51 protein-coding genes and 1 tRNA gene (2 of these 52 only partly in view) are annotated in these 56,456 nt (G+C 68.8%); 28 read left to right on the forward strand and 24 right to left on the reverse strand.

The window, feature by feature from the left end; all coding sequences use genetic code 11:
• From ACX93N_RS06110 to ACX93N_RS06130, 5 genes are all read right to left on the reverse strand, one after another.
• Window positions 1-722, reverse strand: partial view of an alpha/beta hydrolase family protein gene (locus ACX93N_RS06110; protein WP_459427518.1) — the 5' portion only. Its footprint begins 223 nt before the window's first position; the window shows 722 of its 945 coding nt (coding positions 1-722); its start codon is at window positions 720-722; its stop codon lies off the left edge, out of view.
• Window positions 719-1,519, reverse strand: coding sequence for a DUF3108 domain-containing protein (locus ACX93N_RS06115; protein ID WP_459427519.1), 801 nt, complete (start codon window positions 1,517-1,519; stop codon window positions 719-721). Before ACX93N_RS06115 ends, ACX93N_RS06110 begins: the two co-directional genes overlap by 4 nt.
• A 94-nt stretch (window positions 1,520-1,613) precedes the next feature.
• Complete coding sequence (locus ACX93N_RS06120; RefSeq protein ID WP_459427520.1) at window positions 1,614-1,868, reverse strand: hypothetical protein; 255 nt, start codon at window positions 1,866-1,868, stop codon at window positions 1,614-1,616.
• A gap of 116 nt (window positions 1,869-1,984) precedes the next feature.
• A tRNA-Arg gene (locus ACX93N_RS06125) sits at window positions 1,985-2,061 on the reverse strand.
• Window positions 2,062-2,106: 45 nt separating this feature from the next.
• Window positions 2,107-2,934: a cupin domain-containing protein gene (locus tag ACX93N_RS06130; protein ID WP_459427521.1), complete on the reverse strand. Its 828-nt coding sequence runs from the start codon at window positions 2,932-2,934 to the stop codon at window positions 2,107-2,109.
• A 64-nt stretch (window positions 2,935-2,998) separates the two neighbouring features.
• Here ACX93N_RS06130 and ACX93N_RS06135 point away from each other — a divergent pair, with 64 nt between their 5' ends.
• The 4 genes from ACX93N_RS06135 (at window position 2,999) to ACX93N_RS06150 (ending at window position 9,595) form a co-directional block, all read left to right on the forward strand.
• Window positions 2,999-4,024 (forward strand): DUF2235 domain-containing protein, encoded by a 1,026-nt coding sequence (locus tag ACX93N_RS06135; protein ID WP_459427522.1) that lies wholly within the window; start codon window positions 2,999-3,001, stop codon window positions 4,022-4,024.
• Window positions 4,021-5,727, forward strand: coding sequence for an amidohydrolase (locus ACX93N_RS06140; protein ID WP_459427523.1), 1,707 nt, complete (start codon window positions 4,021-4,023; stop codon window positions 5,725-5,727). Before ACX93N_RS06135 ends, ACX93N_RS06140 begins: the two co-directional genes overlap by 4 nt.
• A 2-nt stretch (window positions 5,728-5,729) precedes the next feature.
• Window positions 5,730-6,932 carry a CaiB/BaiF CoA transferase family protein gene (locus tag ACX93N_RS06145; RefSeq protein WP_459427524.1) on the forward strand — a complete coding sequence of 401 codons (1,203 nt, stop codon included), beginning with the start codon at window positions 5,730-5,732 and terminating at the stop codon, window positions 6,930-6,932.
• Between the two features lie 158 nt (window positions 6,933-7,090).
• Entirely contained in the window at window positions 7,091-9,595 is a 2,505-nt protein-coding gene (locus ACX93N_RS06150; RefSeq protein WP_459427525.1) for a TonB-dependent receptor, read from the forward strand.
• Window positions 9,596-9,625: 30 nt separating this feature from the next.
• Here ACX93N_RS06150 and ACX93N_RS06155 read toward each other — a convergent pair whose 3' ends face one another.
• The 4 genes from ACX93N_RS06155 to ACX93N_RS06170 all read right to left on the reverse strand — a co-directional run bounded on the left by ACX93N_RS06155 (window position 9,626) and on the right by ACX93N_RS06170 (window position 14,277).
• Window positions 9,626-10,426 (reverse strand): class I SAM-dependent methyltransferase, encoded by an 801-nt coding sequence (locus ACX93N_RS06155; protein ID WP_459427526.1) that lies wholly within the window; start codon window positions 10,424-10,426, stop codon window positions 9,626-9,628.
• A gap of 93 nt (window positions 10,427-10,519) precedes the next feature.
• On the reverse strand, window positions 10,520-11,908 hold the full coding sequence (locus ACX93N_RS06160; RefSeq protein WP_459427527.1) for a BCD family MFS transporter: 1,389 nt from the start codon (window positions 11,906-11,908) through the stop codon (window positions 10,520-10,522).
• Between the two features lie 92 nt (window positions 11,909-12,000).
• The gene (locus ACX93N_RS06165) at window positions 12,001-13,353 is read right to left on the reverse strand and encodes a DUF3422 family protein (RefSeq protein ID WP_459427528.1); all 1,353 of its coding nucleotides are present in this window, start codon (window positions 13,351-13,353) and stop codon (window positions 12,001-12,003) included.
• Window positions 13,354-13,386: 33 nt separating this feature from the next.
• The gene (locus ACX93N_RS06170) at window positions 13,387-14,277 is read right to left on the reverse strand and encodes an alpha/beta fold hydrolase (protein WP_459427529.1); all 891 of its coding nucleotides are present in this window, start codon (window positions 14,275-14,277) and stop codon (window positions 13,387-13,389) included.
• Window positions 14,278-14,511: 234 nt separating this feature from the next.
• On the opposite strand from ACX93N_RS06170, the gene bchI reads away from it, so the two are divergent.
• The 5 genes from bchI (at window position 14,512) to ACX93N_RS06195 (ending at window position 21,238) form a co-directional block, all read left to right on the forward strand.
• Window positions 14,512-15,540: a magnesium chelatase ATPase subunit I gene (bchI, locus tag ACX93N_RS06175; protein ID WP_459427530.1), complete on the forward strand. Its 1,029-nt coding sequence runs from the start codon at window positions 14,512-14,514 to the stop codon at window positions 15,538-15,540.
• Entirely contained in the window at window positions 15,537-17,345 is a 1,809-nt protein-coding gene (locus tag ACX93N_RS06180; protein WP_459427531.1) for a magnesium chelatase subunit D, read from the forward strand. Before bchI ends, ACX93N_RS06180 begins: the two co-directional genes overlap by 4 nt.
• Complete coding sequence (gene bchO / locus ACX93N_RS06185) at window positions 17,345-18,211, forward strand: alpha/beta fold hydrolase BchO (RefSeq protein ID WP_459427532.1); 867 nt, start codon at window positions 17,345-17,347, stop codon at window positions 18,209-18,211. The genes ACX93N_RS06180 and bchO overlap by 1 nt, the downstream gene beginning before the upstream one ends.
• Before the next feature lie 437 nt (window positions 18,212-18,648).
• Window positions 18,649-20,178: a phytoene desaturase gene (locus tag ACX93N_RS06190; RefSeq protein WP_459427533.1), complete on the forward strand. Its 1,530-nt coding sequence runs from the start codon at window positions 18,649-18,651 to the stop codon at window positions 20,176-20,178.
• On the forward strand, window positions 20,159-21,238 hold the full coding sequence (locus ACX93N_RS06195; RefSeq protein ID WP_459427534.1) for a phytoene/squalene synthase family protein: 1,080 nt from the start codon (window positions 20,159-20,161) through the stop codon (window positions 21,236-21,238). Before ACX93N_RS06190 ends, ACX93N_RS06195 begins: the two co-directional genes overlap by 20 nt.
• Here ACX93N_RS06195 and ACX93N_RS06200 read toward each other — a convergent pair whose 3' ends face one another.
• Window positions 21,239-22,207: a carotenoid 1,2-hydratase gene (locus ACX93N_RS06200; protein WP_459427535.1), complete on the reverse strand. Its 969-nt coding sequence runs from the start codon at window positions 22,205-22,207 to the stop codon at window positions 21,239-21,241.
• 181 nt (window positions 22,208-22,388) lie between these two features.
• Here ACX93N_RS06200 and ACX93N_RS06205 point away from each other — a divergent pair, with 181 nt between their 5' ends.
• The 13 genes from ACX93N_RS06205 (at window position 22,389) to idi (ending at window position 34,233) form a co-directional block, all read left to right on the forward strand.
• The gene (locus ACX93N_RS06205) at window positions 22,389-23,276 is read left to right on the forward strand and encodes a polyprenyl synthetase family protein (RefSeq protein WP_459427536.1); all 888 of its coding nucleotides are present in this window, start codon (window positions 22,389-22,391) and stop codon (window positions 23,274-23,276) included.
• A 5-nt stretch (window positions 23,277-23,281) separates the two neighbouring features.
• Complete coding sequence (locus tag ACX93N_RS06210; RefSeq protein ID WP_459427537.1) at window positions 23,282-24,466, forward strand: methyltransferase; 1,185 nt, start codon at window positions 23,282-23,284, stop codon at window positions 24,464-24,466.
• A 118-nt stretch (window positions 24,467-24,584) separates the two neighbouring features.
• Window positions 24,585-25,535, forward strand: coding sequence for a chlorophyll synthesis pathway protein BchC (gene bchC / locus ACX93N_RS06215; protein WP_459427538.1), 951 nt, complete (start codon window positions 24,585-24,587; stop codon window positions 25,533-25,535).
• A complete protein-coding gene (locus ACX93N_RS06220; protein ID WP_459427539.1) occupies window positions 25,532-26,521 on the forward strand; it encodes a chlorophyllide a reductase iron protein subunit X in 990 nt (329 codons plus the stop codon). The genes bchC and ACX93N_RS06220 overlap by 4 nt, the downstream gene beginning before the upstream one ends.
• Window positions 26,508-28,073: a chlorophyllide a reductase subunit Y gene (gene bchY, locus ACX93N_RS06225; protein WP_459427540.1), complete on the forward strand. Its 1,566-nt coding sequence runs from the start codon at window positions 26,508-26,510 to the stop codon at window positions 28,071-28,073. Before ACX93N_RS06220 ends, bchY begins: the two co-directional genes overlap by 14 nt.
• Window positions 28,073-29,542, forward strand: a complete 1,470-nt coding sequence (gene bchZ, locus ACX93N_RS06230; protein WP_459427541.1) for a chlorophyllide a reductase subunit Z — start codon at window positions 28,073-28,075, stop codon at window positions 29,540-29,542. Before bchY ends, bchZ begins: the two co-directional genes overlap by 1 nt.
• An 85-nt stretch (window positions 29,543-29,627) precedes the next feature.
• On the forward strand, window positions 29,628-29,861 hold the full coding sequence (locus tag ACX93N_RS06235; RefSeq protein WP_350037701.1) for a hypothetical protein: 234 nt from the start codon (window positions 29,628-29,630) through the stop codon (window positions 29,859-29,861).
• Between the two features lie 106 nt (window positions 29,862-29,967).
• Window positions 29,968-30,792, forward strand: coding sequence for a photosynthetic reaction center subunit L (pufL, locus tag ACX93N_RS06240; protein ID WP_459427542.1), 825 nt, complete (start codon window positions 29,968-29,970; stop codon window positions 30,790-30,792).
• Between the two features lie 14 nt (window positions 30,793-30,806).
• Window positions 30,807-31,778: a photosynthetic reaction center subunit M gene (gene pufM / locus ACX93N_RS06245; protein ID WP_459427543.1), complete on the forward strand. Its 972-nt coding sequence runs from the start codon at window positions 30,807-30,809 to the stop codon at window positions 31,776-31,778.
• Window positions 31,775-32,875, forward strand: coding sequence for a photosynthetic reaction center cytochrome PufC (gene pufC / locus ACX93N_RS06250; RefSeq protein ID WP_459427544.1), 1,101 nt, complete (start codon window positions 31,775-31,777; stop codon window positions 32,873-32,875). Before pufM ends, pufC begins: the two co-directional genes overlap by 4 nt.
• Before the next feature lie 173 nt (window positions 32,876-33,048).
• Complete coding sequence (pufB, locus tag ACX93N_RS06255) at window positions 33,049-33,198, forward strand: light-harvesting antenna LH1, beta subunit (RefSeq protein ID WP_035516571.1); 150 nt, start codon at window positions 33,049-33,051, stop codon at window positions 33,196-33,198.
• 74 nt (window positions 33,199-33,272) lie between these two features.
• Complete coding sequence (gene pufA, locus ACX93N_RS06260; protein WP_350037693.1) at window positions 33,273-33,464, forward strand: light-harvesting antenna LH1, alpha subunit; 192 nt, start codon at window positions 33,273-33,275, stop codon at window positions 33,462-33,464.
• Between the two features lie 160 nt (window positions 33,465-33,624).
• Entirely contained in the window at window positions 33,625-34,233 is a 609-nt protein-coding gene (gene idi, locus ACX93N_RS06265; protein WP_459427545.1) for an isopentenyl-diphosphate Delta-isomerase, read from the forward strand.
• Between the two features lie 81 nt (window positions 34,234-34,314).
• Here idi and ACX93N_RS06270 read toward each other — a convergent pair whose 3' ends face one another.
• The 12 genes from ACX93N_RS06270 to bchF form a co-directional block, all read right to left on the reverse strand.
• Window positions 34,315-35,643, reverse strand: coding sequence for a radical SAM protein (locus ACX93N_RS06270; protein ID WP_459427546.1), 1,329 nt, complete (start codon window positions 35,641-35,643; stop codon window positions 34,315-34,317).
• A gap of 188 nt (window positions 35,644-35,831) precedes the next feature.
• A complete protein-coding gene (gene puhE, locus ACX93N_RS06275; protein WP_459427547.1) occupies window positions 35,832-36,689 on the reverse strand; it encodes a putative photosynthetic complex assembly protein PuhE in 858 nt (285 codons plus the stop codon).
• A gap of 11 nt (window positions 36,690-36,700) precedes the next feature.
• Complete coding sequence (gene puhC, locus ACX93N_RS06280) at window positions 36,701-37,168, reverse strand: photosynthetic complex assembly protein PuhC (RefSeq protein ID WP_459427548.1); 468 nt, start codon at window positions 37,166-37,168, stop codon at window positions 36,701-36,703.
• Window positions 37,165-37,842: a photosynthetic complex putative assembly protein PuhB gene (gene puhB / locus ACX93N_RS06285; RefSeq protein ID WP_459427549.1), complete on the reverse strand. Its 678-nt coding sequence runs from the start codon at window positions 37,840-37,842 to the stop codon at window positions 37,165-37,167. Before puhB ends, puhC begins: the two co-directional genes overlap by 4 nt.
• Complete coding sequence (gene puhA, locus ACX93N_RS06290; RefSeq protein WP_459427550.1) at window positions 37,839-38,606, reverse strand: photosynthetic reaction center subunit H; 768 nt, start codon at window positions 38,604-38,606, stop codon at window positions 37,839-37,841. Before puhA ends, puhB begins: the two co-directional genes overlap by 4 nt.
• Before the next feature lie 25 nt (window positions 38,607-38,631).
• Entirely contained in the window at window positions 38,632-40,059 is a 1,428-nt protein-coding gene (locus ACX93N_RS06295) for a BCD family MFS transporter (protein WP_459427551.1), read from the reverse strand.
• Window positions 40,056-40,772 (reverse strand): magnesium protoporphyrin IX methyltransferase, encoded by a 717-nt coding sequence (gene bchM, locus ACX93N_RS06300; protein ID WP_459427552.1) that lies wholly within the window; start codon window positions 40,770-40,772, stop codon window positions 40,056-40,058. Before bchM ends, ACX93N_RS06295 begins: the two co-directional genes overlap by 4 nt.
• Before the next feature lie 38 nt (window positions 40,773-40,810).
• Entirely contained in the window at window positions 40,811-41,725 is a 915-nt protein-coding gene (bchL, locus tag ACX93N_RS06305) for a ferredoxin:protochlorophyllide reductase (ATP-dependent) iron-sulfur ATP-binding protein (protein ID WP_459427553.1), read from the reverse strand.
• Window positions 41,722-45,453: a magnesium chelatase subunit H gene (locus ACX93N_RS06310; RefSeq protein ID WP_459427554.1), complete on the reverse strand. Its 3,732-nt coding sequence runs from the start codon at window positions 45,451-45,453 to the stop codon at window positions 41,722-41,724. Before ACX93N_RS06310 ends, bchL begins: the two co-directional genes overlap by 4 nt.
• Window positions 45,425-46,990, reverse strand: a complete 1,566-nt coding sequence (gene bchB / locus ACX93N_RS06315; RefSeq protein WP_459427555.1) for a ferredoxin:protochlorophyllide reductase (ATP-dependent) subunit B — start codon at window positions 46,988-46,990, stop codon at window positions 45,425-45,427. Before bchB ends, ACX93N_RS06310 begins: the two co-directional genes overlap by 29 nt.
• Window positions 46,991-46,996: 6 nt before the next feature.
• The gene (locus tag ACX93N_RS06320) at window positions 46,997-48,271 is read right to left on the reverse strand and encodes a ferredoxin:protochlorophyllide reductase (ATP-dependent) subunit N (RefSeq protein WP_459427556.1); all 1,275 of its coding nucleotides are present in this window, start codon (window positions 48,269-48,271) and stop codon (window positions 46,997-46,999) included.
• A complete protein-coding gene (gene bchF / locus ACX93N_RS06325) occupies window positions 48,268-48,786 on the reverse strand; it encodes a 2-vinyl bacteriochlorophyllide hydratase (protein WP_459427557.1) in 519 nt (172 codons plus the stop codon). The genes ACX93N_RS06320 and bchF overlap by 4 nt, the downstream gene beginning before the upstream one ends.
• A 244-nt stretch (window positions 48,787-49,030) precedes the next feature.
• On the opposite strand from bchF, the gene ppsR reads away from it, so the two are divergent.
• The 5 genes from ppsR (at window position 49,031) to ACX93N_RS06350 (ending at window position 54,293) form a co-directional block, all read left to right on the forward strand.
• Window positions 49,031-50,413: a transcriptional regulator PpsR gene (gene ppsR, locus ACX93N_RS06330; RefSeq protein WP_459427558.1), complete on the forward strand. Its 1,383-nt coding sequence runs from the start codon at window positions 49,031-49,033 to the stop codon at window positions 50,411-50,413.
• A gap of 100 nt (window positions 50,414-50,513) precedes the next feature.
• Window positions 50,514-51,428 carry a chlorophyll synthase ChlG gene (chlG, locus tag ACX93N_RS06335; RefSeq protein WP_459427559.1) on the forward strand — a complete coding sequence of 305 codons (915 nt, stop codon included), beginning with the start codon at window positions 50,514-50,516 and terminating at the stop codon, window positions 51,426-51,428.
• A complete protein-coding gene (locus ACX93N_RS06340) occupies window positions 51,425-52,816 on the forward strand; it encodes a BCD family MFS transporter (protein WP_459427560.1) in 1,392 nt (463 codons plus the stop codon). The genes chlG and ACX93N_RS06340 overlap by 4 nt, the downstream gene beginning before the upstream one ends.
• Before the next feature lie 5 nt (window positions 52,817-52,821).
• A complete protein-coding gene (locus tag ACX93N_RS06345) occupies window positions 52,822-54,015 on the forward strand; it encodes a geranylgeranyl diphosphate reductase (protein WP_459427561.1) in 1,194 nt (397 codons plus the stop codon).
• A gap of 23 nt (window positions 54,016-54,038) precedes the next feature.
• A complete protein-coding gene (locus ACX93N_RS06350) occupies window positions 54,039-54,293 on the forward strand; it encodes a hypothetical protein (protein WP_459427562.1) in 255 nt (84 codons plus the stop codon).
• Window positions 54,294-54,312: 19 nt separating this feature from the next.
• On the opposite strand, the gene acsF is transcribed toward ACX93N_RS06350, so the two are convergent.
• Window positions 54,313-55,371 (reverse strand): magnesium-protoporphyrin IX monomethyl ester (oxidative) cyclase, encoded by a 1,059-nt coding sequence (gene acsF / locus ACX93N_RS06355; protein ID WP_459427563.1) that lies wholly within the window; start codon window positions 55,369-55,371, stop codon window positions 54,313-54,315.
• A gap of 219 nt (window positions 55,372-55,590) precedes the next feature.
• Between acsF and ACX93N_RS06360 the strand changes: the two genes are divergently transcribed.
• Window positions 55,591-56,061, forward strand: coding sequence for a BLUF domain-containing protein (locus ACX93N_RS06360; RefSeq protein ID WP_459427564.1), 471 nt, complete (start codon window positions 55,591-55,593; stop codon window positions 56,059-56,061).
• Between the two features lie 79 nt (window positions 56,062-56,140).
• Here the strand turns inward: ACX93N_RS06360 and ACX93N_RS06365 are convergent, their stop codons facing one another.
• Window positions 56,141-56,456: the 3' end of a DUF4136 domain-containing protein gene (locus ACX93N_RS06365; RefSeq protein ID WP_459427565.1), read on the reverse strand. The gene runs 329 nt beyond the window's last position; only the last 316 of its 645 coding nucleotides appear in the window; its start codon lies beyond the right edge, outside the window — the gene reads right to left on this strand; the stop codon is at window positions 56,141-56,143.

A 56,456-nucleotide genomic window follows, 5' to 3' on the forward strand; every position in this document is an offset into this window, starting at 1 on the left:
TCCGGGGACAGGTGCGTGGCGCCGGCGATGCGCGCCAGGTAGCCGCCCACCGCGCGGCGCAGCCAGGGCGACGGCAGGCGCCCCTCGAGGCCGTACTCGATCACCTGCGCGGGCTCGCCGGAGCCGTGGATCAGCCAGAGCCTGTCCACGCGCGCGTCGAGCGCCGCCGGAACCGCGGCGAGGTAGGCCCCGAAGCTCACACCCGCCAGCTCCACCTGCTCCGGGGCCAGGTCCGGCCTCGCCACCAGGTAGTCGAGGGCGAGCAGCACCGCCGCCGGCGTATCGAGGATGCCGCGCTGGATGTCCGGGAGCGCAGCCAGGAGCGGCAGCCAGTCGCGGTAGGGAATCTCGCTGAAGGGGTAGCTGAGCGCTGCCACGGCCACGCCGCCGGGATTGCGAATCAGCGTCGCCGCCTTGCGCCCGGTCTCGTTGCCCGCGAGCAGCAGCACCAGCGGGCGGCCGGGGAGCGGTTTGTCGGGGATGCGCAGGGCGACCTCGAAGCGCACGCCACTGGACGAGGTGAGCCGCAGCTCCTCGATGCGGCTGCCCTCGAAGGGGTAGCTCGCCAGGACCTCGGCACTGGCCAGCTGGCCCTGGCGCTTCTCGTAATCCGGCTCCGGCGCCGCCACGGCGAGGAGGTAGCCGAGGAAAGCCGCTGCGCCAAGAAGCAGGAGGAACCCGGCGAGGGCGCCGGCGCGGAGCAGGTGGCCGAGGGGTCTCATGGCGTGACTGCCGCCGGGGCGGGCGGCGTTGCCAGGCTGACGCTGAGCTCGCGCCCGTCCTCGTCGACCAGCTCCATGCGCAGCAGCAGGTAGTTCCGTGCCGGGTCCAGCCAGAGGCGGGTGGCCTCTTCTCCCGCCGGAACCGGGGCGCGGGTAAGACGCAGCGCCTCGAAGGTCCCGGCGGGGACCGTGATCGTCTCCTTCATCCCGGGCGCGAAGCTGTAGTCCTCGTAGGCACCGCCGTCGCTCACGCGATACCGGTAGCGTGCCGCGAGGTCCGGATGGTCGCGAGCAAGGTCCCGCCGCAGGGCGAGCTGCCAGCCGAGGGGGTCCCAGGCCGGTTCCACAAGCGGGTGCTGCCGCTCCTTGTCGCCACTGCGGCGGACCATGCCGGCTGCTCGATCAAAAGTGACTACTCGCTCACGACGGCGGGCCAGTCCCCCCTGGCGATAGCGATACTCGAGCGTGCGCAGCGCGGGCGCCGTATCGAGGCGCGCCGACTGGCGCAGCGACAGGAGCGGCGCGTCGATCTCGGAACGGAACAGCCAGTGCTCGCCCTCCCGGGCCAGGCTGCGCTCCGCCCGGGCGCTGAAGGGCAGGGCGCTGAAGCGCACGCGGTACTGTGCGCTGAAGGGGGCAAGGCGCGTTTCTTCGCCGGCCGCGGTCTTCGCGGCAGCGCCATCGGTAGCCGCCGCGTGGCTGCCCGCGCCCGCGGCGGCGAGCCACAGCGCCGCGATGGCGCCGGTGAGCGGTCGTCCTGGTAACTGGGCACGGGCCCCGGGAGTGCTGGCTGGCACGCTGTACCTCTCTGTCCTGCCGCCCGCCCAGTATAGCGAGTGCTGCCGCTCGCCGCCTGCCGCCCGCTACAGGAAGCCGGATATGCCGCGGCTCTCAGCCGTCGCGCAGCTGCCGGCCCCAGCGGTGGCAGCGCGCGGCGCGAAACTTCGCCTCGTAAGCGGCCCGCGCCTGGCGCCAGCGCTCCATCTGCACGGCCGACCCGCCGCCGCGGCGCAGCCGCGTGTAGCGCTCGATGCGCTGGTGCCAGCGCTTGCAGGTGGCGAGGTCTGCCTCGGCCTCCAGGGCGGTCGCGGGTGCTCGGGCCACGGCAGCCGCCAGGGCCAGAAGAATGAATAGCGGGGTTCTCATGGGTCCTGCCTCAACGCGCCGGGTACCTTGGGTACGCTAGCGGCCATGGCTGACGGCGTCGACACGCCGCCTGCAAAGGGCTGAAAGGAACTACCGGGAAAGGACCCTCACCGGGGTGGCCCGCCCGTCAGGATTCGAACCTGAGACCTCTGCCTCCGGAGGGCAGCGCTCTATCCAGCTGAGCTACGGGCGGTCGGGATGCCCCGATTGGGGGAAGCGATTCTAACGGAATCCCCGCCTATTGGATAGGCGCGGCGATGCCGGCTTCGGCCAGGGCTGCGCGGGCGGCTGCCACGGCGGGCGCGGGAGCATCGGGCTCGATGGTGAGCGACACCGGCGCGTCGGGGCGCTCCTTGCGGAACTTGCGCAGCTGGTTGCGCAACTGCTTTGCCGTGAGCTGCATGCCCTGCCACAGGAACTGGCCGTCGCCGGCGACGGTGACGGCGAGGTCCGCCTCGCTGCCGCCGGCTACGTGGGCGGTATTCGGCCCCGCCAGGAAGGCGAGAAAGTCCGGCGTTGCCCAGTCCGAGGTGCCCGCGTAGCGCTCGACGAAGGCGTCGTCGATGCCGATGCGCGCGCGGGCGGGGCTCCAGGCCGGGGACAGGATGGAGCCGACCAGCAGGTATTCCGCCTCCGGGGCGAGGACGATGGCCTTGGCGCTGCCGGCGGGGGCGGGCACCAGCGGCCGCTGGCCGGCCGCCACGTCGCGGCCCATGGTGATTTTCTCGCTGCTCCCGTCCGGGTAGAAGAGGTAGTAGTCCGCCGGCCCACCCTCGATGAGCACCTGGTAGTCGTCGCTGTAGAGCCACTGGATGTAGTTCTGTGGCACGTCCCGGGTCAGCATGAGGTAGATGGCGTTGCTTGCCGGGGAGCGGCCGTCGCCCGCGGTGACCGGGAGGTCGGAGACGCGCTCGACTGTGAACAGCCCTGCCTCGAGGTTGAGGGGCTTGAGCCCCAGGGTGTCGACCAGTTCCTCTGCCCTCGCGGCCGAGCCCGGTGGTTCAGCGCCCGCTGCTGCGAGAGGCATGAGGAGGGCGAGCAGGGCTGTGGCAACGCGTCGGGTCATGGCATGCTCCGGGCTGGCAATAACGATAACGATTGTAGGCGGTAAGCGCCGCCGGGGAGTAACCATGGCAAAGCACCTGGTCATCTGTGCCGACGGCACCTGGAACCGGCCGGAGGAGGAGGACGGCGACGTGCCCACGAACATCCTGCGCCTCGCCCGTGCCGTGCGGCCGGTCACGGCGGACGGCAGTGCGCAGCACGTGTTCTACGACTGGGGCGTGGGTTCCTACTACGACCGGGTGCGCGGCGGCGTCGCGGGGCTCGGTATCCACAAGAACATCATGGACGCCTACCGCTATATCGTGCAGAACTACACCCCGGGCTGCCGCATCTACCTGTTCGGCTACAGCCGCGGCGCCTACACGGTGCGCGCCCTGTGCGGGCTGATCAACAACTGCGGCATCCTCAAGCGGCCCGATGCACGGCGGATCATCGAGGCCTTCTCCCATTACAAGCGTACGGGGGAGGCCTACAGGCCTTCCGGCAAGGCTTCGGTCGAGTTCCGCAAGCGGTACAGCCACCGCTCCCGGCGCATTCACTTTGTCGGTGCCTTCGACACCGTGGGCGCCCTGGGCATCCCTTTTTCCGTGCTCGGCCTGTTCGACAAGAACGACGAGTTCTACGACACCAAGCTCGGCGGCAACGTCGCCATCGCCCGCCACGCGCTGGCCATCGATGAGCGCCGGGAGGATTTCGAGCCCACGCTGTGGGAGCCGCGGGCGGGCCTGGACCTCGACCAGGCGTGGTTCGCGGGCTCCCACGGCGACGTGGGCGGCGGCATCCGCGGTACGGAAGCCGGCGAAGCTGTCGCCGCCGACGAGCCCCTGGCCTGGATGATGGCGGAGGCCACCGCCGCGGGCCTGCAGTTCGAGCCGCACCTGCGCGCCAGCCTCCGCTGCAGCCCGACCGCGAAAATTCACGACTCCCGCCGGCACATCTACCGCCTGCGCCGCGCGGAGCCCCGGCCCCTGGAGCACACCGGCCGGCCCACGCGCCTGCATCCTTCTGTGCGCGCGCGCTGGCATGAGGACCCCGGCTACCGGCCGCCGAACCTGCGGCCGCTGCTGGAGCAGGCAGAGGAGGGCCAATGAGAGGAGTACTCCTGCTGCTGGCCCTCGTGCTGCCCGCCGCGGTTCAAGGTGCGCCCCTGACCGTCTACACGGCCGCCGAGGTCATCACCATGGAACCGGCCCTGCCGCGGGCAACGGCGGTGGCGGTGGCCGATGGCCGCATCGTTGCCGTGGGCAGCGAGGAGACCCTCGAGCCGCTGCGGGCGGCACGGGGCGGTACCGTGGACCGGCGTTTCGCCGGCAAGGTGCTTATGCCCGGCTTCATCGACCCGCACGTCCATCCCTCGCTGCCAGCGGTACTCACCCAGTTCCCCTTCCTCGCGCCGGACGACTGGTCCCTGCCGGCCGGCGAGTTCCCCGGCGCGCGGACGCCGGCGGCCTTCGAGGCCCGGTTACGGGAGCTGGTCGCGGCCCACGACGACCCGGCGCTGCCTTTCATCGCCTGGGGCTACCATCCGCTCTGGCACGGCGAGGTGTACCGGCCGCGGCTCAACGCCTGGTTCGGCGACACGCCGGTCATGCTCTGGCATCGCTCCTTCCACGAAATCATCGCCAACGATGCGGCGCTGGCACTTCTAGGCATCACGGAGGCAGACGCCGAGGGCCAGGCCGAAGCGGACTGGAACCGGGGGCATTTCTGGGAGAACGGGCTCAAGGCCCTGCTGCCCCGGCTCGCCTTTTTGTTTGAGCCTAGCCGCTTTCGCGCGGGCATGGACAACTTCCTCGCCATGCTGCATGGCGGGGGCGTCACCACCGCCCTGGATATGGGCACGGGCATCTTCGGCAACCCGGCGCAGGAGATCGCCCTGGTCCGCAGCGCCGCGGAGGAGAGCGGGGCGCCCGTTCGCATCGTGCTCACGCCGATCATCACCGACTTCCTCGCCCGCGGTAAGACGCCGGCCGAGGCGCTGGCGGAGATCGAGGCCTGGCGGGAAGGCAACTCGCGCCGTGTGCTCATCGACCGGCACTTCAAGCTGATGATGGACGGCGCCATTTTCAGCGGCCTGGCGCAGCTGGGGCCGCCCGGTTACCTCGATGGCCACCACGGCCTGTGGATGGCGCCCCTCGAGGTCACCACGGCGTGGGCCCGCGCCTTCTGGAACGCCGGCTACAAGCTGCATGCGCACAGCAACGGCGATGCCAGTGCGGCGGCCTTCATCGAGCTGCTGCGCACGCTGCAGGCGGAGACGCCGCGGCCCGATCACCGCATGACCCTCGAGCATTTTGCCTACAGCACCGAGGACCAGTCCCGGCAGCTCGCCGCTCTCGGCGCGGTAGTCTCCGCCAATCCCTATTACCACTACCTGCTGTCAGACCTCTATGCCGGGGCCTGGCTCGGGCCCGACCGGGCAGCGCAAATGGTGCGCCTCGGCTCGCTCGCGCGCCACGACGTACCCTTCGCCCTGCACTCCGATGCGCCCATGGCGCCGCTGGAGCCGCTGCGCCTCGCTGCCGCGGCGGCACAGCGGGTGACCATCAACGGCAGGCTGCGCGCCCCCGAAGAGCGGGTGTCCCTGCACCGGGCGCTGCGCGCCATTACCATCGATGCCGCCTGGGTCATGGGCTGGGAGGACGAGATCGGCTCCATCCGCGCCGGCAAGCGCGCCGATTTCACCGTGCTCGACGCCGACCCTTACGCCACCGGCGCCGGCGGCCTCACCAACATCGAAATCTGGGGCGTGGTCTTCGAGGGAGAACCGCACCCCCTGGCAAAGGAGTCCTGACCATGACCACGGCCGACGCCAACCTGCCCCTCGCCGGCATCACGGTGCTTGAACTGTCCACGGTGGTGACCGCCGCCCTCGGCGTGACGCTCCTCTGCGAGCAGGGCGCCCGCGGCATCAAGGTGGAGCCGCCGGGGATCGGCGACCCGCTGCGCTATCTCGGCACCGCGGCTGCCGGGGTGTCCGCGCTGTTCGCCAACTGCAACCGCGGCAAGGAGTCCATCGCCCTGGATCTCAAGCAGGCCGAGGGGGTGGCCGTGGCCCGCCAGCTCGCGGCGCGGGCCGACGTGCTGATCAGTAACTACCGCCCGGGAGTGCTCGAGCGCCTGGGCCTCGGCTACGAGACCCTGCGTGCCGATAACCCGGGGCTTGTCTACCTGTCGATCTCCGGCTTCGGCACCGAGGGGCCCCTGGCCTCGGCGCCTGCCTACGACCACGTGATCCAGGCCATGAGCGGTTTCGCGGCGGTGCAGGGGCGCGACGGGCAGCTGGACCTCGTGCGCACCTTTGTCTGCGACGAGGTCACGGCCTACACCGCCTGCCAGGCCGCCACCGCGGCGCTCTTCCAGCGCGAGCGCACGGGCGCGGGGCAGCGCATCGACCTGTCCATGCTCGATGCCGCGCTCTATTTCCTCTGGCCGGCGGGCATGTCCGAGCACACCTTCACCGGCGACGGCGTGGTCGAGCGCTCCGAGCTCAGGAACACCTACCGCGCCTTTCCCACCCGCGACGGCTTCTTCGCCATGGCCCCCTTCACGGACCACCACTGGCACGGGCTGTTCCGGGCGACGGGCAACGAGGCGCTCTGCGAGGACCCGCGCTACGCGACCATCGGCGCGCGGGCCACGGCCCTCGATGAATTGTTCGACCGGTTCGAGGGTGCCTTTGCCGACAGGGCGACGGCGGAGGTGGAAGCGCTGCTCCGGGAGCTGGATATTCCGGGCGGCCGCTGCCTGGCCCTGGAGGAAACCATCGAGCACCCGCAGCTGGCGGCCACCGGCTCGGTGCAGGTCCAGACTCACCCGCTCCTGGGCCCCCTGCGCAGCCCCGCGCACCCGGCGCGCTTCGGCGGCTGCCGTCTGCCCGCGCGGCTGCCCCTGGGAAGCCTTGGAGAGCACACCGGCAGCCTGCTCGCGGAACTCGGCTACGCGCCGGAGGCTATCGACGCACTCGTCGCCAAGGGGGCCGCCGTGCTCGCGCGTTGAACAGTGACTGCTGCATGCCCGAGATCAAGGTTCGGGCAATAAAGTGTCAAGTTAGATTGACACCGGGCGGCTCAATCATCAACCCTCTTGCCTGCAGGGTGGTCTCGCCTGTCGGCGAAGACCTGTTCGCTTTGGCCCGTCAAGAAGGAAACACCGATATGCGCACGACAACTGCTGCCGCCAGGCTCAGCTTGCTAACCCTGGCGATCGCAGCGGCTTCCGGGTCGTCTGCAGCGCGGGGAGAAGAAGCTCTCGCGCTCGAGGAGGTTCTGGTTACAGCGCGAAAAGTCGAGGAAAAGAGCCAGAACGTTCCGATCTCGCTACGCGTGCTTACCGCCGACGAACTGGCGAGGCAGGGTTTCGATACGCTCAGCGACAGCGGCATGCTGCTTCCCGGCGTGACCTATGATGTCGGGGGCTTCGTGCAGGACACGCGCCCGGCCATGCGGGGCATGCAGAACGAGCGCGGCCGCCCCAGCGTGGCGGTGCTGATCGACTACGTCGACGCCTCGACGGAAAATCTGAGTATCCCCGGCGGATCCTCGGCGCTGTACACCCGGCTCCTCGATGTGGAGCGCATGGAGGTGGTGAAAGGACCTCAGACCCTGCTCTACGGGCGCAACGCCTTCGGCGGCGCCATCAACGTCGTCACGCGCCGACCGAGCTTCGACTGGGAGGCCCGCGCCGGGGCCGAGGCGAGCAATGGCGGGCGCCGGACGATTGATGCCGGCATGTCCGGCCCGCTCATCGACGATGTGCTGGCCTTCCGGGCGTCCGTCGCCCGCCATGAGCTGGACGGCTTCTACGACAACCCGAATACGGGCGCCGATGTGGGGAGCGAGGATTCCCTGGCCGGCTCCCTGGCGCTGCTTTGGACCCCTTCGGACCGTCTTCGTGTCTACACGCGCTATCAGCAGAGCGACGAGGAGTACAGTCAGCCTGCCTCGGCGATCTTCACCTGGAACGAGCGCCTGCCGGTGCCCGGCGGCACCTTCAGCGCCGGCCCGCCGGGGTCGCCGCGACTGCCCTGCCCGGACGACCTGGATAGTGCGCCGGCGCCCGTTTTCGAGGCATGCACCCGGGGTGTGGTCATCGGCGAGCTCGACGCTGGGGAGGAGGACATCGACTTCAGCCTCGACCCGGCCACCGGGGCGCCCTTCCCCGGGATGGAGCAGACCCAGCGCTTTGGCACCTTGCAGGCCGATTACGAAGTCTGGAACGGCACGCTGACCTACCTCGGCGGCTTCATGGACAATGAAAGTGAGGATCGGTCCGATACAGATTACACGGACTACCCGGCGACGGACCCCTTTTCCTTCTCGACGTCGACCATCAACCGCCTCGCTTACGACTTCGAGCACCAGTCCCACGAGCTACGCCACATCGGGGAGCACGGCAATTTCAGCTGGATTGTCGGCGGGGCGCTGTTCTACGAGGATGCGAAGCTCGAGAACTCGTCGTTGTTCTGGATGCGCAACCCCGACTCTCTTCTCGGCGGTCCGCCCTTCAACCTGTCCACGCAACCGGACCCGGGGGCGAAGGCCACGAACCCGCAGTCCCGGGAAACGGAGCACCAGTCGTTGTTCCTGTCCTTCGGCTACCAGCTGAATGACCGGTGGCGCGTCACGGCAGAGGGCCGCTATTCCTGGGACAGGATCGATTACCGGGTCCCCACCTGGTCCCGCCAGCAGGTGAGCCTGCAGCAGCAGGTGCCGCTGCCATTCTGTCCACCGGAGACGGATGACCGCGATGTGCCCCAGTCCGAGAAATACCCTAACGTCGCCTACGACTGCTTCGACGAGGACCGGGTAGAGACCGACATCTTTACGCCCCGGGTGCTGGTCGAGTACCAGCCATCGACGGCAGCGCTTTACTATGCGTCGGTCACCACCGGTTTCAAGCCCGGGGGCTTTGCCGCCAACGAGGCGGTGATCCTCGAGGGGCAGCGCTACGAACAGGAGGAGGTCACGACCTACGAGGTGGGCGCGAAGACCGAGTGGCTGGACAACCGGCTGCGCGTCAACGGGGCCCTCTACTTCAATGATTACCGCGACCAGCAGATCGGCGTGCAGCAGGTGCCGCCCGGCAGCGTGACACCGATTCCCGGGATCACTAACGCGGCCCGCGTCGAGGTCTGGGGCGCGGAGTTCGATGCCACCTGGCTGGTGACCAGCAACCTGCAGCTGGCGGCGGCCTACGCCTACACCGATGCCGTCTTCGACCGCTACGTGCAGACGGAGGAGGGGTCCACGGCGCTGAACAAGACCGAGGCCGGGAACATCGACGCGGACTTCTCGGGCAACTATGTCGGCAAGAACCCGAAGCACGCGGCCAGCGCCGCGGTGGATTACTTCGGGCAGCTGGCGGGGGGCTACGAATGGTTCGCCGGCGCGACCGCCCTCTACCGGTCGAAGCGCTACATGGACGAGTCGAACCTCAATTACCTGCCCGAGTTCTACCGGGTCAACCTGCGTTTCGGCATTGAGAACGACCGCTACCGCCTCATGGCCTACGTGGACAACGCGTTCGATGGGGACGAGATTACGAACGGGCAGCGTGTCGTGGACCTCGGCAACCCCGACGGTTTCGCACCCGGCCGCGCCTACCTGCTGCACATGCCGCAGCCGCGCGTCTACGGTCTCCGCCTGCAGGCCAGGTTCTGAGCGTATTCGCCGGCCGGATGCCGGCGCGCCTCAGGCCGCGGGGACGCGGAACAGGGAGTAGACGAAGCGCCGGGTGACCGGTTGCGGCGCCTCCAGGTCCGGCCAGCTTGCGGCGGCCTCCGCGTCGAGGCGCGCCATGACCCGAGCGAGGAGCGGGTCCGGCAGGACCCAACTCTCCGCATCATCCCGCGAGCGGATGCCGTCGAGTACCTGCGCCGGGCTCAGAGTCGTTTCCCACTCCACGGCCGTGCGCTCCTCGCCGTTGTCGACGGGCTCTCCACCGAGTCCCACCAGGGTCTGCACGAGGCCGCGTGCGCCCGTCGGAAAGTCGACGCTCTCGGCGAGGTCCACGACGGCCTGCCGGAAGGCATTGCGCAGCCGGCCGGCGAAGGAGGCCGGGTCAACCCAGTCCCGGCCCAGGATGATCGTGCCGCCGGGGCGTACCAGGCTCAGCAGCTGTGCCAGCACGGTCTGCGCGTCGACCAGGTGGAGTACATGGACGCAGACTGCACCGTCGAAGGCGCTGTCTGCAAAGGGCAGGCGGGTAATGTCCCCGCGCACCAGGCGCAGCCCCGCCCGGGCCTGGCCCGCCAGGGCGGCGAGCATCTCCGAGGACAGGTCGATGCCGGTGACCTCGCAGCCGGCGCCGATCAGCGGCAGGGCGATGCGACCGGTGCCGACGCCCGGCTCCAGTACCTGTGCTCCCGTGCCGAGTTCCCGGGCCAGCGCCTCGCCGATGGCCGGTGTGACCGCTGCCGGGTGTCCGCGCAGCGCGTCGTAGCTGCCGGCGACACGGCGGTCGAAGCGATAATCCAGTTGATCACTGGCCATGGTCTGAATCCCGTGGATTGTTCCCTTGCCAGGGCAGCCTGTGGCCCCTGCCGTCGCCGCCCGGGGTGCCGATTATGCCGTGCGGCGGCCTGCTCAGGCAGTGGCGGTTGCGACGTCCAGGTTCGTCGCGGACGACGCCGGCTCGGCGGCCGCTGCGCCGGCTGAGCGCTGGAACCCCTCTACGTCGACACGTGTCAACAGCCATGCGGCGGTGAGCAGCAGGCTCGCCTCCGCGGAGAAGATCAGCCAGTAGGCCCCCTCGGGGGTCATGACCCCGGTGCCGATGAGAGCCGTGTGCAGGGCGCCGGCAGCGATCGCGGAGCCGCCCATGCCAAATGCCTGGGCAACGCCCCATAGCCCCATGTAGAGCCCTGTGGCGCCCTCGACTGTCATGTCCATCATCAGCGCCAGGGCACCGACGTTGAAGACGCCCGCGCAGATGCCCATGAGGAACAGGGTCGGCACCAGTAGCGGTTCGAGGCGCAGGAGGGCGATGACGCCGAGGAGGAAAAAGCCGCTGGCGGCCGCGACGCAACCCACCAGGGTTACCGTCTTCTTGGGCACCTTCAGGGCGGCGCTGAGCAGACCCATGAGCAGCATGCCGAGGAGGATGCCCGCGCCCCAGATCGGCTGGAAGCGGGTGGTCTGCTTGATATCCATGGCGAAGACCTCGGCGCCCAGGACTTCGATGAGGCTCTCCTGCAGGAACAGCGCGAACACGGCGCAGGCCACGAAGAGAAAGAATGCGCGCGTGTGCCTGTTCGTGGACACCAGGGTGAACGCGGAGACGAGCGGGTTTCCCGTCGGCGCCAGGGCGCGCGCCCGCGCCGCCGCGGCAGCCAGTTCCTCCCGGCCGAGGCGGCGCTCGACACCGATGACACCGAGGAGCACGGCGCCGATCACGATGGGTGGGGTCAGGTTGTAGAGATTCTGCATGGCCTCAGGGCTGAAGCTTGGGCGCACGGCATTCATGACCACCGCCGAAAAAATCGTGCTCAGGATCATGACGATCCAGACAACGGAGATGACGCCGCTGCGGGTCTCCTTGTCGGTGGTCTCGGCGATCAGCGAGTGGTAGCTGTCTGCAATCACGGCCATGCAAAGGCCGAAGGCGACGAACAGGGCGATCGCGGCAGCGGTCGCGCCGGGCAGGCCGTCGCCCATGGCAAAGGCAACCCGCGGCAGCAGCACGAAAAGCAGGCTGGCGACGATGCTGGCCCCGAGCAGGTAGGGCGTGCGCCGGTAGCCGAGGATCGGATGCGTGTCCGCAAGGCGGCCGACGACAACCTGGAACGGCGCCAGCAGGTAGTGGATGGAGAGCAGCGTTGTTACGATGACCGCGGCCACACCCAGTTCGACAATGGCGACCCGGTTGAAGTCGATGGTCAGCAGGGCAAACATCCACCCCACGGCGACTTTCGGCAGCGCTATCCGCAGCGTCCACAGGAATTTTCGGACAAGTTCCCAGGCGAGTTGCCACATAGGCAATGGCTTCTACAGGATGTACCCCCCAGTTTTAGGTATCTCCGGAGCGGTGTCAAACCAAATTGACACTGCATGTGTCAATTTTGCTGTTACGGGGATCTTCGCCCCTTGGCGCCCGCCGCGCTCTCCCCGTGCAGCCGCCGGCGCACGGCGCGCACGGAAAACCAAACGAGGGCGAAGACCGCCGGCGCCGCAAAACCCGTCGCCACCTCCGGGTCCACCGGCGTGCCCAGAGCCTTTGCCGACTTGAGCCCGTAGGCGATGAGCCCCACGGCGTAGTAGCTGATGGCAAAAATCGAGAAGCCCTCCACGGCCTGCTGCAGGCGCAGCTGCAGCGTGGCGCGCTCGGCCATGGTCTCGAGGATGGCCTGGTTCTGTTTCTTCTGCACCATGTCGACCATGGAGCCCAGCAGCCCGGCGGCCCGGGCGACCCGCTCGGCGACTTCGTGCGTGCGACGCTCCGCGGCGTCGCAGGTCCGCATGGCCGGCTGCAGGGTCTTCATGAGGAAGTTGGAGTAGCGCTGGTAGCTGCCGAGGCGCTGCTCGTCGCACTCGTTGACGCGCCGCTCGACGATGCCCGCGTAGGCCCGGGCGGCGGCGAAGCGGTAGGCGTTGGCCGCCGCGATGTGCTCCGCCTGGGCGGAGATGGCGGTGATCCGGCGCAGCAGTTCCTCGTGGGCGCTCTCGTCCCGGCGCCGGGCGAGCTGCCCCATGACCTCGTCAAGCTGCGGCTCCAGCTCGCCGAGCTCCGCCATGACTTCCCGGGCCCGGGGCAGGGCCATCATGGCGAGCATGCGGTAGGTTTCCATCTCTAGCAGCCGCTGCAGCAGCCGGGACAGGCGTCCCTCGCTGATGCCCCGGTCGATGACCACGATGCGCACGAAGCCTTCGGCATCGTGGCGGAAGGCGGACCAGACTTCGGCGCCGCTCTCGGACATGGTGCCGCCGTAGATCTGCCGCGCGCCGAGCAGGGAGCGGGCCGTCTCGACGGAAACATCGTCCACGGTGACGTCGCCCTCCCCGGCGCCCGCGACCAGGACCTCGATCTTCACCCCCACGAACATGTCGTCCATGAGCTCCTCGCGCTTGCCGGCGTCGAGGAAGTCCAGGGCAGACTCGGCAAAGGGCGGCCGGCCGTTGCCGGGCACCATGATGGTGTGGCTCGTGGCCTCCGTGTGGCCCTCCCACTTGATCAGGCAGGAGCCGATCTGAACCGAGTGGTGGCGGCTGTCCGCCGCCGGCTGCCCCTGGCCGTGGTCTGCACAGAAGGCGGCAAAGCTGCGCCGGCTCTCCTCCAGGCTGGTTTCACTGCGCAGCGCCACGAGGTGCGTGCAGCGGAAGGGCGAGGGCAGCGACAGGCTCGGCCTGGCGTGCCACTCGTTGGAGAGCGCGATGCGCTGCTGGCGATGGGGAGCGACGCTCACCCGCTGTTCCGTGGTCATGATCCCGTTCTCCCGGGGTGGTGCTGCGGCAGGTCAGCCGCCCGCTACATCATGCCAGAACGCTTCCATGGCCGCCTGTGTCGCCACCGGCTGTTCCCAGTGCGGCAGCCCCAGCGTTGGCTCGATACGCTCGGCACGCCAGTTGGGGCAGGCGTCCAGCAGCTCGGGCAGCCGCTCGAAGGAGATGTTCGGGTCGTCGTCGTAGAGCACCAGCACGGGGATGCTCACCCGCCGGTACAGGGCATTCACGGCGTCGGCGGTGAACAGCTGCATGGACAGGAAATAGAACGGCGCGTGCCGGGCGCCAGGCTGCTGCGTGGTGCGGTGCGCGTAGTCCACCAGGTCCTCGGGCGCCTTGCCCGTGAAACCCATGTTGAGGAAGTAGCGCACGCTCGGCTTTACCGTGAGGGCCCGGTACAGGCCTGCGCCAACGCCGGGCAGCTGGAAAAAGCGCAATAGCCGGCGCTGCGCCACCGGCCCCGGCGGGTCGCGGTCGCGCAGGCCTGTGGGGCTGAGCAGGACCAGGCTGCGGATCTGATCTGTGGCCAGGCTGGCCCGGGCGGCGAACTCGGCGGTGGTGGACAGGGCGACCACATCGCTGGGCGCGCCGATGACCGCGTCGACGAAGCCGCTGATCGCATCCGCGAACAGCTGTGCGTCATAGCGGCGGTCGCGGCGCTCCGAGTGACCGAAGCCCGGCAGTTCCAGCGCGTAGACCGGGCGCTGGCCGCGGTAGTGCTCGAACAGGGGCTTCATCTCGTAGGCGCTCGGCGCCGCATTGATGCTGTGCAGGAGCAGCAGGGGCGTGCCGCTGGCAGCGGTATCGGCCCTCGTGGTGTCGGCATAGTAGGCGAGGCGGCCGCAGCGGTCGCTCGTCCAGTTCTCGATACCGGCCTCGAGGGCCACAGGCAGTGGTTTCGCCATTGGGCAATACCTGGACAGGTCGAGCGTGAGCCCCGCAGCATAGCAGAGTCGGTCCGTTGCCGACGTTGCCGCAGTTCCGCCGCCGATGACCTGTGTCAGTTTTTCTCCAACCGCCCGCCTGTCAGCTTGAGTTTCCGCGGCACTGCCGTTAAAAGGTGAAGTCATTCGGGGGTGGCCGGGCGCGCTGTGCCGGTCGCCGCCAACGCCGCAAGCGATACAAGGATCCCTTCAATCATGGCACTCGCCTATCCTTTCTCGGCCATCGTCGGCCAGGACGAGATGAAACGCGCCCTCCTCATCGCCTCCGTGGACCAGGACGTCGGCGGCGTTCTCGTGTTCGGCGACCGCGGCACGGGCAAGTCCACGGCCATCCGGGCTCTCGCGGCGCTCATGCCGAAGATGGCGGTGGTTTCCGGCTGTCCCTATAACTGCGATCCCGAAGGTGCGCGGCCGGGCCTGTGCGCCCAGTGCCGCCCGGGCGAACATCACGGCGCGGAGAAGGTCCGCAAGGAGCCCATGCCGGTGGTGGACCTGCCGCTCGGTGCCACGGAAGACCGCGTCATCGGCGCGCTGGACCTGGAGCGCGCCCTGCGCGACGGCGAGAAGGCCTTCGAGCCGGGCCTCCTCGCCCGGGCGCACCGGGGTTTTCTATATATCGACGAGGTGAACCTCCTCGAGGACCACATCGTCGATGCACTCCTCGACGTGGCCGCCTCGGGCGAGAATGTCGTCGAGCGGGAGGGCCTGTCCATTCGCCACCCGGCCCGCTTCGTCCTCGTCGGCAGCGGCAACCCGGAGGAGGGCGAACTGCGCCCGCAACTGCTGGACCGCTTCGGCCTGTCGGTGGAGGTCGCCACGCCCCAGGACATCAAGGCGCGGGTGGAGATCGTGCGCCTGCGCGACGAGTTCGAGCGCGACCGGGCGGCCTTCATCAAGCGTTTCCAGCGCAAGGAGGGCAAGGTGCGGCGCAAGATCCAGGACGCGCGCGCGCACCTCGAGAGCGTCGACCTGCCCGATGCCATCGTCGGGACGGCTGCCAACCTGTGCATGACGCTGGGCACGGACGGCCTGCGCGGCGAACTGACCCTGATCCGCGCCGCCCGCGCCCTGGCAGCCCTCGAGGGGGCCGAGGCGGTGACCGCCGCGCACCTGCGCACGGTGGCCCCCTCGGTACTGCGGCATCGCCTGCGCCGCGACCCGCTGGACGAGGCGGGCTCCGGCGCGCGGGTCGGCCGGGCGATCGAGGAGGTCTTTGACGCGTGAACGGCGGGGCAGCCAGCGCAGCGGCCGGGGACCCCGCCCTCGCCGCGCTCTGGCGCGACGGGCTGCGCGCCGCGGCGCTGCTTGCGGTCGATCCGGCTGGCCTCGGCGGCGTCGCCCTGCGCGCCTGCCCGGGACCGGTCCGCGAGGCCTGGCTGGAAGAGTGGCGTGCCCTGGTCGGTGACGCGCCGGTGCGCCGGGTGCCCCTGCACATTACCGAGTCCCGCCTCCTCGGTGGCCTCGACCTCGCGGCCACGCTCCGCGCCGGGCTGCCGGTCACCGAGCGCGGGCTGCTGGCCGACTGCGATGGCGGCTTCGCCATTCTCGCCATGGGCGAGCGCGCGAGCCGCTCCACGGTAGCCCACCTGGCCACGGCCCTCGACCGGGGCGAGCTGACCCTCGCCCGCGAGGGCATCCACGGTGAGGTCGAGGCCCGCATCGCCCTGGTAGCCCTCGACGAGGGGCAGGACGACAGCGAGGTGCTGTCACCGGTGCTGCGCGACCGCCTCGCCTTCCAGCTCGACCTCACGCCCCTGTCCATCCGCGATCTCGACGAGCCGCCCTTCGATGCCGCCGATGTTGCCGAGGCCCGGGCGATGCTCGGGGCCGTCAGCGTTCCGGAAGACGCCGTCAAGGCCCTGGTCGCCACCGCCATGGCGCTCGGGGTCGCCGGGGTGCGTGCCTGCCAGTTTGCCGTGGCGGCTGCCCGGGCCGGGGCGGCGCTCGCCGGCCGTAGCGAGGTCGACGAACGCGATCTCGACCTCGCCGCGCGCCTGGTGCTCTCGCCGCGGGCCACGCAGATCCCGGCACCGCCGGAGGAGCCGGAAGAGCCCGAACAGGCGCCGCCGGAGGAGCCGGACCCCGACGACGGTGACAAGGGCGAAGACGACGAACCCCCGGAGCCGCCGGACCTCGATCAGCCGCTCGAGGACCGGGTGCTGGAGGCGGCCGCCGCTGCCATCCCCGAGGCGCTGCTTGCCAGCCTTGAGGCCAGCACGATACAGCGCAGCCGCGGCGGCGCCGGCGGCCGCTCCGGCGTGCAGCAGCGTTCGAAGCTGCGCGGCCGTCCCATGGGCACGCTGCCCGGTGATCCGCGCCACGGTTCGCGCCTCAGCCTCATCGATACGCTGCGCGCGGCGGCGCCCTGGCAGCCTCTGCGCCGCGCCAGCCACGCCGCGGAAGGCCGCACGGACGCCCCGGGGGTGATCGTGCAGAAGGACGACTTCCGCGTGACGCGCTTCCGGGAGCGCACGGAGAGCACCATCATCTTCGCGGTGGATGCCTCCGGCTCGGCGGCCCTGCACCGCCTCGCCGAGGCCAAGGGCGCGGTGGAGCTCCTGCTCAACGACTGCTACGTGCGCCGCGACCAGGTGGCCCTCATCGCCTTCCGCGGGGAGGGTGCCGAGATGCTGCTGCCGCCCACCCGGTCCCTCGTGCGCGCCAAGCGCAACCTGTCGGCCCTGCCCGGCGGCGGCGGGACGCCCCTGGCCGCGGCCATCGACGCCGCCGCCTCCCTGGCCGAGCACATCCAGCGCCGCGGCGGCACGCCGAGCGTGGTGTTTCTCACCGACGCCCGCGCCAACATCACCCGCGAGGGCAAGGCCGGGCGCCAGCAGGCCTTTGAGGAGGCCCTGGCCTCGGCCGGGCAGCTGCGGGTCCTCGACGTGCGCAGCATGGTCATCGATACCTCGCCCCGGCCGCACCCGAACGCCGAGGCCCTCGCCCGCTCTCTCGCCGGCCGCTACCTGCCCCTGCCCCACGCCGACGCCCGCGCGCTGCGCGATACCGTCGAGGCGGTCGGGGCCTGATGGTCGCGGATATCCGCGAGGACTGGCCGAACCGGGCTGCGAGCCGCTACGTCGACGCCGGCGGGCTGCGCTGGCACGTGCAGTCCCTTGGCGACGGTGGCCCCGTGCTGCTCCTGCTCCACGGCACCGGGGCGGCGACCCATTCCTGGGCGGGCCTGGCGCCGCTGCTGGCGACCCGCTTCCGGGTGGTGGCGCCGGACCTGCCCGGGCACGGTTATACCGACTACCAGCCTTCGGCCCGTTCCCTGCCCGGCATGGCGCGGGCGGTCCGCGCGCTGCTCGACGAGCTGGCCCTGGCGCCGGCGCTGATCGCGGGCCACTCCGCCGGCGCCGCGGTCGCCGCCCGGCTGGTGCTCGACGGCGGCGCCGCGCCGGTGGCCCTGGTGTCGCTGAACGGCGCGCTGCTGCCGCTCCCGGGCATGATGGGCAGGCTCTTTCCCGGGGCCGCGCGGGTCCTCGACCGGGTGCCGGCGCTGCCGCAGCTGCTGGCCTTCAGCGCCCGGCGGCGGCCGATGATGGACCGCTTCATCGAGCAGACCGGCTCGGCCAGCGACAATATCGGCGTCGATTTCTACCACGGCCTGTCGCGCTCCTCGAAGCACATCCGTGGGGTCCTCGGCATGATGGCCGCCTGGGAGCTGGAGGGCCTGGAGGCCGACCTGCCCCGGCTCGCGGTGCCCCTGCACCTCGTGGCCTGCCAGAACGACCGGGCCGTACCGCCCGCCCAGGCGCGCAGCCTCCTCGGCCGCGTCCCCGCCGCCGTGCTGCACCCGGTGCCGGGGCTCGGCCACCTCGGCCACGAGGAGAACCCGCAGCTGTTCGCCGACCTGATCATGGGGATTGCGCACGAGGCGGGGTTGCCCTGAGCTCTCTTGAGAGGCTTGTCCCGGTGTCCCGGAGGCTCATCGTGGATTTCCGCGGGGAGCGTGGGAGATTGCTCTGAGCCAGGCCCAACCGGTTCGCTCCTGGCTGTCAACTGCTCGCAGTTTCCCGGGACGGCTGCCGAAGGGTACCCCCAGTCGCTCCCCGATACACGCTTGGTGGGGGCACCCTTCGGCAGCCGCCCCTACCGCCCTGGAAGGCCGCAGGGCGGTAGGGGCGAGAGCGGGAGTCTTCTCTCACAAAGCGTGTATCGGGGAGCGACTGAGAGAAGACTCCCGCTCTCGCACCGGGGAAAGTGCAAAGACTCGTTTGCGTTCAAGCGTTGATTGAAGAGACGGATCTTGTCCTGAATCAAGCTTCCCGGACGGCGGTGCTGTGCTATGCTGTTAAGCCAGCTTGACACTTTGGGGTGTAAGAAAAAATGAACAGTCCGCTGCCGGAGTTCACCACGCCCATCGCCGGGCCCGACGCCCCCCACGCCGTGGTCATCGGCAGCGGTATCGGCGGCCTCGCCGCGGCGATCCGCCTCGGCGCCCGCGGTTTCCGCGTCACCGTGCTCGAGCGCCTCGATGCCCCGGGCGGCCGCGCCTACGTGCACAAGCAGGACGGCTTCACCTTCGATGCCGGGCCGACCATCGTCACTGCGCCGTTCCTGCTGCGTGAACTCTGGAACCTCTGCGGCAAGCGCTTCGAGGATGACGTGGACCTGCGCCTCATGTCGCCGTTCTACCGCATCCGCTTCGATGACGGGAAAGTGTTTGACTACTCCGGCGACGCCGACAAGACGCGAGCGGAGATCGCCCGTTTCAATCCCGCGGATGTCGCCGGCTACGACCGGTACATGGAGGTGAGCCGCCGCACCTACGAGATCGGCTTCGAGAAAGTGGGCCACCTGCCCTTCGACTCCTTCGCCGACCTCATGAAGATGGCGCCGGACTTCCTCGCCCTGCGGGCCTACCGCAGCGTCTACAACCAGGTCTCGCACTACGTGCAGGACCCCTACGTGCGCATCGTGCTCAGCTTCCACCCGCTGCTGGTGGGCGGCAATCCCTTCTCCGTGCCGGCGGTGTACACGCTCATTTCCTACCTCGAGCGCCAGTACGGCGTGTACTCGGCCATGGGCGGGACCGGGGCCATTATCAACGGGCTCGTCGGCCTCATCCGCGGCCAGGGCAACCGGCTGCGCTTCAACGCGGAGGTGGACGAGATCCTCGTGGAGCAGGGCAGGGCCACCGGTGTCCGCCTCGCCGATGGCGAGACCCTCAAGGCCGATATCGTGGTCTCCAATGCGGACGCGGCCTGGACCTACCGGCACCTGGTGCCCGCCAGCGCGCGCAAGACCTGGACCAACCGGCGCATCGAGCGTTCGCGCTTCTCCAACGGGCTCTTCGTCTGGTACTTCGGCACCAACCGCCGCTACGAGGACGTGCCGCACCATGCCATCGTGCTCGGCCCCCGTTACAAGGGCCTGGTTACCGATATCTTCCGGCACAAGCGCCTGACCCAGGATTTCAGCCTCTACCTGCACCGGCCCACGGCCACCGACCCGAGCCTGGCGCCGGAAGGCTGCGACACCTTCTACGCCCTGTCGCCGGTGCCGCACCTCGAGGGCGACGTGGACTGGTCGACGCACGCCGAGACCTACCGCAAGGCCATCGAGCAGCGCCTCGAGGAGACGGTGCTGCCGGGCCTCGGTGCTTCCCTGGCGACGTCCCTGGTCACCACGCCGCTGGATTTCGAGAACCGGCTCCTGTCCTACCGCGGCGCCGGCTTCAGCTTCGAACCGGTACTTTGGCAGAGTGCCTCCTTCCGCCCGCACAACCGCAGCGAGGATGTGCAGGGACTCTACCTGGTCGGCGCCGGTACGCACCCCGGCGCCGGGATGCCCGGGGTCATTTCGTCGGCCCGGGTGCTGGACACGGTCGTTCCCCATGCCAACACCTTCCGCTGAGCGCCCGCTGCCGCTGCACGAGGCGGACCTCGCGGCCTGCCGGACGCTGCTGAAGACCGGCTCGCGCTCGTTCTTCGCGGCCGCCCATTTCCTGCCTTACCGCTGCCGCGATGCGGCGACGGCGCTGTATGCCTTCTGCCGCCAGGCCGATGATGCGGTGGACGAAAGCGGCGCGCCCGCGGAGGCGCTCGCGGTGCTGCACCAGCGCCTCGATGCGATCTATGCCGGTACGCCGCAGAACTACCCGTCGGACCGGGCGCTCGCCGCCGTGGCGCAGCGCTGCGGCCTGCCCAAGGCGCTGCTGGAGGCGCTGCTGGAGGGTTTTGCCTGGGATGCGGAAGGTCGCGCCTATGAGGACCTGGAGGGCGTGCTCGCCTACTCGGCGCGGGTGGCGGGCACGGTCGGCGTGATGATGGCCGTGCTCATGGGGGAGCGTGATGCTGATGTCCTCGCCCGCGCGGCGGACATGGGCGTGGCCATGCAGCTGACGAACATCAGCCGGGACGTGGGCGAGGATGCGCGCAACGGCCGCCTCTACCTGCCGCGGGCCTGGCTGCGCGAGGCGGGCATCGACCCGGAGGCCTTCCTCGCCGAGCCGAAGCACAGCGAGGGGCTCGCCCTGGTACTGGCCCGGCTCCTCGCCGTGGCCGATACGCTCTACGGTCGCGCCGACAGCGGCCTGGCCCGCCTGCCCTCGCGCTGCCGGCCGGGGATGTACGCAGCGCGCCTGCTCTACTCGGCGATCGGCGAGCAGCTGGCCGCCGGCGGTTACGACTCGGTGAGCCGGCGCACGGTGGTGCCCGGCACCGGCAAGCTGCGCCGGCTCCTCGGCCTGACCCGCCTGCCCTGGCTGGGCGAGAGCGACCTGGCGGCACCGGTGCTCGCGGCGAATCACTTCCTGGTCGAGGCCGTGAATGCCCACCCGGGGCCCCGGGTCAGCTCCCTGCTCGAGAGCGAGGGGCGGATTTCCTGGGTCCTGGAGCGCTGGGCCGAGCTCGACGAACGCGCCCGCCTGCCGCTGCGGGCCACCATTTCCGCCAGCGGCGCCCGCCGCGCCTGATCAGCTGCGGCGGGCCCTTCGCGGCAGCCGGAAGGGCAGCAGCAGCTGCACCCAGCGCCGGCTGAACCGGTCCAGGTTCAGGCTCTCGTGCACGGCATGAACCGGCTCGCCGAGCGCGCGATACGCCAGTAGCGAGCGTGAATAAAAAGGCGTGTCCTCGAGGGTGCGGCGCACGCTTACCGGGGTGCCGGGTTCGGCCTGGGTGCTGCGTGCCATGCGCCAGATAGCGGCGCGCGGCAGCTGCTGCGTGGGCAGGGGGTCAAGCTCCGTCACCGCGCCGGTGGCGCCGAAGCGCAGGGCGAGCAGGCGCTCGCTGCCGTCCCGCAGCCGCGCGTGGTACTGCACCAGGCTGCCGCCGTCGGCGAGCGGCGCCCGCGACCAGTCCCAGTCCCGGAAGGCCCGCTCCAGCGGCTCCGCCCCGCGGTTGCTGTCGAAGTAGCCGTGCCCCTCCCAGCTGAGGCCGGGTTTCTCCATGGTGACCCGGGCGCGGCAACTCGGCGCAATCGGCCACCAGCGGTGCCTGCCGGCCGGGTCGAGGGCGTAGTCCGTGGCGGTGATGCCCGGCAGCGAAAGCTCGATGCGGCCGCGCAGGCGGCCGGGCAGCGGGACCGTGATCTCGTCGAGGCTGACGGTTACCTGCCGGCCCTGCCAGTGGATCGACGAGTTGCGGGCGCGAAGCCGCTCGCTGTCGCGGGTTAAGTCGCCGGCGCCGCGCTCGGTCATGGCCCAGTGCTTGCGCCGAGGGTTGTAGAGCACCGCGTTGAAGCCGCAGTACTGCTCCGGGTCCGGCGCGGCCAGGCGGCGCCGGGCGGCGGCGTACCAGGGGGAGAAGACGCTGCCGACGAACACGATCACCGTGAGGGCGTGCTCGCCGTCATCGCTCATGGCATCGAGGTACCACCAGTGGTAGCCGCCGGGGGTCACCGGGGCGGCAAACCCGGGCGCCGGTGCGGCCGCGCGCTCGAGCATCGCTTCTTGTCCTGGATCAGTAAAGTTCCTTGCAGTCTAGCAATGTCTAACTTAAATTACAGTCTATACTGTCAATAAAACTGGACAGACCGGCGGGCCCGCCAAGGGCCGAAGCCGGCGCCGGAAGGCGCCGGGACAAGCCCGCAGGCGGGCGCGCAAGGGCGCAAGGGAAGGTGGTGCGATGGGCAAGATCGAGACACAGGGGCTCCCGGGCTATGAACTGGCGCTGCAGGACGCCGTGGCCCTTGCGGCGGGGGACGCCTGTCCGCCGCAGCTGGCGCGAGCGCTGCAGTACGCCGTCTTTCCGGGCGGTGCCCGGGTGAGACCACAGCTGTGCATGGCCGTCGCCGCCGCCAATGGCGGTGGCGACCCGGCACTGACCCGCGCCGCGGCGGCCGCCATCGAACTGCTCCACTGCGCCTCCCTGGTCCACGACGACATGCCCTGCTTCGACAACGCCAGCGAACGCCGGGGCAAGCCCTCGGTGCACCAGGCTTTCGGCGAGCAGCTGGCGCTCCTCGCCGGGGATGCGCTGATCGTGGCCGCCTTCGAGACCCTGGGCCGCGCGTCGGCGGCGGGTGACCCGGCGCGGCTGCCGGCGCTGCTTGCGGTGATCGCCGAGGGCGTGGGTGCGCCCCACGGGATCTGCGCCGGCCAGGCCTGGGAATGCGAGTCCCGGGTGGATCTCGAGCGCTATCACCGGGCCAAGACCGGGGCCCTGTTCATCGCCGCCACGGCCGCGGGAGCGGTCGTGTCGGGGGGCGATGTCGCCGCCTGGCGCCGCCTCGGCGACTGCATCGGCCACAGCTACCAGGTGGCCGACGACATTCTCGACGCCGCCGCGGAGGCCGCCGAGATCGGCAAGCCGACGGGGCAGGACGAGGTCCACGGCCGGCCCTCCGCGGTGCGCAGCCTCGGCCTCGACGGCGCCGTCGCCCACCTGAAGGAGCTGGTGGACGCGAGCGTCGAAGCCGTGCCGCCCTGTGCCGGCCGCGAGCAGCTGCAGCAGCTCGTCCGCAACCAGTCCCGGCGCTTCCTGCCGAAGGGCCTGGCCGGCCAGGCCGCCTGAGCGCGGTGGGCGAACCGGGCGCCAGCCACGTCGCGGCGGTGGGCGAGAACCCGCCAGGCACCCGCGGGTTGCGCGAGCGCTTCCTGTCCTGGCGTGACCGGCTGCTGGGAAACCCGGCCTTCCATCGCGCCGCGGCCCGCTTCCCGCTGACCCGTCCCATCGCCCGGCGTCGTGCCCGTGCACTCTTCGACCTGAGCGCGGGCTTCGTCTACTCGCAGATCCTTTTTGCCTGCGTTCGAGCGGGACTCTTTGAACGGCTTGCGGAGGGCCCGCGCAGTACCGCGGCGATCGCCACGGCCACGGGGCTGCCGGAGGAGGGGGCGCTGCGGCTCCTGCGTGGTGCTGCGGCCCTGCGCCTCGTGCAGGCGGCCGGCAAGGGATTCTGGCGTCTCGGTGAGCAGGGCGCGGTGATGCTCGGTAATCCCTCCATCGGCGCCATGGTGTCGCACCACGAACGTCTCTACGCCGACCTCGCCGATCCACTCGCGCTGCTCGGGGGGCGCGCGGACACGAACCTCGCGCGCCTCTGGCCCTACGCCGCCGGCGAGCGCGACGCCATGGCGGCGGCGGAGGTCGCCGCCTACAGCGAACTCATGGCCGGCTCCCAGAGCCTGCTGTCGGAAGACATTCTCGATGCCTGTGGCGCGGCCGGCAGCCGCCACTGGCTCGACGTGGGCGGGGGTGAAGGCGTGTTCCTGGCCGCCGCCCTGCGTCGCAACAGCGCGCTGCACGGCACGGTCCTGGACCTGCCCCAGGTCGCGACCCGCGCCCGGGAACGGCTGCTGCAGTGCGGGCTCGCCGCCCGTGCCGAGGCCGTGGGCGGCGACATGTTCAACGATCCCTGGCCCGCGGGCGCCGACACGATCTCCCTGGTACGCGTGCTGCACGACCACGACGACGCGCCGGCCCGCGCCCTCATTGCGCGGGCCCGGGAGGCGCTGCCGCCCGGCGGCCGCCTGGTGATCGCCGAACCCCTGGCCGGCACCCGGGGCGCCGAGGCCATGGGCGATGGCTATTTCGGCTTCTATCTCTGGGCCATGGGCAGCGGCCGTCCGCGGACCGCGGACGAGCTCCGGCGCTGGGTGCTGGAGGCCGGTTTCGATCGGTGCCGGGAACTGAAAACCGCCCAGCCGATGCTCGCGCGGGTGCTGGTGGCGGAACGTGACGGACAGGGTGTTAATTCAACTTGACATCTCAGAATGTAAACCTAAACTTACACCTAGCGGTTTTGCTAGGACAGCCGCCATGCCCGTCGCCACAGTGCGCCGGGTCAGCAGGTAAGTTGTTGTCAGGTCAGGGGATTTCCTGGTGAGCAGTCAAGCTACAGCTGTCGTCTTCGAGCAACCGGGCAAGCTGTCCGTGCGCAAGGTCGGCATCGTCGAGCCCGCCGAGGGCGACTGCGTCATTGATATCGAGTGGAGCGGCATCAGCACGGGCACCGAGCGCTTGCTCTGGCAGGGCCGCATGCCGGCCTTCCCGGGGCTCGCCTATCCACTCGTACCCGGTTACGAATCCGTGGGTCGTGTCGCCGCCGTGGGCGACGGCTGCACCCTTGCGGTGGGCGAGCGCGTCTTTGTGCCCGGTTCCCGCGGCTACACGGATGTGCAGGGACTGTTCGGCGGCGCCGCCGATCGCCTCGTGGTGGATGCCACGCGGGTGACGCCGCTGGGCGACGCGTTGGGGGAAGAAGCAGCCCTCCTGGCTCTCGCGGCCACGGCCCTGCGTGCCGTGACCCGGGGGCCGGAGGGTGTGCTTCCCGATCTCGTGATCGGCCACGGTGTCCTTGGCCGGCTGGTTGCGCGGGTGGTGCTCGCCCTCGGCGGCGAGGCGCCGACGGTCTGGGAACGCGACGCCGGGCGGCGCGCCGGCGCCGACGGCTACCCCGTTATCGACCCCGAGAGCGAAACGCGCCGCGACTACCGTCTCATCTGCGATGTCAGCGGGGCCGTGGGGCTCCTCGATACGCTCGTGGCGCACCTCGCCCCGGGCGGCTGCATCGTGCTTGCCGGCTTCTACCAGGAGCCGGTGTCCTTCACCTTCCCGCCGGCCTTCATGCGTGAGGCGCAGCTGCGCATCTCCGCTGAATGGCAGCAGGAAGATCTCGAGGCCGTCGTCAAGCTGGTTGCCGACGGGCGGCTAGACCTCGACGGCCTCATCACGCACCGCCAGCCCGCGGCCCATGCCGCGCCAGCCTATCGCCAGGCCTTTGGCGATAGTGAATGCCTAAAAATGATCCTGGATTGGAGGTCCGTTCAATGACTGATGCATCCGTGAATGAATACACACCGGATCACGAGAAAGAAGACGCCGGTGATCTCCTCGCGAGTTCGGGGGGCGGACCGAAGACACAGATCATTGCCATCTATGGCAAGGGGGGGATCGGCAAGAGCTTCACGCTTTCGAACCTGTCCTACATGATGGCCCAGCAGGGCAAGAAGGTGCTGCTCATCGGCTGCGACCCGAAGAGCGACACGACCTCGCTCCTCTTCGGCGGCAAGGCCTGCCCCACGATCATCCAGACCGCCTCGGCCAAGAAAGAGGCGGGCGAGGAAGTGCGCGTCGAAGACGTCTGCTTCATGCGTGACGGCGTCTTCGCCATGGAACTCGGCGGCCCGGAAGTCGGCCGGGGCTGCGGCGGCCGGGGCATCATCCACGGCTTCGAGACCCTCGAGAAGCTCGGCTTCCACGAGTGGGATTTCGACTACGTGCTGCTCGACTTCCTCGGCGATGTGGTCTGCGGCGGCTTCGGCCTGCCCATCGCCCGGGACATGTGCCAGAAGGTCATCGTGGTCGCCTCGAATGACCTGCAGTCGCTCTACGTGGCCAACAACGTCTGCTCGGCGGTCGAGTACTTCCGCAAGCTCGGCGGCAATGTCGGCGTTGCCGGCATGGTCACCAACAAGGATGACGGCACCGGCGAGGCCCAGGCCTTCTGCAAGGCCGTGGGCATCCCGGAGCTGGCCAGCATCCCGGCCCACGACGACATCCGCCGCAAGAGCGCCAACTACGAGATCATCGGCTACCCCGATGGCGAATGGGGCCCGCTCTTCGGCCAGCTGGCCACGAATGTTGCCGAAGCGCCGCCGCACCAGCCGGCGCCGCTGTCCCAGGACGGCCTGCTCGAACTCTTCTCCGGCGACGACGTGGGCCGCGACGTCGTGCTGCAGCCGGCCACGCAGGCCGATCTCTGCGGCGCGGATCATGCGCCGAAGCCATCCCTCGAGGTGATCTATGACACGGTCTGAACACGAGCCGGCGCCCGAGGCACCCGCCGTGAACGGTGCCGAGCGTATCCCCGTCGCCCCGGTGGAAGAGCTGCCGGCGTCGGAAGTCGAGAGCGTGGAGGCGGCGGTCGCCTCCGAGGGCGGCGGCTGCCACGCCGGCGCCACGCGCATGCAGGCCGACGCGAAAGCCAGCGGCAAGGGCGCGGTCCTCGAGCAGTACAAGCAGGACTACCCGACGGGCCCGCACGACCAACCGCAGAGCATGTGCCCGGCCTTCGGTTCCCTGCGCGTCGGGCTGCGCATGCGGCGCACGGCGACGGTGCTCTCCGGCTCCGCCTGCTGCGTGTACGGACTGACCTTTACCTCGCACTTCTACGGCGCCCGGCGCACCGTGGGCTATGTGCCCTTCGATTCCGAGACGCTGGTCACCGGCAAGCTGTTCGAGGATATCCGCGAGTCCGTACACAAGCTCGCCGACCCGGAGCAGTACGACGCGGTGGTCATTATCAACCTCTGCGTGCCCACGGCCTCCGGCGTCCCCCTGGACCTCCTGCCGAAGGCCATCAACGGCGTACGCATCATCGGCATCGACGTGCCGGGCTTCGGCGTGCCGACGCATGCGGAGGCCAAGGACATCCTGGCCGGCGCCATGCTGCGCTACGCGCGCACGGAAGCGGAGGCCGGCCCCGTGGCCGCCCCGACCGGCGGGCACAGTGAAAAGCCGGCCATCGCTCTCATCGGCGAGATGTTCCCGGTGGACGCCGTGACTATCGGCCGGCTCCTGGACCCGATGGGCCTCGCCGCCGGCCCCATGGTGCCCACGCGGGAGTGGCGCGAGCTCTACGGCGCCCTCGACTGCGCCGCCGCCGCCATGATCCACCCCTTCTACACCGCCACGCAGCGCCAGTTCGACGCCGCCGGCCGGCCCTGCCTGGGCTCGGCGCCGGTGGGCTACGAGGGCACGGAAGCCTGGCTCGAGTCCGTGGCCGGGACCCTCAACATCGGCAACGACGCGCTTGCGGCCGCCAAGGAGGCTGCGCTGCCGGCGATTGCCGAGGCCCTGAAAGCCACGCAGATCGATGCGCGCATTACCCTCTCCGGTTACGAGGGCTCGGAACTGCTGGTCGCCCGGCTGCTGGTGGAGAGCGGCGCCGATCTGCGCTACGTCGGTACCGCCTGCCCGAAGACCCGCTGGTCCGATGCGGACCGGGAGTGGCTCGAGGCCCGGGGCGTGGAGGTGAACTTCCGCGCTTCCCTCGAGGACGACGTGGCCGCGATGCGCAACTACGAGCCGGACCTCGCCATCGGCACCACGCCGGTGGTGCAGAAGGCCAAGGAACTGGCCATCCCCGGCCTGTACTTCACCAACCTCATTTCCGCGCGCCCGCTCATGGGTGCAGCCGGCCCGGGCTCCATTGCCCAGGTCATCAACGCCGCCGTCGCCAACAAGGACCGCTTTGACGCCATGGAAGCGTTCTTCGACGGCGTGGGCGAGGGCGACAATGCCGGCATCTGGCAGCCGGAAATGCTCGGTGCGAAACACGCGCCCCTGGGCGCGGGAGGAGCGGCCTGATGCTGGTGCTCGATCACGATCGCGCCGGGGGCTACTGGGGCTCCGTGTACGTGTTCACGGCCGTGAAGGGCCTGCAGACCATCATCGACGGCCCGGTGGGTTGCGAAAACCTGCCGGTGACCTCCGTGCTGCACTACACCGACGCGCTGCCGCCGCACGAGCTGCCGGTGGTGGTCACCGGCCTGGCCGAAGAGGAGCTCGGCCAGCACGGGACCGAGGGCGCCATGCGCCGCGCCCACGAGACCCTGGACCCGGATCGCCCGGCGGTGGTGGTGACGGGCTCCATCGCCGAGATGATCGGGGGCGGGGTGACGCCGGAAGGTACCGGCATCGAGCGCTTCCTTCCCCGGACCATCGACGAAGACCAGTGGCAGAGCGCAGACCGCGCCATGAACTGGCTGTGGACCCGTTTCGGCGCGAAGAAGGGCAAGAAGCTCCGCGACGCATGGCAGAAGAAGCGTGAGGCCGGCAAGGCCGCTCCCCGGGTCAACATCATCGGGCCGATCTACGGCATGTTCAACACCTGGTCGGACCTCGCCGAGCTCCGCCGCCTGGTCGAGGGCATGGGCGCCGAAGTCAACATGGTCTTCCCCCTCGGCTGCCACATCGACGACGTGTGCAAGCTCGCCGAGGCCGACGTCAACATCTGCATGTACCGGGAGTTCGGCCGGCTGCTCTGCGAGGAGCTCGACGTGCCCTACCTGCAGGCCCCCATCGGCCTGCACAGCACCACCAAGTTTCTCGAGAAGCTGGGCGAACTGCTCGAGCTCGATCCGCAACCGTTCATCGCGCGGGAGAAGCACACCACCATCAAGCCGATCTGGGACCTGTGGCGCTCCGTCACCCAGGACTTCTTCGGCACGGCCAGCTTCGGCATCGCGGCGAACGAAACCTACAGCCGCGGCGTGCGCCACTTCCTCGAGGAAGAGCTGGGGCTGCCCTGCCACTTTGCCTTCGAGCGCCGCGCCGGCACCAAGACCGACAACGAGGCCATTCGCGCCGCCGTGCAGACCAGGACGCCCCTGGTGGTCTTCGGCGGCTACAACGAGCGCATGTACCTCGCCGAGGTGGGGGCACGCGCCGTCTACATCCCCGCATCGCTGCCCGGCACGATTATCCGCCGGCATACGGGCACGCCGTTCATGGGCTATGGCGGCGCCTGCTACCTGGTGCAGGAGGTCTGCAACGCCCTGTTCGATGCGTTGTTCCACATCCTGCCGCTGGGCACGGACCTCGACAAGGCCGAGGCCACGCCGGCCCGGGAGCGGACCTCCATCGCCTGGGAAGTCGAGGCGGAAATGGCCCTCGACAAGCTCGTGGCCGCCGAACCGATCCTGGTTAGGATCTCCGCGGCCAAGCGCCTGCGTGACGCGGCGGAAAGCGCCGCCCGCGGCAGCGGCGCCGAGCAGGTCACCATGCAACACCTGCAGCTGGCTCGCCAGCTGCTCGCCTCGGGAGGCGCTGCGTGAGCAGCGGGACCGGGCGGACGACGCCGGCGGCCGGACCGCGGCGCGAATACAACGACCCCGTGCGAAATGAGGGGAGGGATAAAGCATGAAAACAGGTCAAGCGCACCACGATGTACACGCGACCGCGCTGCACGACCGCATCGAGTTCCGCATCCTGATTGCGGTCTCCATGGTGTGGTTCCTGCTGGTGGCAGCCGTGAGCCGGCTGCTGCCGCGCAGCTGCCGGCCGCTCGCCGGCTCGGCACCGCGGCACGAGTCGCTCTTCGCCGAGGCGCGACGCACGGCGTACACGGTCATTCCCTACGCGTTCATGCGCTGAGGGTGCGGCGCCGCGGCGGTCGCGGCGCGGGGAAGGATAACGCCAGCCCGGGCAGGGCGGCGATTGTGGGTTTACGGGGTCCCTGGGTTGGACCGGAGGAAAAACGATGACGATGCTGAGTTTCGAGAAAAAGTACCGGGTCAGGGGAGGTACCCTCCTGGGCGGTGACCTTTTCGATTTCTGGGTCGGGCCCTTCTACGTCGGCTTCTTCGGCGTGACGACGATTTTCTTCTCGGTACTCGGTACCGCGCTGATCGTCTACGGCGCCTCCCAGGGGCCGACCTGGAATATCTGGCAGATCAACATTGCGCCGCCCGACCTGAGCTACGGGCTTGCCCTCGCGCCCCTGAACGAGGGGGGCTTGTGGCAGATCATCACCATCTGCGCGACCGGGGCCTTCGTGTCCTGGGCGCTCCGGCAGGTGGAGATATCGCGAAAGCTGGGCATGGGGCTGCACGTACCCTTCGCCTACAGCGTGGCCGTTTTCGCCTACGTGACCCTCGTCATCATCCGGCCGCTGCTTCTCGGCGCCTGGGGCCACGGCTTCCCCTACGGAATCCTGAGCCACCTCGACTGGGTATCGAACGTCGGCTACCAGTACCTGCACTTCCATTACAACCCGGCGCACATGCTGGCGATCACCTTCTTCTTCACCACCACCCTGGCCCTGTCCATGCACGGTGGCCTGATCCTGTCGGTGACCAACCCGCCGAAGGGGCAGAAGGTGAAGACCGCCGAGCACGAGAACTCGTTCTTCCGCGACGACGTCGGTTACTCGATCGGTGCCCTGGGCATCCACCGCCTCGGGCTCTTCCTGGCCCTGTCGGCGGGCTTCTGGAGCGCGGTCTGCATTGTCATCAGCGGTCCCTTCTGGACCAAGGGCTGGCCCGAGTGGTGGAACTGGTGGCTCGAGCTGGGCATCTGGAACTAAAGGGGTAGACGACCATGGAATATCAGAACCTGTTTACGCGCCTCCAGGTCGAGGCCCCGCTGCATCCCGGCCTGGACCTCGGTCCGGATACGGACAAACGCTCCGGCATGACCGAGAACTACTGGCTCGGCAAGATCGGGGACGCGCAGCTCGGCCCCATCTACCTGGGCGGTACCGGCATCCTGTCGCTTCTGTTCGGCTTTATCGCCATCGAGATCATCGGCCTCAACATGTGGGCCTCGGTGAACTGGGACCCGGTGGAGTTCATCCGCCAGCTGCCCTGGCTCGCCCTGGAGCCGCCCGGGCCGGAGTACGGTCTCAGCATACCGCCCCTCGGTGAGGGCGGCTGGTGGCTGATGGCCGGTTTCTTCCTGACGGCCTCGATCCTGCTCTGGTGGGTGCGCACCTATAACCTGGCGCGCCGCAACGGGATCGGTACACACCTGGCCTGGGCGTTCATGGCGGCGATCTGGCTGTACCTCGTCCTTGGCCTGATCCGGCCGGTGCTCATGGGGTCCTGGTCCGAAGCCGTGCCCTTCGGGATCTTCCCGCACCTCGACTGGACAGCGGCCTTCTCGATCCGCTACGGGAACCTGTTCTACAACCCGTTCCACATGCTGTCGATCGCCTTCCTCTACGGTTCGACGCTGCTGTTCGCCATGCACGGTGCGACCATCCTGGCGGTGAGCCGCTACGGTGGCGACCGGGAAATTGATCAGATTACCTATCGCGGCACCGCCTCCGAGCGTGCCCAGCTCTTCTGGCGCTGGACCATGGGCTTCAACGCCACCATGGAATCCATCCACCGCTGGGGCCTCTGGTTCGCGGTACTCACGGTGATTACCGGTGGTATCGGCATCCTGCTGACCGGGACCGTGGTCGAGAACTGGTACCTCTGGGCCGTGAAACACGGTGTCGCGCCGGCCTATCCGCCGATCGAGGCCGTGCCGCCGGTGAACCCGATGACGACAGGAGCGGGGCAATGAGCATACTGCATACGATCCGTCTGCCACTGGTGGCCGTGGCCGCCACGGCCACCCTGGCCGCCTGCAACCCACCGCCCCATGACGTGGTGCAGCGCGGCTACCGCGGCACCGGCATGGAACTGGTCATCGACCCCGAGGAGCGCGCGGACAGCGTGGCGGCCAATGCGCTGCCCGAGGTCATCCCGCCCGTGCCGCCGGGCGGGCCGAAGGCCGGCGACCTCTACGAGAACATCGAGGTGCTTGGTGATCTCACAGTCGGCGAGTTCACCCGGGTAATGGCCTCCATCACCCAGTGGGTGTCGCCGGAAGAGGGGTGCAACTACTGCCACGTGCCGGGCAACTTCGCCTCCGAGGACGTCTACACGAAGAAGGTCGCGCGCAGCATGCTGGCCATGACGCAGCGCATCAACGAGGACTGGGGCGAGAAGCACGTGGCCCCGGCGGGCGTCACCTGCTACACCTGCCACCGCGGCCAGGCCGTACCGGAGTATGCGTGGTCGCACGATCCCGGCCCGGAGACCTCGGCGAAGATCGATACGAACGGGCAGAACATCGCTTCCCCGACGGCGGCTTACTCATCGCTGCCCTATGACCCGCTGACGCCGTTCCTCGAGGAGGACTACCCGATCAGCCTGCAGGGCAACACCGCGCTGCCGACGGGGCCGAATGTCGGCACCAAGCAGGCGGAGTGGACCTATTCGCTGATGATGCACTTCTCGGAGTCGCTGAACGCTAACTGCACCTTCTGTCACAACAGCCGTGCCTTCGCGAACTGGGAGCAGAGCCCGTATCAGCGGGTCAAGGCCTGGCACGCGATCCGCATGGTGCGCGAGACCAACAACGGCTACATCAAGCCGACGGGGGAGTGGCTGCCGCCGCACCGCCTCGGTCCGATGGGCGATGTTCCCAAGGTGAGCTGCATGACCTGCCACCAGGGCGCCTACAAGCCGATGTACGGCGCGAACATGATCGACCCCTATCCCAGCCTCGCCAGGAAAACCGGCGTGTCCGTCGACATGGCCGACGAGGCCGCCGCGGCGAAAGCCGAGCGGGACGGCCCGGTACCGGCGGTCGGCAACATGGGGGGCGGCGAATAGCGCGCGACACGCGCTGACGGAATTCTTCGCCGCGCGGGCGCTTCCGGGGTTGCCCCGGGGAACTGCCGGCGAGGAAGGCATGCTGCGAAGGCCGCAAGGCCGGGCAGCATGGAGTGGACATCCCAGGCAACACGCATGGGCTGTTAACGGAAGAAACACATGGGAGGTAAACCATGAGTGAGCAAATCAACAGTCCTTCCGGGCTGTCTAGTGACGAGGCCAAGGAATTCCACAGCTTCTTTATGCAAGGTTTCCTGGGCTTCACCGCAGTGGCCGTGGTGGCACACATCCTCGTGTGGATGTGGAAGCCCTGGCTGGTATAGGTCAGAAGCACCGCGAGTAAAACCCGCGGCAGGACCGGCTGGGCCGGTAAGCCGCAACAACTTGGAGAAGCGAAATGTACAGGATCTGGCTGATTTTTGATCCCAGGCGAATCATGATCGCGACGGCGGCGTTTCTGTTCACCTTGGCATTGTTGATTCATTTCATCCTGCTGAGCACAGAACGCTTCAACTGGCTCGAGGAAGACGCTCCGGCGGCGGCTACGGCCTCCGCTGAAGTGGCTCCGCTGCCAGAGTCGAAAGCGTAGTTCGTCGGTAACCTGACGGAGTGAAGCCCGCCGTTCGCGGCGGGCGGAGCTCTTTCTCGTTATCGCCTTCAGACATCGCGCCGCGGCGCCTGGCGCACGCGGCCATGACAGTGCCCTTTTATCGCGACCCGGTGTCGCGCGCTAGCGGGAGCGCAGTGCCATGCAGCTTGCCAGGGGTCAACAGGTTTCCTTTGCCGACGAGCCGCTGATCCTTGTCGACAGCGAGGACCTGCCCACGGGGTACGACAGCAAGGAGCGGGTGCACGCCGGCGATGGCCAGCTGCACCGCGCCTTTTCGGTTTTTCTTTATCTCGACGCCGATACGGTGCTCCTTCACGAGCGCAGTACCGAGAAGCCCCTGTGGCCCGGCTTCTGGACGAACAGCTGCTGCAGTCACCCGCGGCGGGGCGAGTGCAATCACACGGCCACGCAGCGGCGCCTTCAGCAGGAACTGGGTGTGACCGCCGAGCTGACCTACCTCTACAAGTTCGAATACGCGGCCCGCTACCTCGATGTCGGCAGCGAGCGCGAGCTGTGCTCCGTCTACATCGGTGCGCTGCCGGAGCCGCTGGCGCCGCGGCCCAATCCGCGCGAGATCGGCGCCTGGGGCTGGTTCGATTGTGCGGCGGTGGACGCCTGGCTGGCGCGGGAACCGGAGCGTTTCACACCCTGGTTCAAACTCGAGTGGGCAGCCCTGCGCGGGCCCTACCGGGCAATGGTCGAAACGTTGTTCCGGGCGCCGGGAAAGCGCCTGGCCGAGGCGGGTTGACCTCCACGCGGTGTATCTGCCCGGGCCCGTCGCCGGGTACCCGGTACATCAGCTTGAGGACGTCGACCCCGGGAAGCAGGCCTAGGAAGCCAGCGCCATGCCGAGCGCGGTGCGGTAGTGGGGAGAGGCATCGCTCCAGCGCTGGTGAAGCGCGAAACGGCCATAGTCGGTGACCGAGACCTTGTCGTCGGAAATTTCCACGAAGCCCTTGCTGGCAAGTTCCTTTAGCAGCGAACTGTCCTCCAGGAGGTCCTCGTAGTCGGACAACTCGAGGTTGCACAGGAGGGCGTTCAGGGCTGCCTGCTGCCGCTGCTCGCTCTCGCTGATGCGCTCCCCGGTGCAGAGCGGGAGTTCGCCCCGGCGCAGGGCCTCGTGCCACTCGCCCAGCTGCACCTTGTTCTGGACGTTCGCCTCGCGGAGCTGGCTGATCGCGTCGGCCCCGAAGCCGAAGAGATCGCCGGTGTCCCGGTCCGTGTAGCCAACCCAGTTGCGGTGCAGGTGCCCGGCGTGCTTGGCCCGGGTGAGGGGGTCGTGCTCGCGGGCGAAGCAGTCGAGACCCACCCATTCATAGCCGCTGCCCATGAGCGTCTCGTTGGCCGTGTTGAACATGGCGACCTTGTCCGCCAGGGAGGGCAGCCCCTCGACCTCGAGCGCCCGCTGGTGCCTGAACACGGAGGGGCGCGGCGAAAAAGTCTGGCACATGATGCGATCCGGGTTGAGTCCGATCATGTGCGTGACGGTCCCGTGCACGGTTTCCACGGACTGGTTGGGCAGACCGTAGACGAGATCCATGCTCACGCTCTCGAAACCCTCGCCGCGCGCGCTGGCGATGACGTCCTCGAGTACCGACAGAGAGTGGGAGCGGCCGATGGCCAGCTGCACGGCGCTGTCCAGGTCGCGGATCTGCAGGTCGAGGGTGCGGAAGCCGAGACCGTGCAGCAGCGACAGCTGTGACGGTGAGCACCGCTTCGGGTTGGCTTCCAGGGAGGCCTCGGTGTCGCCGTGGAGGTGGAAATGGCGATCGATGACATCCATGAGCTGGACGAGCTGCGTGTCGCTCAGGTAATTGGGGGTGCCGCCGCCGAAGTGCAGCTGGTTGAGTGCGCGCCCGCGGCCGATGCGGTCCGTCACCATGCTGATCTCGCGCTCGAGGCCGGCGATGTATTCGTCGATGGCCTCGCTGTTGTGCGTGACCGTGGTGTGATGGTCGCAGTTGAGGCAGCGGGACGGACAGAACGGCAGGCGGACGTGTACCGCCACGCTGTCGTTGTCGCCGCCCTTGCCGGCCAGCAATTCTGCGTAGTCGCCGGGCGTGAGGCCCAGCTCCGTGGTGGCGAAGAGCTCGGGGAGCGCGTCCTCGTCAGCCGTGCCCCCGCGCGGTGCGAAGGGGGGTGTAACCAGGGGGGTCATCGGGCACCTCCAGTGGCGCTTTGCGACCGGCCCCACCATGCTTTCGAGTGGGGTGGCGATTCCCTGCCGGGACCGGGGCTTGTGCAAGAAGCTTCAACGTCAGTCATGTTAATTCTTATGCTGCCCCCGAAAGAGTAGAAGCCGCCTTGACCACTGTCAAAGAAATTGGACATGGCCGGGGCAGCGGCTCAGCCGGTACCCAGGCGAGAGCGGAGCTCCCGGGCCTCCCTGGCCGCTGCGGGTGTCACTGGCGGGTTTCTGCGGGCCCCGGGCGGGCGTCCGCGGGCCCGGTCTGCGGCGCTGATGGCCCACTGCCAGAGGGCGGAATCGCGCAGCGGCAGCACGAGGAACCAGTGCTCCAGCACGGCGAGCGCCAGCAGCGAGCAGACCAGTGTGTTGCCGAGGCGGCCGAAATCGTCGTCCGCGCCGATCGCGGCCCGCAGCAACAGGGCCGTGCCAGCGGTGCCGAGCGTGATGGAAACGGGGAACAGGTAGTTCATGCGGCGCTTGCGCATGTAGCTGACCAGGTAGCGGCTGCGCTCCGGCAGCCAGTGCTCGTTGAAATTGGAGACCCCGAGATAGAGATTGAGCTTGGCGCTCCAGCGCATGATCCACAGCACGAGATAGGTGCCCGTGGCCACCTGGTTGTCGCCGCCCCAGGAGAGCGCGACGATCGCGATGCCCACGCCGGCGACGGCCAGCTCGTGGTGGATGCTGGTCGCGAGGGCCAGGCGGAAGCGGACCCAGCCCCGGGCCCCCGGCGGGCAGGGCCGCTTGTGGGTGCCGGTAAGGAAGTCCATGAGGTAGCTGATTTCCAGCCAGCCCCAGACGGCCAGGGCGATGGCGAAACCCACGGCGGCGCCCAGGGGGGTCGCATCGCGCGCGACCTGAGGCAGGAGCGTCAGGCTGAACAGGCCCAGGGTGGCAAAGGCGAGTACGCTCCAGCGGTGGCTGTACCGGGGCAGCAGGTTCAGGTAGAGGATCACCCCGGTGCTCAGCCACCAGCCCAGGAGGGCGGTCAGCAGGGCGACGAGGTAGGCGGACACGGCGGGCGGCCTCAGCGCGGCTCGGCCAGGAGGAGCGTCGCGAAGGACGCCTCGTTGGTCGGTCCGAAGGCGACGAGGTTCACCTCGTTACTGATGGCCGTATCGGAGAGCACCAGGCTGCCGTCCGCGTAGCGGGCGAGCAGGAACGGTGGCTGCATGCCGATCTCCCGGGCGCGGCGGGCGCGCGCCATGCTGCGCATGATACCGCGGATGAAGCTGTCTTCGGCCGGGGCGAGTTCCGCGAGGCGGTTGCCGGTCTCGGCGTCATAGACGTACACCAACCCGTCCCGGATGTCCTCGAAGCGCAGGAGACGGCTCTCCACCATGGCGCCTCGGGGTTCCGCCGGCGGCTCGTAGCCGGACAAGCGGAGGCTGGCGACGCCGACCACCGTGAACACCACGACCGCGCCGATCGCCGAGGCGATCCAGCGCGATAGCGGCCAGGGCGTCTGCGCCGTCATGCCGGTGCCTGCCGTCACGCCATGGCCCCGGCCGGCGCCAGGCGGTCGCCGCCGGTGGCGCGGTCCGGTTTGAGCGCCGGGGCCAGGGCGACGTCATCGCTCCGCGCCTGCACGGCAGCCACGAGGCGCTTCGCGACGGCCTCGGCGTCCGGGACGCTGCGCAGGCTGGGAATCACCGGTGACAGATGCCAGGGCCGGGCGTGGGGCCACAGGGCCCAGTAGGAGATCCACTCGCCCTTCGCCAGGCGCAGGGCGATGTCGCCGGTGCCGTCGCCGAAGGGGCGCAGGTCCGCTGCGGCGATACGGTCCAGGGGCAGGTTGATCATCATCGGCAGGGCCACGCCGAAGCGCAGCACCACCCGGCGGTTGGTCAGCGTGTACACCGTGGTCCGGGCGTAGAGGACGCCGAGGCCGCAGAGGATGCCGAGGCCGGCCGCCGCCAGCGCCAGCTGCCAGCCGAGGCTGGTGAGGCCTTCCGCGACCCCGCCGCCCTGGCTGTAGTGGTAGACCTGGTGGGCCGCGATAAGCAGGGCGAAGTAAGCGCCGACTTGCACGGTATGAAAGGTCCGGCGAGCCATGCTCCACCAATCGGGCTCGACCTGGCAGAGGATCTCCTCGCCGGCCGGCGGTTCCTCCGGCAGGCCTCGGATCGGCTCGTGGTCGTACTCGTTGTTGGCGTGACGATGGCTCATAGCAGGGGCTCCGTCCGCTCACGGGTACCGTAGAGGGTGCCACCGCCCACGTAGGCGCAGACGCGGTCCTCTTCCTGGAGCGTGATCTGGTCCGGGTTGGCGAGCGTGGGCATGTTCGCGAACTGTGCCGCGCGCAGGCAGTGCACTTTCACGGTGCCGTCGCCGCGCACGCGGGACAGGGTGATCGGGATCATGGCCCGCTTGCCGTTCTCCTTGACTTCGATCTCGAGGTAGCGGACCTGCGGCTCGCTGCGGTCGACCCAGAGGTCGGTCACGGTGGCAGCCACCTCGTTGTCGAGGCCGACCACGTCCTTGCCGCGGGGATCCGGGTCCTGGTGGGCGACCTTGAACTCCGTGGCCACGCGCATGGGCACGATCTTGGGTTCACCCTCGAAGGTGAGGTCCGGGAAATCCGGGCGCTTGGCCCAGGCCGCCGGGCCGACGCCGTCCACCAGCGGGTCACCGGTCGGGTAGAACGGTGCGCCGTAGTAAGGGTTCAGGCGCTTGGCCTTCACTTCGTATTCCGGCGCATCCTTGCCGGGGCGAACCACGTCGTCGGCGCCATGGAGCATTTCGTAGGTATGGGGATCCGGCAGGCCGGGGAAGCCGACAACGGTCACATTGCGGTAGTCGTCGGTCTCCAGCGGATAGCCCTCCCGCTTGTTCTCCCGGTGCAGGTACAGGACCAGCAGGAAGAAGAACAGCCAGAACGCGTACAGCGTCATCTGGGCCACGTCCATGTAGCCGGTAATGTCACCAATCATGTCAGCACCTCCATCAGGGCTTTCGTCATTCGGGGAACTCCGCGAGGTAGAACGCCGGCTGGCGCACGACCTCGTCTTCCGGGCCCCTGACCAGCGGCCCGATGATTACCAATGCGGCGAAGAGCACCGCGATTTCAAGGTGATAGACGGCACCGTAGCCGGTCGCGGGGCCCACCAGGGCCTCGCCCAGGGCGCCGCTGGCCGCCAGGTGGCCGACCATGTCCCGGAGGGCGCCGCCGGCGGCGATGGCAAGGCCGGTGGCGGTCGCCTGAACCGCACCCCAGGCACCGAGGGCGAGGCCGGCCTGGCCGTCCTCGCCGAGGCGCATCGCCGCCGTGAGCGTCCCGACGGCGAAGAGTCCGCCGCCGAGGCCGATGGCGAAGGTGCCGAAGCGGAACAGGTCGGCCGAGCCGAGCGGCGCGGCGAAGATGACCGCCGCAAACGCAAAGATGCCCACCAGGGCGCCGTAGGCGGCGAGGCGCACCGGGTCGGCGCCGCGGCTGAGTTGCCGGGACGCGAAGGCGAAGGCGCCGAGCATGCCGAGGGCGAAGAGCGCCGTGAGGCCGGTGGTGGCGCTGACCGAGAGGCCGAGGACTTCGCCACCGTAGGGTTCAAGGAGAATGTCCTGCATGCTGAAGCCGGCGCTGCCGAGGGCGACGGCGAGCAGCAGCCGGGTGGCGCGCCCCTGGCGGCACAGCCGGCGCCAGGCTTCCCGGAAGGGCGGGCGTTCCACCCCGCGGTTGCGCGACGGATCGCGGGCTTCCTGCTTCCAGAGGGCGACCACGTTCAGCACGACGGTCACCGCGGCGGCGCCCTGGATGACCTGGATCAGGCGTACCGGGCTGAAGTCCGCGAGCAGGAAAGAAAAGGCGAAGGAACTGCCGATCATGCCCACGAGGAGCATGACGTAGAGCAGGGCAACCACCCGCGGCCGGTTTTCCTCGTTGGCGAGGTCCGTGGCCAGGGCGAGGCCGGCGGTCTGGGTGGTGTGCAGGCCGGCGCCGACCAGCAGGAAGGCGAGGCCCGCCGCGGCGGGGCCGACCCAGGCGGGGCCCATGGCCGGGTCCCAGAGCACCAGCAGGGCAAAAGGCATGATGGCGAGCCCGCCGAACTGGGCGATGCTGCCGAGCCAGATATAGGGCACGCGGCGCCAGCCCAGGGCCGAGCGGTGGTGGTCGCTGCGAAAGCCGATGAGGGCGCGCGCCGGTGCGAAGAGGAGCGGCAGGGATACCATGACCGAGACCAGCCAGGCGGGCTGGTCGAGTTCGAGCACCATGACCCGGTTCAGCGTGCCGTTCAGGAGCACGATCGCCATGCCGACGGAGACCTGGAACAGGGACAGGCGCAGCAGCCGGTCCAGCGGCAGTTCCTCGGTGACCGCGTCGGCAAAGGGCAGCCAGCGCGTCCCGAGGTGGGACAGCACTTTCTGCGTGATGGCCACGGAGCGCTTCACCCGTTGTTCGCCTCCTGCCGGCGCAGTTCGCAGGCCTGGGAAGTGTAGAAGCCGCTTTTCACGCGGTGGCTGCGCCCGCGCTCCCAGTCGCAGAGGCCCGGTGCGCTGGCGAGGTCGCCGTACAGGCGCTTCTCACTGATGGGCACGATGGCCGGTGCGCGATCGCCGCGCGGAAAGAGGCCGCCGACGGCGTGCATGACCGCCAGCAGCGGCGTGCGCGGTGCAAAGGTGAACAGCATGCCGCGACGCACGCTGGCCGCGAGTTTCGCCAGCACTTCGACGGCGTGGTGCGGGTCGTAGTGGATCACCGAGTCCATCGCCACCACGTAGTCGAAGCGCTCGCCCTCCACCGATGCCATGTCGCCGACCCGGAAATCGATGTGCCCGGGCGCGAGGTCCGTCGGCTGCCGTTCCCGGGCGAGCTCGACCAGCGTCGGCGAGAGGTCGATGGCCACCACGCTCGCACCCCGGCGCGCGGCCTCCACGCTGAACGCGCCGGTGCCGCAGCCGGCATCCAGGATCCGGAGCCCCGCGAGGTCCTCCGGCAGCCAGGACAGCAGCGTGGCACGCATTTCATCGCGGCCCGCGCGCACCGTCTGCCGGATGCGGCTGACCGGCGCATCGGAGGTCAGGGCCGACCACGCGTCCGCGGCGGTGCGATCGAAGTAGGTCTCGATTTCCGAGCGCCGCTCGTTGTAACTCGTACTCGCCATCAGTTGAAGCCCTTGTCAAAGAAGCCCTTGTCAAAGCCTTAATCGAAGCCCAGGAAGTCGAAAAGGTCGCGGTCTTTCATGGGGGTGACCTCCTGCGGCTCGATGCCGCGAAGCAGGGATTCCGCCAGGTTCAGGTACTCCTGCTGCACCTCCTCGAGGCCCTCGCAGGGTTCCATTTCGAACAGGGTGCACTTCTTCAGGCGGCTGCGGCGGATGACGTCGAGCGCCGGGAAGTGGGCGAGGCGCTTCAGGCCCACGGCGTCGTTGAAGCGGTCGATCTCGTCGGTCTGCTCACTGCGGTTGGCGATCACGCCGCCCAGGCGCACCTTGTAGTTCTTCGACTTGGCGCCGATGGCCGCGGCGATGCGGTTCATGGCGAAGATCGAGTCGAAATCATTGGCGGTGACCACCAGCGCGCGCTCGGCATGCTGCAGCGGCGAGGCGAAGCCGCCGCAGACCACGTCGCCGAGCACGTCGAAGATGACCACGTCCGAGTCTTCGAGCAGGTGGTGCTGCTTGAGCAGCTTGACGGTCTGGCCGACCACGTAGCCGCCGCAGCCGGTGCCGGCGGGCGGGCCGCCGGCCTCGACGCACATGACGCCGTTGTAGCCTTCGTGCACGAAGTCTTCGATCTGCAGTTCCTCGCTGTGGAATTCCACTTCCTCGAGGGCGTCGATGACGGTCGGCATGAGGGCCTTGGTCAGGGTGAAGGTGGAGTCGTGCTTCGGGTCGCAGCCGATCTGGATGACCCGCTTGCCGAGCTTGGAAAAGGCGACCGACAGGTTCGACGAGGTCGTGGACTTGCCGATCCCGCCCTTGCCGTAGATGGCGAAGACCTGCGCCTGGCCGATATCGATTTCCGGGTCCAGGTGTACCTGGACGCTGCCCTCACCGTCGGGGGGCGTCCCCGGCGGATCGACGAGCTGTACGGGGATGTTATTGTCGAGACTCATGCAGCTACCTCTTCTGTGACGCCTTCGAGCCAGTCCTCGAGGTCCTCGCCGGCACGGCGGAGGGCTTCCAGGGTGGCCTCGTCGGGGTTCCAGTATTGGCGGTCGTGGGCCTCGAGGAGCCGGTTGGCTACCTTGACCGAGGCCGCGGGATTGAGCTTGGCGAGACGCTTGCGCATTTCCTCGTCGAGGATGAAGGTCTCGGACAGCTTCTGGTAGACCCAGGGGGCCACCTGCCCGGTGGTGGCGGACCAGCCCATGGTATTGGTCACATGGGACTCGATCTGCCGCACGCCCTCGAAGCCATGTTCGAGGACGCTCTCGTACCACTTCGGGTTGAGCACGCGGGTGCGTGTCTCCAGGGCCACCTGCTCGGCGAGGGTGCGGACCTTGCCGTTGCTGGTGGTCTGGTCGGAGATGTAGACCGGCACGTCTTCGCCGCGGGAGCGCTTCACCGCGCGGCTGATGCCGCCGAGCGTATCGAAGTACTGGTCCAGGGTAGTGACGCCGACCTCGACGGAGTCGAGGTTCTGGTAGGCGAGCTGCACGTTGGACAGTACCGAGTTGAGCAGGTCCGCCTGCGGTGCGGACTGGCCGGAGCGGCTGTAGGCATAGCACTTGCGCGAGGTGTAGGTATCGGCGAGTTCGCCCTCATCTTCCCAGCGGCTGTTGTCCACCAGCAGGTTGACGTTGGAGCCGTAGGCGCCCTCGGCGTTGGAGAATACCCGCAGGGCTGCGGTTTCCAGGTCGCAGCCGTGCTGGGCCTGGTAGGCCAGCGCATGCTTGCGCACGAAGTTCATCTCCGCCGGCTCGTCCGCCTCCGCTGCCAGGAAGGCGGCTTCCGCGAGCATGCGCGTCTGCAGCGGCAGCAGGTCGCGGAAGATGCCGGAGAGGGTGATGATCACGTCGATGCGCGGCCGGCCCAGCTCTTCGAGGGGCTTGAGCACGGCGCCGCAGACGCGACCGTAGCCGTCGAATTTCGGTTCGGCGCCGATGAGCGCGAGGGCCTGGGCGATGGGTCCACCCTCGTTTTTCAGGTTGTCCGAGCCCCAAAGTACGAGGGCGATGGACTCGGGTACGCCGTTGCCTTCGGCGGCATGCCGGTCGAGGAGCGTCTGCGCCTGCCGGGCGCCGTCGCGCAGGGCGAAACGGCTGGGCAGGCGGAACGGGTCGAAGCCGTGCAGGTTGCGGCCCGTGGGCAGCACGTCCGGTGTGCGCAGCAGGTCGCCGCCCGGCGCCGGGCGGATGAAGCGACCGTCGAGAGCGCGGAGGATGGCATCCAGTTCGCTGTCCGTGCCGAGCATGAGAGCCGCCTTCGCCAGCTGCCGGCAGGCCTCGAGGAGCTGTTCCTCGTCCGCCTCGCTCCCTGCGACCTTTGCCAGCCGGGCGGCCACAGCCTTCGGTTCCTCACCGTCGAGCAGCTTTTCGAGGATCTCGCGGTCCAGGTCGAGGTCGTGGCTGGCCAGGGCGATGGAGCCGAGCATGTCGAGCTGTTCCTCGCGCGTCGGCGCCTCGCCGACGACGTGCAGACCATAGGGGATCAGGGTTTCCTCCACCTCGATGAGCTGCCTGCGCAGGTCCTCGATGGCGTCGAAGCTGTTCTCGTCCCAGGCCGGCTCTGCGGCGCAGAGTTCCAGTTCCACGGCCTGGCTCTGGATGAGCGAGGCGAGATCCGCGCGGGCCTCGGCCCCCTTGTCCTGCTCGCCGCGCCAGCGGTCGATGGAGGCCTTGAGATCGAGGAGCCCCTTGTACAGGTCCGACTGGGTGACCGGCGGCGTCAGGTAGCTGATCAGCGTGGCCGCCGAGCGACGCTTGGCGATCAGGCCCTCGGAGGGATTGTTGGCACCGTAGAGATAGAAATTCGGCAGGTCGCCGATGAGCCGGTCCGGCCAGCAGCTTCCGGCCATGCCGGCCTGCTTGCCGGGCATGAACTCCAGGGCGCCGTGGGTGCCGTAGTGGAGCACCGCGTCCGCGCCGAAGTCCTCGCGCAGGTAGCGGTAGAAGGCACTGAAGGCATGCGTGGGCGTGAAACCGCGCTCGAAGAGCAGGCGCATCGGGTCGCCCTCGTAGCCGAAGCCCGGCTGCACGCCGACCATGACGTTGCCGAACTGTGCCCCCATGACGAAGATGTTGCGCCCGTCGGACAGTTCCTTGCCCGGGGCCGGGCCCCACTGGGCCTCGATTTCCTCCAGCCAGGTCTCCCGGGCGACGTGGTCGTCGGCCGGGATGTGGGCGTGCACGTTGGCCATGGCGCCGTACTGCGCGGCATTGCCCTCGATGATGGCGCGGCGCAGCGCGTCCACATCCTCCGGCACGTCCACGGCGTAGCCCTGGGCCTGCATGGCGCGGAGCGTATTGAACAGCGATTCGAAGACCGCGAGGTTGGCCGCGGTACCGGTGTTACCCGCGTGCGGCGGGAAGTTGAAGATGACGATGGCGACCTTGCGCTCGGCGCGCTTGCCGCGGCGCAGGGATACGAGCCGCTCCACGCGGTTGGCGAGAACATCGATCCGCTCGGCGTGGGCGCGCATGTCGTGCTCGCTGCTGCCCTCGGCGGCGTCCGAGCGGCCGCCGAAGACCATCGGGCCGGTGGCGCCGTCCAGTTCCGGGATCGCGACCATCATGGTCGCCTCGATGGGCATGAGGCCGTTTTCCGAGGCCTCCCACTGCTCCAGGCTCTGGAACTCCAGCGCGTGGGCGGCGATGTAGGGCACGTCGAGGCGCGCGAGCATGTCCTCGGCGGCTTTTGAATCGTTGTAAGCCGGGCCGCCGACCAGGGAGAAGCCGGTCAGGGAGAGGACGGCGTCCACCACCGGCTGGCCGTCCTCCATGAAGTATTTTTCCACCGCCGGCCGGGCATCGAGGCCGCTGGCGAAGGCGGTGACAACGCGCAGCCCGCGCTCGCGCAGGGCGGCGATCACGGCGTCGTAGTGCCCCGAGTTACCGGCGAGGGCGTAGGAGCGCATGATCAGGATGCCGACGGTGCCGCGGCAGCCTTTCGGAGCCCGCGGCAGGTCCTTCAGGTCGTCGCTGATGCGGCGCTTGAGTCCCGGATCGTAGAGCCCCGTGTCCGGGTATTCGATCGGCGAGTGGGTCTTGAGCTGGCCGCGGAGGGCCGCGCGCGGACCGTCGGCGTAGCGGTCGATGAGGAAGCCCATCATGCGCTGCAGGTTCTCGTCGGAGCCGGCGAGCCAGTACTGCAGGGTCAGGAAGTAGGCGCGCACGTCCTGGGCTGTGCCCGGGATGAAGCGCAGGATCTTCGGCAGCTGGCGCAGCACCGTGAGCTGCTGCGCCCCGGCGCTGGCCTTGGCCTTGCCGTTCTTGCCGCGCAGGCGCTTGAGCAGGGCGACCGGCCCCTTCGCCTCGCCGTCCATGGTGAAGCGGCCCATGCGGGTTAGCTTCATGACCTCGGCGCCGGACATGCAGCAGATCATGGCATCGCAGTCGTCGCGGCGGGCGGTGAGCGCGGGCAGCACGGCGCTGATGTGTTCCTCGAGAAACAGCATCGTGACCACGATGATGTCGCCCTCGGCGATATCGGCCAGGCAGCGCTCGAGTTGTTCCGGCTGCTTGTCCCACGCCGCGGCGGCGTGCGTCCGCACGTCCAGCCCGGGCAGGTCCGTGCCCAGGGCGGCGGCGGCCCGGTCCACGCTCCCCGTGACGTGATTGTCCAGGGTGACGAGGACGAACCGCAGCGGGGTTTCAGCGGCTGAAGTGCGCTTTCGCTTCATAGAGCGTCTCCACGTTGATGGCGGCCACGCCGCGCTCCATCGCGTATTTTTCCGTGTTGCGCCGGGCCTTGCCGCGAACGAAGAAGGGAATCTTCTTCAGCTCCTTCTCGGCGTCGGCTTCCCAGCGGAGGGCGGCATCTTCCGCGCTTTCCGCGGCCGGCGCTTCGGCCGGGCGGTGGCTGGTGCCGCCAACGGCGGCCAGGTGCGAGGGCACCTTGTCGTCGTTGAACTCGAAGTCCTCCCGGAACATGGTCAGGAGGTGTTCCTCCAGCCCCATGACCAGCGGGTGGACCCAGGTGTCGAAGATCACGTTGGCGCCCTCGAAGCCCATCTGCGGCGAGTAGCGCGCGGGGTAGTCCTGCACGTGGGCCGGGGTCGAGATGACCGCGCAGCCGATGCCGAGCTTCTTGGCGATGTGACGCTCCATCTGCGTGCCGAGCACGAGCTCCGGCTGGAGGTCGGCCACGGCCTTTTCCACCTCGAGGTAGTTGTCGGTGATGAGTGCCTCGAGGCCGTAGTCCTTCGCGGCCTTGCGCACGGCGCGGGCCTGCTCGCGGGAGTAGGTGCCGAGGCCGACGACGTCGAAGCCCATTTCCTCGCGGGCCATGCGGGCCGCCGCCAGGGCGTGGGTGGCGTCGGCGAAGATGAACACGCGCTTGCCGGTCAGGTAGGTCGAGTCCACCGAGCGGGAGTACCAGGGCAGGCGGCAGACAGCGTCGGCGGTGACCTCGCAGTCGGTCAGGCCGAGAGTCTCGGCGAGTTCCTGCAGGAAGTCGCGGGTCGCGCCGACCCCGATGGGCACGGTGCTGATCACGGGTTGCCTGAAGGTGCGCTGGAGCCAGGCGCAGGTGCTGTCGGCGACCTCGGGATAGAGACAGATGTTGGCGTCTGCTTCCGGGATGCGCAACAGATCCTGCGGGCTCGCACCGAGGGGGGCGACCACGCCGACATCCACGCCGACGCTCGCCAGCAGTTTCTGCACTTCGATGATGTCGTCCCGGCACCGGAAACCCAGGGAGGTCGGCCCGAGGAGGTTCACGATCGGCCGCCGGTCCTGCGGCCGCGGCGGCCGGGTCCAGCCCGGCTCCGGGGCCTGGCGGTTGAGGAGCCCGCGGACCAGCGAGTAGAAGGTCTCGGCGGCGCCCCAGTTCTCCTTGCGCGAGTAGGCCAGCATCTCCAGCGGGATGATCGGGACATCGAGCCCGGCGCCGGTGGCGAGCGTCCCCGGCTGGTCCTGGATGAGCTCTGCCGTGCAGGAGTCGCCCACGAGCAGCACGCTCGGACGGAAGCGGTCCACGGTGCTGCGCAGCGTACCGGTGACCAGCTCGGCGGTATCGGAACCGAGGTCCCGGGCCTGGAAGGTCGTATAGGTCACCGGGGGGCGCTTGCGGTCCCGCTCGATCATGGTGAAGAGCAGGTCCGCATAGGTGTCGCCCTGGGGTGAGTGCAGCAGCAGGTGCACGCCGCGCATGGAGTTGGCGATGCGGATGGCCCCGACGTGCGGTGGCCCTTCGTAGGTCCAGAAGGTCAGCTCCATTGCTGCCTATACCTCCAGCATGTCCTGCCGCGCCAGCGGCCGCGTGAACAGGCCGGCGAGATCGCCGGCCTGGTCGTAGCCGTGTACGGGCGTGAAGACGAGTTCAATGGACCACTTGGTGCGCAGCCCTTCGGATTCCAGCGGGTTGGCGATGCCAAGGCCGCAGACCGTCAGGTCCGGCCGTGCGGCGCGCACGCGGTCCAGCTGCGGGTCGAGGTCCTGGCCCTCGGTGATGCGTACGCCCTCGGGCAGCAGCGGCAGCTCGGCGGCCATGGTCTGCTGGTCGAAGAAAGGCGTGCCGATCTCGGCCAGTTCCATGTCGCACTCGCGCTGCAGGAAGCGTGCGAGGGGCAGCTCCATCTGCGAGTCGGGCAGGAACGTGATGCGCTTGCCTGCCAGCCGCTGCCGCGGCGCTTCCAGCGCCCGCTCGGCGCGCGCCCGCGGCGCCGCCGTGACCTGCTCGAAATGATCCGGCGCGACACCGAAGGCCTCTGCGGCCGCGCGCAGCCAGGCCGTGGTGCCCTCGGCACCGTAGGGGTAGGGGGCCTGCAGGAGTTTCGCGCCTCGCTTCTCGAGGGCGCGGGTGGCGTTGCCCAGGAAGGGTTGGGCCAGCAGTAGCCGGGTATTCGGGCCCACCGGGGGCATGGCCGTGGAGCTGCGCGCCGGGAAGAAATGCACCGGACCGATGCCGAGCTGCTCGAAGAGGCGTGCGAACTGGTCCTCGACGATGTCCGGGAGGCTGCCGGCGACCATGAGGGCCGGTTCGTCGCTGTCATCGGCGGGCAGCTTCGCGGCGAGGCTCTCGAGGCAGCTGTCCTCGCCCTGGGTGAAGGTGGTCTCGATGCCGCTGCCTGAGTAGTCGACGAAGCGGACCCGGCCGTCGTATTTCTGCCCCAGGCGCTGGGCGGCATTGGCGAGGTCGAGCTTGATCACCTCCGAAGGGCAGGAGCTGACCAGGAAGACGGTCCTGATCTCGGGGCGCCGGGCAATGACCTGGGACGCGACCCGATCGAGCTCCTCGTTGGCATCGGCGAGGCCGGCAAGGTCCCGGTCCTGGAGGACTGCCGTGGCGAAGCGCGGTTCGGCGAAGATCATCACGCCGGCGGCCGACTGGATGAGGTGGGCGCAGGTGCGCGAGCCGACGACCAGGAAGAAAGCATCCTGGATCTTGCGGTGTAGCCAGATGATGGAGGTGAGGCCGCAGAACACCGCCCGCTGGCCGCGCTCCTGGGTGATCGGCGCGCTGCCCGGGCGGTCGCTGGCGAGGACGGCGTTGCTCATTCTGCGGCTCCTGCGAGTGCGCCGGTGGCGGCCGTGCTGGCGGCCTCCTGCAGCCGGGCGGCGCGCAGCTTGAGGAGGAACTGCGCGGCGTTGATGACATAGGCGCTGTAGGCGGCGAGGGCGATCCACATCTGTCCCGCCGGGGTGAACCAGTCGAACAGCCAGCTCAACAGGTAGGCCGTGTGCAGGGCGATCACCAGCATGCTCACCATGTCTTCCCAGTAGAAAGCCGGGGCGAACAGGTACTGGCCGAACACGACCTTCTCCCAGATGGCGCCGGTGACCATGATTGTGTAAAGGATGCCTGTCTTGACCACGATGGAGGCGGTCGCGGCGCCGAGGCCCGTGCCGTTGAGGAGAAAGTTCACCACCAGTACCAGGCTCACCAGGAAGACGAGGAACTGGAGCGGGGCGAGGATGCCCTGGACCAGGGTCCAGGGAGACTCGTCCCGCCGGCGGCGCTGCTCCGGCGTATACAAGGACGCGCTGCCCGCACCTTGGGGATGTGCTGCCATGGATCGTACCAACCATTACTTATCCGCTGCCCTTGAAAAGTTAGTCTCCTCGGCGAAGTATGTCAACTAAACCTGACACCATTGTGAGTCTAGTAAAATTGACAAACATCAAAGCATGGGGTTTACTCTCTCTACATGCCGCAAGAGCGTGTGTCTGGGTGGGGGATGTGTATAATCTGCGCTTCCGCCGTTTATCGGCAAAAGAAATAAAAAAGTCATTCTTTATATTTGCGGACGCGAAAGCATGGCCGTCGATTTGGACGCTGCAGCGCTGGTCGGATTGCTCGCAAAGGTAGCCGACATTGGTTTCGTCCTCGACAGAGACGGCGGGATTGCCGAGCTTGCGTCCAACGGCGGTGAGCTGGCGGCCCACATTGGTGAGAGCTGGCTAGGCCGCTCTCTCCTCGACACCGTGGAAGGCGACAGCCGGCAGCGGCTGGCTGACACCCTGGCTGCCGTGTGGGCGCATCCCGGCGAACCGGAACGAATCGACCTCGCCCATATCCTGGAAGACGGCGCGCCGCTGCCGGTCGAATACCGGTTCGTCACCCTGCCGGACGGCGGCGGCGTGATCGCCGCGGGGCGCGACATGCGTCCCGTCGCGAGTCTCCGCCAGCAGCTGCTCAATGCCCAGCAGGCGCTGGAGCAGGATTACTGGCGCCTGCGCCAGGTCGAGACCCGGTACCGCCAGCTCTTCGACATGATCGCCGACGCCATCCTGGTCGTGGATGCGGGCAGCGGGCGCGTTCTCGAGGCGAATCCGGCCGCCAGCGAGCTCCTGGGCGGCGGCAACCGGGTCGTCGGCAAGCCCTTCCCTCTCGGCCTGTCGGAGCGCTCCCAGCGGGATATCACCGGGCTGCTTGCCGAGGCCCAGGCCACCGGCCGCGCCCTCCTTTCCGGCGTGACCCGCGCCGTCGACGACGCGCCGCTCTCAGCCGTGGTCAGCTACCTGCGCCAGGGCAGCGAGACGCGCTTCCTGGTGCGTTTCGCCCGGGAGGGCGGCGAGCTTGCCGGCGGCGATGAGCAGGCGCTGCCGCCGAGCCTGCAGCAGGCGCCCGACGCGGTGCTGCTGACCGACACGGAGGGCCGCGTGCTCGCCGCCAACAGGACCTTCCTCGACCTCGCGCAGGTCGTCGGCGAAGACCGGCTGACGGGCCTGTCTGCCGATCGCTGGCTGGGCCGCTCCGGGGTAGACCTCTCCGTGCTCCTCTCCAACCTCAACGAACGCGGCACGGTGAAGCTCTTTTCCACGGTGCTGCGCGGCGAGGCCGGTGTGAACACGGACGTGGAGATCTCGGCCTGCACCCTCGGTGACGGGCCCCGGGGACGGCTCGCCTTCTACATTCGTGACGTCAGCCGGCGGGTGAGCGATGGCCAGGCGAGTGGCGACAGCCTGCCTTCGTCCATCGAGCAGATCACGCGCCGGGTTGGCCGCATGCCCCTGAAGGAGCTGGTCCGCGAATCCACGGACATCATCGAGGCCATGTGCATCCGCGCCGCGCTCGAACTCACGCAGGACAACCGGGCCTCCGCCGCCGAGCTGCTCGGGCTGAGCCGGCAGAGCCTCTATGCGAAGCTCCGGCGTTATGATATTTCCGGGGTAGAGTCGGACGCCGTCTCCCCCTGAGCGCCGGGTTCTTGCGCCCTGTCAATAAAAACTGACACTGATCGCGCCAAAAGTGTAAATCCTGATTGACGCTCTCCGGGGGCGCTTCTATAGTCGGGGTATGCAAGGCTCAGAGTCCGTCGTCAGCGGGAGTGCGCGCGTCGATCCAAAGGCGCTTCTGCAACTCCTCAAGCCCATCACGTGGTTTCCGCCCATGTGGGCCTTCGGCTGTGGCGTCGTTTCCGCCGGCACCCCCCTGCTGGAGCGGCCCTGGGCCTTTGTCGCCGGCATTATCCTGGCCGGCCCCCTGGTCTGCGGTGCCAGCCAGGTGGTCAACGACTGGTTCGACCGGGAAGTCGATGCCATCAACGAGCCCGGGCGGCCCATTCCCTCGGGCCGGGTGCCCGGGAACATCGGTCTCTACTACGCCGTTTTCTGGTCGCTGCTCGCCCTGCCCGTGGCCTGGGTGCTCGGTCCCGCGGTGTTCTGGGCGACACTCCTCGGCCTCGCCCTCGCCTGGGCCTACAGCGCGCCGCCCGCGCGGCTCAAGCTCAACGGCTGGTGGGGCAACGCGGCCTGTGGCTTCGCCTACGAGGGACTGGCCTGGGTGACCGGGGCCGCGGTCATGCTCGGCGGGGTGCTGCCACCGCTGCCGATCCTGCTCCTCGCCGTGCTCTACAGCCTCGGTGCGCACGGCATCATGACCCTCAACGACTTCAAGGCCATCGAGGGCGATCGCCGCCTCGGCGTGCGCACGATCCCGGTACAGCTGGGGCCCGAGCGGGCGGCGAAGCTGGCCTGCGTGGTCATGGCCCTGCCGCAGGTCGCGGTCATCGCGCTGCTGGCCTCCTGGGACCGCCCCTGGCACGCGGCGATCGTCGCCGGATTGCTTCTCTTGCAGGGGTTGGCAATGAAGCGAATGCTTACTGACCCGAAGGGTCTGGCGCCCTGGTACAACGGCACCGGCGTGACTCTCTACGTCATCGGCATGATGACCAGCGCGGCGGCGGTACGCGGCATGGGAGCGGCCCTGTGAGCGCGGCGGGGTTCGGCTGGCTGACCATCGTCCGCCTCGGCCTGGTGCAGACGGCGCTCGGCGCCATCGTCGTGCTCACCACCTCCACCATCAACCGGGTCATGGTCGTCGAGCTGGCGCTGCCGGCCATGCTGCCGGGCTTCCTGGTGGCCCTGCATCACGTGGTGCAGATGAGCCGGCCCCACTTCGGCCACCGCTCCGACGTGGGCGGGCGGCGCACCCCCTGGATCATCGGCGGCATGTTCGCCCTCGCCCTCGGCGGCGTCGGCGCGGCGACCGGCACCGCGGTCATGGCGACGGCCCACGGGCTCGGCGTCGCCATCGCGGTCTGTTCCTTCGTGGTCATCGGTCTCGGCGTCGGCGCGTCGGGGACCTCGCTGCTCGCGCTCCTCGCCAAGCGGGTCGACCCGGGCCGCCGGCCGGCGGCGGCGAGCATCGTCTGGATCATGATGATCGCCGGCTTCGCCATTACCGCCGGCCTCGCCGGGCATTTCCTCGACCCCTTCAGTCCCGAGCGCCTCGTGGCCGTCACCGCCACCGTCTCGGCCGCCGCTTTCCTGCTTACCCTGCTCGCGCTCTGGGGCGTGGAGGGTGCCGCACAGCAGGCGCCAGTGACGGAGCCCGCACAGGCTGCCGCATCCCCCCACGGCGCCGCCCGGCCGCGCTTCGGCCAGGCGCTGCGCGAGGTCTGGGAAGAAGCCGACGCGCGCCGCTTCACCATCTTCGTCTTCGTCTCCATGCTGGCCTACAGTACCCAGGACCTGATCCTCGAGCCCTACGCCGGCACGGTTTTCGGCATGACCCCCGGGGAGTCCACCCAGCTCGCGGGTGTGCAGCACGGCGGCGTCCTCCTGGGCATGCTGCTCGTGGCGATCACCGGTACGGCCGCGCGCCGCGCTGCCCCGGGGCTGCTGCGCTGGTGGACCGTGGGTGGCTGTGCCGCCTCGGCCCTGGCGCTGGCGGGCATTGCCTATGGCGGCGGGCACGCGCTCGCCTGGCCGCTGCGTCTCAATGTCTTCCTGCTCGGTGTCGCCAACGGCGCCTTCGCGGTGGCCGCCATCGCCTCGATGATGACCCTGGCCGGCCGCGGCAGGAGCCGCAGCGAGGGCATTCGCATGGGCCTCTGGGGCGGCGCCCAGGCCATCGCCTTCGGCCTCGGCGGCTTTCTCGGCACCGTCGCTATCGACGTGTCGCGACAGTTTCTCGACAACCCGGTGCATGCCTACGCCATCGTCTTCTCCGGCGAGGCGGCACTGTTTCTCTACGCGGCGGTGCTCGGCCTGACCGTGCGCCTCGCAACTTCGGACAACACATCGGACAACACGGCTGACCGCCCGGCACCGACCTTCGGCGACGTGGCCATGGCCGAGGTACTCCAGGGGAGGTAACCCGGATGCAGGACACAGAAACCTTTGACGTCATCGTGGTCGGCGGCGGCCCCGCCGGCGCGACCGCTGCCACGGACCTCGCCCGCGGCGGGCACAGTGTGCTCCTGCTGGAGCGCGCTTTCCGCATCAAGCCCTGCGGCGGCGCCATTCCGCCACGGCTGATCGAGGACTTCGACATTCCTCAGCACCTGCTCGTGGCCCGGATCAGCGCCGCGCGCATGGTCTCCCCGGCGAACGAGCGTGTCGACATGCCGGTGGGTGATACCTACGTCGGCATGGTGGATCGCGATGTGTTCGATCCCTGGCTGCGCAAGCGGGCGGCGGAGGCCGGTGCGACCGTGCGCACGGCAACCTTCAAGGACCTCGAATACCTCGACGACGGCAGGGTTCGCGTGAGCTACCTCGACAAGGATACGGTGGGCGAGAAACGGCAGGTTGTGGCCCGCGCGGTGATCGGCGCGGACGGCGCACGCTCCCGGGTGGCTGCCCGCTGTGTCCCCGGCGGCGACAAGGTGCGCACGGTTTTCGCCTACCACGAGATCGTCGAGTCGCCCGCGGCCAACGACGGTGCCGACTTCGACCCGCAGCGCTGCGATGTGTGGTACCAGGGGCGGCTGTCCCCCGATTTCTATGCCTGGGTCTTCCCGCACGGCGACAAGACCAGCATCGGCGTGGGCAGCGAGCAGAAGGGCTTCTCGGCGCCGGAGTCGGTGGCCAGGCTGCGGGCTGACGTGGGTCTCACCGATGCCCGCACGGTGCGCCGGGAAGGCGCGCCGATCCCCCTGAAGCCGCTGAAGCGTTGGGATGACGGCCGCAATGTGCTCCTGGCCGGCGACGCCGCGGGGGTGGTCGCGCCGGCCTCCGGTGAGGGGATCTACTACGCCATGGTCGGTGGCCGCCTCGCCGCTGAGACGGTGGCGCAGTTTCTTGCCACCGGCGATGCGCGGGTGTTCAAGCGCGCCCGCAAGCGCTTCATGCGCGAGCATGGCCGGGTTTTCTTCATCCTCGGCATCATGCAGCGCTTCTGGTACACCACGGACAAGCGCCGCGAGAAGTTCGTGAAGATCTGCCGTGATCCGGACGTCCAGTACCTGACCTGGCAGGCCTACACGCAGAAGAAGCTGCAGCGGGCCCGCCCGGTCGCGCATGTGCGCATCTTCTTCAAGGACGTCGCGCACCTCCTCGGTTTCGCCCGCTAGCCGGGCTCCGGGCCCCGGGCACGGTGGAAGGCTGGTTTGTCAGCGGACGCATCGTCGATGCGCTCCTTGCGCTGGTGCTGCTGGAGGCGATACTTTTCTACCGCGCCGGCCGGGGCCGGGCGCTGCTCCCCAATCTCGCGGCCGGCGCGTGCCTGCTGCTGGCGCTGCGTGCGGCGTTGACCGGCGCCCCGCCCGGATGGCTGGGACTCTGGCTTGCGTTCGCGGGGGTCGCCCACGGCCTTGACGTGGCCGGCCGCTGGCGGGCCGGCCGGGCCTAGCTCCGGTTTAGCGGGTGCCTTACCAGGCCGGTGCCATGCGCACCTGCTCGGGCAGCTCGTTCGACTTCACCGGCATGAGGTAGAGGCGGGCGAAGGTCGCCGCACCGCGCACGGCCAGCCAGCCCCGCTGCAGCCTGCCGATGAGGCCGCCGCGCTCCTTCGCTGCCTGGGTGGCGACGTTGATGTCGCGCAGCCGCTCCAGGCCGCGGCGGAAAGCCGGGTTGTCCGTGTCCAGGGTGAGCGGGAAAATCTGCTTGCTGATCTCCGTGGTGATGTCGAAGACCTTGTAGTCGAACTCCGTCGGGTCCATGCCCAGGGCCTTGTAGAGCTGCGGCCGGGTGTGGTCCCGCACGTACATGGTGGAGTACACCGCGAGCAGGAAGAAGCGGATCCACAGCTTGTTGAGGCCGCTGGTCAGGTGCGGGTTGGCGCGCATGATCAATGCGAAGGCCTCGCCGTGGCGGAACTCGTCGTTACACCACTCCATGAACCAGTTGAAGATGGGGTGGAAGCGGTACTCCGGGTGCCGCTCGAGGTGGCGGTAGATGGTGATGTAGCGGGCGTAGCCGATCTTCTCGGAGAGGTAGGTGGCGTAGAAGATGTACTTCGGCTTGAAGAAGGTATAGGCCTTCTCACGCTTGAGGAAGCCGAGGTCCACGGCCACGCCCAGGTTCTTCAGGGACTTGTTGATGAAGCCGGCATGGCGCGACTCGTCCCGGGCCATGTAGCCCATGAGGTCGGCGATGTCCTTGTTGTTCACGTGCTTCTGGATTTCCTGGTAGAGCACGCAACCGGAGTACTCCGAGGTCACCGACGTGGTGAGGAAATCGAGGAATTCGTCGTGGAGTTCCTCGGGGATGTTGACGTCGTCGAAGGTGATTTCCTTGCGGAAGTGGGGCCGGTTTTCATCGCGCTCGAACTCCGCCATCATTTCGTCCCATTCGCGGCGTACCGGCGAGACGTCCAGGCGATCCATGGCGTCGTAGTCCGTGCGGTAGAAGCGCGGCGACAGCAGGGTTTCCTGGGTGGCTTTTTCCGTGGTGGATGAGATGCCGGTGGCGGCGATGGTCTGGCTCATGGCGTTCGGTCCTCGTCATTCCCGCGCAGCACGCCCGGGCAACAGCAGCCGGGGATGCAATGCGAATCACTCCCATGAGCATGGGTCAGCGGCGCGGGACTGTCAACTAAATTAGACATTATGCATGTCAAGTATAGGTAACTATACTGGTAGGCTCAAGCGAACCGCCCGGCAGTGGCGGTAGGTCGGCACGTCCGCCGGCCCGAGGGAGGGAAGGCAATGCCAGATGGTTCCGAAGGCGGCCGTAGCCGCGAGCCCGGGGGCCAGTCCACGCTGTATCACCTCGGCTACGTCAGTACCCAGCGTAGGCCCATGACCGCCGATGAGCTCCTGCAACTGCTGGAGAACGCCCGCGCCTACAATGAGGCCCGGGGCATCACCGGCGTGCTCCTGCACCGGGACAATTCTTTTTTCCAGGTCCTCGAGGGAACCGAGAGCGATGTCCGCGCGATCTTCTCCCGGGTCACCTCCGATCCGCGCCACGAGCGGGTGGAGGTGCTCTTCGAGGAGCCGCTCGAGGAGCGCGAGTTTGCCGACTGGCGCATGGGCTTCCTGGAGCTCGACGGGGTCGATGTCACTCAACTGGAGGGTGTCTCCGACTTTCTCACCCGGGACCTCGATCCGCGGGAGATGTTCACGCGCCTGTCCCGGGCCAAGCGGCTTATGCTGCTCTTCCGGCAGATGTGCTGATTGAGAGTGCTGCTTCGGGACTGAGCCAGGATTGCTCAAGCAGCGGCCGCCGCGCCTGCCGGGACGAGCGCGATGGCCGTCACTCGGCGCCGGCCAGGCCCGGCAGCGGCGGGAATTTCGCCAGGATGCGGACGGCCGCGCTGTCATATTTGTCCTGGTCACGTTCCGGCTCACCCTTGAGGCGCGAGCTCGTCACGCTGCGCCAGACCGATTTCTTCAATGCAGGGTCGATCATGTCGACGATGAAGGTGCCCAGCGTGTATTGGTGCACGGAAGTCTCGGTCCGCGTGGGCATGCAGCTCCAGCAGCTGTACATGGCGTAGCGGTTGTAGGGCCCCCAGCCAACGCCGTACAGCCCGCCGTAGGCCGGTGTCACGTAGCTGCGCACGTCGGTT

Source organism: Pseudohaliea sp. (assembly GCF_054552115.1).

Coding starts and splice junctions, on each gene's coding strand:
- ACX93N_RS06120 (WP_459427520.1), bottom strand. CDS start 1,868: ATGAGAACCCCGCTATTCATTCTTCTGGCCCTGGCGGCTGCCGTGGCC.
- ACX93N_RS06130 (WP_459427521.1), bottom strand. CDS start 2,934: ATGACCCGACGCGTTGCCACAGCCCTGCTCGCCCTCCTCATGCCTCTC.
- ACX93N_RS06135 (WP_459427522.1), top strand. CDS start 2,999: ATGGCAAAGCACCTGGTCATCTGTGCCGACGGCACCTGGAACCGGCCG.
- ACX93N_RS06140 (WP_459427523.1), top strand. CDS start 4,021: ATGAGAGGAGTACTCCTGCTGCTGGCCCTCGTGCTGCCCGCCGCGGTT.
- ACX93N_RS06145 (WP_459427524.1), top strand. CDS start 5,730: ATGACCACGGCCGACGCCAACCTGCCCCTCGCCGGCATCACGGTGCTT.
- ACX93N_RS06150 (WP_459427525.1), top strand. CDS start 7,091: ATGCGCACGACAACTGCTGCCGCCAGGCTCAGCTTGCTAACCCTGGCG.
- ACX93N_RS06155 (WP_459427526.1), bottom strand. CDS start 10,426: ATGGCCAGTGATCAACTGGATTATCGCTTCGACCGCCGTGTCGCCGGC.
- ACX93N_RS06160 (WP_459427527.1), bottom strand. CDS start 11,908: ATGTGGCAACTCGCCTGGGAACTTGTCCGAAAATTCCTGTGGACGCTG.
- ACX93N_RS06165 (WP_459427528.1), bottom strand. CDS start 13,353: ATGACCACGGAACAGCGGGTGAGCGTCGCTCCCCATCGCCAGCAGCGC.
- ACX93N_RS06170 (WP_459427529.1), bottom strand. CDS start 14,277: ATGGCGAAACCACTGCCTGTGGCCCTCGAGGCCGGTATCGAGAACTGG.
- bchI (WP_459427530.1), top strand. CDS start 14,512: ATGGCACTCGCCTATCCTTTCTCGGCCATCGTCGGCCAGGACGAGATG.
- bchO (WP_459427532.1), top strand. CDS start 17,345: ATGGTCGCGGATATCCGCGAGGACTGGCCGAACCGGGCTGCGAGCCGC.
- ACX93N_RS06190 (WP_459427533.1), top strand. CDS start 18,649: ATGAACAGTCCGCTGCCGGAGTTCACCACGCCCATCGCCGGGCCCGAC.
- ACX93N_RS06195 (WP_459427534.1), top strand. CDS start 20,159: ATGCCAACACCTTCCGCTGAGCGCCCGCTGCCGCTGCACGAGGCGGAC.
- ACX93N_RS06200 (WP_459427535.1), bottom strand. CDS start 22,207: ATGCTCGAGCGCGCGGCCGCACCGGCGCCCGGGTTTGCCGCCCCGGTG.
- ACX93N_RS06205 (WP_459427536.1), top strand. CDS start 22,389: ATGGGCAAGATCGAGACACAGGGGCTCCCGGGCTATGAACTGGCGCTG.
- ACX93N_RS06220 (WP_459427539.1), top strand. CDS start 25,532: ATGACTGATGCATCCGTGAATGAATACACACCGGATCACGAGAAAGAA.
- bchY (WP_459427540.1), top strand. CDS start 26,508: ATGACACGGTCTGAACACGAGCCGGCGCCCGAGGCACCCGCCGTGAAC.
- bchZ (WP_459427541.1), top strand. CDS start 28,073: ATGCTGGTGCTCGATCACGATCGCGCCGGGGGCTACTGGGGCTCCGTG.
- ACX93N_RS06235 (WP_350037701.1), top strand. CDS start 29,628: ATGAAAACAGGTCAAGCGCACCACGATGTACACGCGACCGCGCTGCAC.
- pufL (WP_459427542.1), top strand. CDS start 29,968: ATGACGATGCTGAGTTTCGAGAAAAAGTACCGGGTCAGGGGAGGTACC.
- pufM (WP_459427543.1), top strand. CDS start 30,807: ATGGAATATCAGAACCTGTTTACGCGCCTCCAGGTCGAGGCCCCGCTG.
- pufC (WP_459427544.1), top strand. CDS start 31,775: ATGAGCATACTGCATACGATCCGTCTGCCACTGGTGGCCGTGGCCGCC.
- pufB (WP_035516571.1), top strand. CDS start 33,049: ATGAGTGAGCAAATCAACAGTCCTTCCGGGCTGTCTAGTGACGAGGCC.
- pufA (WP_350037693.1), top strand. CDS start 33,273: ATGTACAGGATCTGGCTGATTTTTGATCCCAGGCGAATCATGATCGCG.
- idi (WP_459427545.1), top strand. CDS start 33,625: ATGCAGCTTGCCAGGGGTCAACAGGTTTCCTTTGCCGACGAGCCGCTG.
- ACX93N_RS06270 (WP_459427546.1), bottom strand. CDS start 35,643: ATGACCCCCCTGGTTACACCCCCCTTCGCACCGCGCGGGGGCACGGCT.
- puhB (WP_459427549.1), bottom strand. CDS start 37,842: ATGAGCCATCGTCACGCCAACAACGAGTACGACCACGAGCCGATCCGA.
- puhA (WP_459427550.1), bottom strand. CDS start 38,606: ATGATTGGTGACATTACCGGCTACATGGACGTGGCCCAGATGACGCTG.
- bchM (WP_459427552.1), bottom strand. CDS start 40,772: ATGGCGAGTACGAGTTACAACGAGCGGCGCTCGGAAATCGAGACCTAC.
- bchL (WP_459427553.1), bottom strand. CDS start 41,725: ATGAGTCTCGACAATAACATCCCCGTACAGCTCGTCGATCCGCCGGGG.
- ACX93N_RS06310 (WP_459427554.1), bottom strand. CDS start 45,453: ATGAAGCGAAAGCGCACTTCAGCCGCTGAAACCCCGCTGCGGTTCGTC.
- bchB (WP_459427555.1), bottom strand. CDS start 46,990: ATGGAGCTGACCTTCTGGACCTACGAAGGGCCACCGCACGTCGGGGCC.
- ACX93N_RS06320 (WP_459427556.1), bottom strand. CDS start 48,271: ATGAGCAACGCCGTCCTCGCCAGCGACCGCCCGGGCAGCGCGCCGATC.
- bchF (WP_459427557.1), bottom strand. CDS start 48,786: ATGGCAGCACATCCCCAAGGTGCGGGCAGCGCGTCCTTGTATACGCCG.
- ppsR (WP_459427558.1), top strand. CDS start 49,031: ATGGCCGTCGATTTGGACGCTGCAGCGCTGGTCGGATTGCTCGCAAAG.
- chlG (WP_459427559.1), top strand. CDS start 50,514: ATGCAAGGCTCAGAGTCCGTCGTCAGCGGGAGTGCGCGCGTCGATCCA.
- ACX93N_RS06345 (WP_459427561.1), top strand. CDS start 52,822: ATGCAGGACACAGAAACCTTTGACGTCATCGTGGTCGGCGGCGGCCCC.
- acsF (WP_459427563.1), bottom strand. CDS start 55,371: ATGAGCCAGACCATCGCCGCCACCGGCATCTCATCCACCACGGAAAAA.
- ACX93N_RS06360 (WP_459427564.1), top strand. CDS start 55,591: ATGCCAGATGGTTCCGAAGGCGGCCGTAGCCGCGAGCCCGGGGGCCAG.